We start from the raw sequence: 57,671 nt of genomic DNA on the forward strand, positions 1-57,671 counted from the left end.
AACCGAGGGCTCCGGCTGCTCGCAGCACCGGTGGTCGTCGTCGCCCTCCTGAGTGGCTGCGCTGGACCGGCTGCAGACCTCGACGCGAGCACCGGCCGCGACCTGCAGAGTCGTGTACTCGTGGTCGCGAACGCAGCCGCCGACGGCGACACAGCGGGTGCGCTCGCGGCTCTCGACGCGCTCGAGGCGCAGCTGGCCGCTGCCGAGGCGGCTGGGACCGTCTCGGCGACGCGAGCCGCGGACATCCGTGCGGCGATCGCGCGCGTCCGCGCCGACCTCTCCCCCGCGGTCGAGACGCCGGCACCGACCCCGGAACCCAGTTCGGTCGCGCCGGTCGAACCCGTCTCGCCGGTCGAAGACGATGGAGGCGGGGACGATTCCGGGAACAACGGGAACAACGGGAACAACGGGAACAAGGGCAACAACGGCAACAACGGCAAGGACAAGAAGGACAAATGAAGCGACGAGGAAGCACGGACTCCGTGCCCGACGACGGATCGTTCGAGCCCGGGGACGAAGAGACTGCGAAGCGAACCCGCACGGCGGAGGACGGGGTCTCGACCGTGCAGCACAGCATCATCGTCGACCTCCCCATTGCCGCCGTCTACAAGCAGTGGGTCGACTTCGAGTCGTACCCGGAGTTCTTGCCGGCGGTGCGCGAGGTGACGACGACCGGCGAGGTCTACAGTCGCTGGACCGTCGCGATCAGCAAACTCTCGCGGCAGTTCCTCGTCGAGATCCTGGAGCAGCTCCCCGAGGAGCGCTTGGTCTGGCGCACCATCGAGGGCGACGTCTGGTTCAGTGGCGACGCCACCTTCGACGCGATCGACAAGCAGCAGACCCGCGTGGACGTCACGGTGCACTGGAAGCCGGTGTCCGCGATGGAGCGGACCGCTGCCGCGCTCGGGCTCGCCGGACGGGTCGTGCGCGGAACGCTCGAGGCGTTCAAGACCTACATCGAGTCGACCGGCGGCCCCTCGGGTCACTCCCGCATCAAGGTCGTCTCGCCGAAGGGCTGAGTCCGCCCGACAGCACGACGCCGGCCGCGAGACCTCTGTCTCGCGGCCGGCGTCATGCCGTCTTGCCCGTTACCGCTCGCGCTCCTCGGGTGTCGCGGTCGACGATGCCGCACTGTCGGCGTTGTTCGCCTGACCCGTCTCAGTGCTGCTGTTCACGGAGGTGAGAACCTTGCCGCGCGCTGCGGCCTCGAGCGACTCCGCCTCGTCCCCACCGACCGCCTCGCCGCGGGCGACGAGCCCGGCGACGTCGGACAGCGGGATCTGCTTGAGGAACAACGACAGCAGGAAGGCCGCGCCGATGAACGGCAGCAGGTACCAGAACACCGGGGCGAGAGCGTCGGCATAGGCGGTCACGACACCGTCGCGAATGCCCGGCGGAAGCTGGCTGAGCGTCTGCGGGTCGATCGTCGCCGCCGCATTGGAAGCGTCCCCCGCGCTGGCACCCGAACTCGCGAACACGTCCTTCAGGTTGGCCGTGAGGCGCGTGGTGAAGATCGTGCCGAACACGGCGACACCGAGCGACGCACCGACCTCGCGGAAGTAGTTGTTCGTGCTGGTCGCGGTTCCGACCATCGACGCGTCCACCGAGTTCTGGGCGACGAGCACGACGACCTGCATGATCAGGCCGAGACCGGCGCCGAAGAAGAACAGGAAGACGCAGATCAGCCAGATCGGGGTGTCCGCCGTGAGCGTCGTGAACGCGACCATCGAGGCGGCGGTGACGAGCGTGCCGATGACCGGGAACATCCGGTAGCGACCGGTCCTGGTGATCAGGTTCCCCGAGACGATCGAGGTACCGATGAGGCCGACCATCATCGGGATCATGAGCAGGCCCGATGCGGCTGCCGAGGTGCCGGACGACATCTGGAGGAACGTCGGCACGAAGCCGATCGCCGAGAACATGCCGAGGCCGAGCGTGAGGCCGATCGCGGTCGCGTTGATGAACGTCGGGTTCTTGAAGAGCGACAGCGGGATGATCGGGTCCTTGGCGCGCGCCTCGGTGATGACGAAGAGCAGCGCGGCGAGCAGCATGCCGATGCCGAACATCCAGGTCTCGATGGCACCCCAACCGTGCGCAGCGTCGCCACCGAAGTCGGTGAAGAAGATGAGGCAGGTGGTGAACGCCGAGAGGAAGATCACGCCGAGGAGGTCGATCGGCGCGGTCGCCTTCTTGTTCGGCAGCTTCAGCGTGAAGAACGCGATCGCGAAGGCGGCGATGCCGACCGGGATGTTGATGTAGAACGCCCACTGCCAGGTGAGGTGGTCGACGAAGAAACCACCGAGGAGCGGGCCACCGACGGCGGAGAGACCGAAGACGGCGCCGAGCGGGCCGAGGTACTTGCCGCGCTCGGAGGCGGGCACGATGTCGGCGATGATCGCCTGCGACAGGATCATGAGGCCACCGCCACCGAGGCCCTGGACGGCTCGCCAGACGATGAGCTGCGTGAAGTCACCCGCGAACGCACAACCGACGGAGGCGATCGTGAACAGGGCGATCGCGACGAGGAAGAGGCGACGACGACCGAGGACGTCACCGAACTTGCCGTAGACGGGCATGACGATCGTGGTCGCCAGGAGGTAGGCGGTGGTGAGCCAGACCTGGTGGTCGACGCCGCCCAGCTGTCCGACGATCGTCGGCATGGCGGTGGAGACGATCGTCTGGTCGAGGCTGGAGAGCAGCATGCCCGCGATGAGGGCGGCGAAGATGATCCAGATGCGGCGCTTGGTGAGCAGCATCGGGCCCTCGGTGGGTGCGGCGGTGGCGGCGGTCACTGGACGTCCTTTCGGGGAGTGGGGTTCGTGTGGGGGATCTGGGGTGCGGCGGCGGTGGGTCCGGCGTCGGCGGATTCGGGGTCGGCGGGCTCGAGGATGGTGCGATACGTCGCGAGGCAGTCGCGGATGGAGCCGACGATGTCGAACTCCCCGCCCTGGCCGATGTCGGCGACGCCGCTGCCGAAGACACGCGCCATCGTCGTCTTGATCGCCATCCCGAAGAGGTCGGCGCAGGCGCGGGCACGCGGGTCGTCTGCCGGGACGCCTTCCCGCACGGCGATGAGCTCGACGAGCAGTTGCTCGCGCTCACGGTTGAGGCCCATGAACCGGACCAGCAACTTGGGTTCGCGCTCGAGGGCGGCGTGGAAGTCGACGTGCTCGGCGAGACCGAACCCGGACCGCTCCGCATGGCCGGCCGCGATGAGCATGAAATCGTCGAGCACGGCGCGCCACCCCCGCGAGCCGAGGGCGAGGAACTCGGTGGCGAACCGCTCGGTCTCCTCGGTCTCGTCGATGCCGAGGACGGCGTCCTCCTTGCTCGGGAAGTAGTTGAAGAAGGTGCGACGCGAGACACCGACCTCCTCGCAGAGTTCCTCGATCGTGAACCCGCTGAGCCCCTGTGCCGCCGTGAGTCGACGCGACACGGTCGTCAGGCGCGCGGCGGTGGCGGCCATCCGGTCGGACAGCCGATTCGTCGAAGTTGCACTCTGCATCACGAAGTGCAGTATTGCACTCTCCGAGCCGGGGTGCAACTCGGTGCACGAGCCGACTGGTCGGGCCTCACTAGAGTGAACGCATGGACCCTCGTCAGGCACGAACCCGCAGTGCCCTTCGCGACGCGATCCACACCCTCGCGGCGGCGAAGCGCATCGATCAGGTGACCGTTGCGGAAGTGTCCCGGGTGGCGGGGATCACCCGCGACACCTTCTACCGTCACGCCGCGACGCCGGTCCACCTGCTCGCTGACGTGCTCGGCGAGGAACTGGATGAGACGCTCCAGGCGCACGCCGATCTGCCGGCGCACAGCGACTCGACGCTGAGCGTCTTCGACGAGTCCGAACGCGACCTCCTGCGTCACGTCGCCGAGCACGCGACGATCTACCGCAACGCCATGCGCCCCCGGCTCATCGGACCCCTGCGTGACGCGCTCACCGAGCGGATCGAGCAGGCGCTCGCGCACCACCTCGACCGACACCCGCACATCGCCCCACCTCGCGAGGACGGCATCACGCCCGAGCGACACGTGCGGATGCTCGTGGCCTACGCCGGCGCCGGCACCGTCGCGGCGATCGAGGAGTGGCTCCGATCCGGCGACCTCGACGACATCGACGCCGCGGCCCGCACCGTCATCGCGGCCTCCCCCGCCTGGTGGCTCGGCCGCTCCTGACTTCGGCGCCTGGGCCTGGGCCTGACGCCAGCGCGGTGCGCTGACGCGAGCGCGGGTCCCTCACGTGAGCGCGCCCCTCCGGAGACCCGCGCTCACCTACCCTGGGGTGCGCTCACGCCAGCGCACCGCGCTGGCACAACGGCCTCATGCGCGACATATGTCGGTGTAGGCATATCTGCACTGTGGATAACCCGGGCGGCCTCTTCGACCGCCCGTAGCGTCGAGGGATGTCAACGATCTCCTCACCTCGAACCTTCTCCACACTCGCACTAGCGGTGGGACTCCTCGCGCTCACCGCGTGCACGGAAGTCGAACCGGCTCCCCCTCCGAGCAGCACTCCGCCGGTCTTCGAGAACGAGGAACAGGCCCTGGCTGCGGTGACGGAGACCTATCAGGAGTTCATGCGGATCTCGAACACGATCCTCGTCGAAGGAGGTGTCGACGTTGATCGAATCGACGTCATCGTCGGAGACCAGTTGGCCGAGTTCGAGCACGGCAGCCTCATCGAACTCGCTACTGCGGGAAAGACACTTGTGGGCGCACCTACACTCGTCTCGACCCGCATCTCAGAGTGGTACTCCACTCCAGACTCCCTCGGTGTCATTGCGAAGGCGAAGTCTTGCATCGATCTCAGCTCTGTCGACGTTCTTGACGCTGCGGGCAACTCGACGGTACGCCCTGACCGCCCGCGGACCCGCACTTGGGCTTACGACGTAGGTGTTGGTGGCACGGGGCAATCCGACTTCGTCCTTCTCGAACACGACGTAGACGCCGAAGGAGAGTCATGCGAAATCTGAGATGCGCGTTGGCTACCGCGACGGCCCTGCTCGTTGCGATAACGCTCGCACCCGCAAGCGCCGCGTTCGCCACCTCATGCGGTTCAGAGGGTCAGCTGGAAGGCGCTTGTGTCGGCAGTGGCTCGGTCGACATCGGTGGAAGCGTCGAGCAGCCTGGTTCGGGTGGAGGCGGTGGCTCCGGCGGCGGGACAGGCGGAGGCGGTGGTGGCGGCGGCTCGGCCGAGTTGCCGCCCGGGGTGACCGACGGGCCCAACGGTGAGCGGACGGTCTGCAGCCTCATGCGGCCGGACGAGTGTTACACCTTCACGCCCGGCGATCTCGGCACCGACCTCGAAGCAGCACCGGCGGCCCCCGTCACGATCCGCGACGTCGCCAGCTTCGCCCCCGCCGCACCCACCGTCACCACCGAACCCGCCGCCTGGGGTGTCCGCGGGCTCCACACCAACGTCATCGCCGGTGCTTCCGGCCACACACGCACCGGCACCCTGTTGGGCCAGGTCGCAGAGGTGAACTTCATCCCCGTCGGATTCACCTTCGACTACAGCGACGGCGACACGACCACCACCCGGACCGGCGGATCCTCGTGGGCTGCCCTCGGACTGGCCGAGTTCTCCAAGACCCCGACCAGCCACCGCTACACGACGGTCGGGACGAAGACCATCACCGTCGAAGTCGAGTACGCCGCGGAGTACCGCATCGGCGACAGCGGGTGGCTTCCTGTCGTCGGAACCCTGTCGATCCCGACCGAAGAACCCCACACGGTCCAGATCGTCCGCAACTCGACCGTGGGCGTCGACAAACCCTGCCGCCCCGGCAAACCAGCCATCGGCTGCTGACCGCCTGACCGGAACCGTGCTCGAGCTCGGTCCCGATCAGATGAGCCCCTCGCGACCGCCCGACACCCAGTTCGGGTCGGCGGCCCGCGGACCGCTCACCTGGTCGGCGTAGGTGTCGATCTCGGCTCGGATCTCATCCGTCAGCTCAACCTGGAACGCCTCGAGGTTCGCGTGCAGGTGCGCGACGCTCCGGGTGCCGGGGATCGAGACGACCCGTGCGCCGAGCTGTTGTCCTCGGTCGTGCACCCAGGCGAGCGCGAGCGCCTCCGCGGTCGTCGCGATGCGGTGGGCGAGGGTGCGGAAGCGGGCCGCCAGTTCGAGGTTCGCCGCGAGGTGCTCGGGCTGGAAGCGCGGGAAGTTCGCTCGCGTCCCCCCGAGCGGCACTGTCTCGGCCGTGAAGTCCTCGGTGAACAGCCCGCGCGACAGCGGCGAGAACGCGACGACCGTCACGCCGAGCTCCGCCGCCGTCGGGACGACGTAGGTCTCGATGTCGCGGCTCACGATGCTCCACTCGGACTGGATCGCGGCGATCGGGTGCACGCCGTGCGCGCGGCGGAGTTCGTCGCCCGTCGCCTCGGACAGACCGATGCGGAGCACCTTGCCGGCGGCGACCAGTTCGGCGAGCGCCCCCACGGTCTCCTCGATCGGGATGTCGGGGTCGACGCGGTGCTGGTAGTAGAGGTCGAGGTGATCGGTGCCGAGGCGGGTGAGCGTCCCGTCGATCTGCTCGTGGAGGTGGGCGCGGTCGCCACGGATCCCTCGTTTGCCGATGCCGCCGCCGGTGACGATGCCCACCTTGGACGCGAGGAAGACGTCACCGCGGCGCCCGGTCAGGTACCGGCCGAGGAGTTCCTCACTGCGGCCGTCGCCGTAGACGTTCGCAGTGTCGATGAGGTTCACGCCGCTCGCCAGGGTGGCGTCGAGGATGGCGGTGACATCGGCGTCGGCGATCGCCCCGTAGGTGCCGGCGATGGACATCGCGCCGTACCCGATGGCGCCGACCTCCGTGGTGGTGTCGCCCGCGCCGATCGTGGTCGAGGGCAGCGCGGTCGTGGACGGCTCCGTGGCCAGGGGTGCTTCGCTCATGGATTCACCGTACGGCGTCAGGACAGGTTGGACGTCCGGTTCGTCACGCGGTGCAACGTCAGACGCGCGAGCCGGCGCGGGCGGCGAGCGCCTGCAGGAGTGCGGCGGGTTCCTCGGGGTCGTCGATCGTGATCGCGAACTGCTTGCCAGAGGTGCTCGTGACGACGAGTCCGGGGCCGGAGCGCAGCACGACGGCCGAGCGGCCGGGCATGATCCGGTAGCCCCAGCCACCCCAGTCCATCGGGCGGATGTCGGTGGCCTCGACGACGTCGACCTGGTCGAGGGGGATGCGCTTCATCGGGATGCCGAAGAGCGATACGACGCGGAGGCCGCGCCAGTCGACGCTCACGCGGAGCCGGATGAACGAGGCGCAGAGGAGGGTCGCGAGGGCGAGGATCGACAGACCGAACATCGCGACGCCCGACTCGCCGCCCAGCAGGATCGGCGTGTAGGCGACGGCGCCGATCGCGACGAGGGCGAGGGTGAGCCAGAGGAACAGCAGGGCCGTGACGCTCCGACTCCAGGCACCGACCTCGGTCTCGCCGAGGTCCATCGGCGCCGGTCGTGCAGCGGCACCGGCGAGCAGCGGCTGAGCCGGCAGGATCACGGCGGGGATCACGCCCCAGAGCGAGCACGCGGCAAGCGGGACGATCCACCAACCGAGGACGGCACCATCGACCGATCCCGCCTGCACGGTGAGCCACGTGGGGATGATCCACACGGACGCGGCCGACCCGGCGGCGATGCCGATGAAGAGGATGATCATGCGCTTGGTGCGCATGTCCGGCTTCGGCAGGGCGAGCAGGATGATGGCTGCGATCGCGGCGACGGACGCGATGATCAGCGTCACGAGGAAGACGCCCGCGGCCGGCAGGGAGTCGTCCGGTGCCCCGGTGCCCGACCAGTGCGAGGCGACGTCGACGGGGATCGCATCGCCCCAGACGAGCCGGGTGAGTGCGATCGCGATCGCCGGGACGGCCATGGCGAGGCCGGCGAGCAGGATCCGTCCGCGCGCAGGTGCTGCCGGTGGCGGTGTGGTGGTGGTGTCGTGCATGTGCTCCCCCTGAGCTGCTGAGGTGGTCTGATCGTCGGCGTCGACCGACGTGGTCGCGAGGTGGGCGCCGGAGCCCGTCAGGTGCGTTCGATCATCCGGCTGAGGTCCGTCGGCGAGATCCCGAATTTGCGCGCCTCGGTGACGAGCTGGGCGACGAGTTCATTGACCCGGACGAGGCCCGGTGCTGCATCCTCGTTCACCCACGCGCCGCGGCCCTGTCGCATCCCGATGAGCCCGTCGTCGCGGAGCTCTCCGTAGGCGCGGAGGACCGTGTGCATGTTGATCTGCAGTGCGCGGGCGAGGTCGCGGGCAGGCGGGAGGCGCTCCCCCGGCGCCAGCGCGCCCGTCGCGATGCCGGAGCGCACCTGCACCGCGATCTGCTCGGCGAGCGAGACCGCGGAGGTGGGATCGACGCGGAACAACATGTTTGCAATGGTACTAGAACAATGCCGCCCGTGCCCACGACATCTGTGGGGTTGAGGTCGGCGCGGTGCGCTGACGTGAGTGCGCACCACTCAGCGTGGGCGCACCCCACAACCGCGAGCGCGCCCCTCTGGAGACCAGCGCTCATGCGGCAGACCCGCGCTCACGTCAGCGCACCGCGCTGGCACAAGCCGCCGAGAAGGCCCGAAGGATCAGAGGGCCACGACGTGCACGGCGATGTCCGCGGCCGCGAGGCGCTCGAGCTCGTGGGGGTCGGCGGAGGAGTCGGTCACGAGGTCGTGGATCTGCCCCAACTCGGCCATGCGCGCGAGCGTGACCCGCCCGACCTTCGAACCGTCGGCGACCACGATGACCCGCTGCGCGTGTAGCACCATCGCCAGGTTCGTCCGCGCCTCACGCTCGTCGTGCGTCGTCGCACCGCCCTGCGCACTGATGCCGTCGGTCCCGAGGATCGCGGTACCCACGTTGATCGCGCTGAAGGTGTTCTCGGCGAGCGCCCCCACCGCCTCGAACGACGAGGAGCGCACCAGGCCTCCCGTCATGATCACCTGCAGGTTCGGCCGGGAGGCGATCTCGGTCGCCGTGGTGAGCGAGTTCGTCACGATCGTCAGTTCCGCCCGGTTGCTCAACTCCTTGGCGACCGCCGCCGTGGTGGTGCCACCACTCAGGGCGATCGCGTACGGTCCCGCGGGGATCATCTCCGCCGCGCGCAAGGCGATCCGACGCTTGGCCTCACGGAACTGCGTGTCGCGGAACCGCACGGGCACTTCGTCGCGCGACTCCACCGCCCGAGCGCCACCGTGCGTCCGGAGGACGAGGCCCAGGTCGTCGAGATCGGCGAGGTCGCGACGGATCGTCGGGGCCGACACGTCGAGCCGGGTCGTGAGGTCGTCGATCGAGACGACGGCGTCCTCCGCCGCGAGGAGCGCGAGGATGGCGCGCATCCGCTGACTGCGTTTCCCGGACGGAGCGTGTCGCGAGAGCTCGGCTGCGGTCGGTCCTCCCACGGCGAACCCCTCCCTCGTCGCCGACGGCTCTGCTCAGCGAAAGTGATCATTTCAATCGATTTCCGATCAAGTTCTTGCTCGGTTCGATCACTGTAGTCGATGATCACTCCATGACACGAGTGACTTTCATCGGGGCGGGCAGCGTCGTCTTCACCCGCCAACTCATCGCCGACCTCCTCCGCTACCGCGACCTCGCCGGCCTCGAGATCGTCCTGCACGACATCGACCCCGAACGCCTCGCGGTGGCCGAGGGCACGGCCCGCCACGTCGACGAGCGTCTCGACGGCCGGGCGACGATCTCGGCGGAGTCCGACCGTCGTCGCGCCCTCGCCGGCGCGGACTTCGTGGTCAACATGGTGCAGGTCGGCGGCATCCGCGCGACCGTCTCCGACCTCGAGATCCCAGCGGCCCGCGGTCTCCTGCAGACCATCGGCGACACCACCGGCGTCGGCGGCGTCTTCCGCGCCCTCCGCACCTTCCCGTTGCTTTCGGCGCTGACCGCTGACATGCGGGAGATCTGCCCAGACGCCCACCTCCTGAACTACACCAACCCGATGGCGATGAACATCTGGTGGGCGTCGGTCGTCGCCCCCGACATCAGCGCGATCGGCCTCTGCCACAGCGTGTTCTGGACGGTCAACGACCTCTGCGAGCTCGTCGGCGTGCCGATCGAGGGCACGAGCTACCGCGCAGCCGGCGTCAACCACCAGTCGTGGTTGCTCGAGTGGACCCACGAGGGCCGCGACCTCTACCCGGCCCTGCGCGACCGCATTCGCGAGGACCCGGAGCTCAGCCGCCGCGTTCGCGTCGAGATGTTCCGCCGCATCGGCTACTACCCGACCGAGACGAGCGAGCACTCCTCCGAGTACCTGTCGTGGTTCCTCCGCTCCCCCGAGCAGGTCGAGCGCTTCCGCCTCCAGCCGCTCGAGTACCTCGGCATCAGCGAGGAGAACGTCGCGGAGTTCGAGGCGACGAAGGCCGCCCTCGCGGCCGGGACCCCGCTGACGCTCGAGGACGAGGCTAGCGAGTACGCGCCGCAGCTCATCCACTCGCTCGTGACCGACACCCCGCGACTCATCCACGGGAACGTCGTCAACCGCGGCCTCATCGACAACCTGCCGCAGGGTGCCGTCGTCGAAGTCCCGGTCCAGGTCGACGGGAACGGCATCGCCCCGCAGCCCATGGGCGCCCTGCCCGTGCAGTGCGCCGCACTCAACCGCCCGTACGTCTCCGTCGCGGAGCTCACGATCGAGGCGGCCCGCACCGGCAACCCGACGCTCATCCGGCAGGCGGTCCTCATGGACCCGAACGCCTCGTCCACCCTCACGCCCGAGCAGATCTGGGAGCTGTGCAACGACCTCGTCGCCGCGCACGGCGAGCTGCTGCCGGAGCCGCTGCGGGAGATCATCCCCGCCGACCGCATCTGACCGACCCGAAGCACCGCCGAACCGATTCCTTCCCGAACGATCGACACAGGAGACGACCACCGATGTTCCCACCCCGTTCCACGATCCACGCTTCCACCTCACCGCACGCCCGCCGCGCACGTCGCCTCGTCACCGCGACCGCCGTCCTCGCCGTCGGAGCGCTCGCGCTCTCCGGGTGCGCCGGCGGATCCTCCGGTGCCACGACGCTCGACAAGGACGCGAAGGTGAAACTCACCTTCTGGACCGGGCAGGCCGATGCCGCCCAACAGATCCTCACCGGTCTCGTCGACGACTTCGAGAAGCTGCACCCCAACGTGACCATCGACGTGTCCTCGGGCGCGCCGTCCACGGAGGACCTCCTGCAGAAGCTCTCTGCGAGCTTCGCGGGTGGCAACTACCCCGACGTCTCGTACGCCTTCGGCTCCTGGGCGAGCCGACTCGAGGCGTCCGGCCGCACCCTCGACATCACCGACCAGGTGGCCGAGCCCGACGTCAAGTGGGACGAGTTCTCCGAGGCGGCCCGCAAGACGGTGCAGCCGACCGGCGAGAAGACGATCGGCTTCCCCGCCGTGGTCGACAACATCTCCCTCCTCTACAACACGACCGTGTTCGATGCGGCCGGCGTCGACTACCCCACGGCCGACTGGACCTGGGATGACTTCCGCGAGGCGTCGAAGCAGCTCACCGACCCGGCGACGAACACCTACGGCTACGCGTACTCGGTGTCGGGCAGCGAGGAGACGACCTGGCAGTTCTGGCCGCACCTCTGGCAGAACGGTGGATCGATCATCTCCGACGACGCCAAGACGGCCGAGTTCGCCTCGGATGCGGGCGTCGACGCACTGACCTTCCTTCGCGACATGGCGGTCGAGGACAAGAGCGTCTACCTCGACCAGACCGACACGAAGTTCGGCGACCTGTTCGCCAGCGACCGCATCGGCATGATCACCTCCGGTCCGTGGCAGCTGTCGACGCTGCAGACGAAGGGCACGAAGTACGGCGTCACCGTCCTCCCCGGCACCGACGGCGACCACCAGACCGTCTCCGGCCCCGACGTCTGGGCGCTCTTCGACCACAACGACAAGAACCGCGAGTACTGGGCGTACGAGTTCACGAAGTGGCTCACGGACTCGGAGCAGGACCTCAAGTGGAACGTCGCCTACGGCAACCTCCCGCTGCGCTCGAGCGAGATCGACACCCCCGAGTTCCAGGCGCAGGTGGCTCAGCTGCCCGGCCTCGACGTGATGGCCGAGAACGGCGTCAACGCCAAGCAGGCCCGCCCGACGGTGCCCGGCTACGTCGGGCTGTCGGAGGCCATCGGCAAGGCGATCTCCTCGGTGCTGCAGGGCCAGGGCGATCCGAAGCAAGCGCTCGAGGACGCCGCGAAGACCGCCGACGACGCTCTGGCGGAGGACTGATGTCCACGGTCGCCGGACGCGACACACGTCCATCGACGGAGCCGAAGCCGAAGCCGGAGCGTGCCGAGCGCGCTCCGGCCCGGCCCCGCCGTTCCGGACGACGGTTCCGCGACAACCTCACCGGCTGGGGCTTCGTCGCCCCGGCGATGCTCATCGTGCTGGGCCTGTCGATCTTCCCCGCGATCTGGGCGTTCTTCCTGTCGCTCCAGAAGTGGGACGGGTTCAGCGAGCCGGAGCAGGTGGGGCTGGAGAACTACGCCAGCATGATCGGCAACGACGAGTTGCAGGCGGCCGTCGTCCACACGGTCGTCTACACGCTCCTCTTCGTCCCCGCGTCGCTCGGCCTCGGACTCTTCCTCGCCGTCGCTCTCAACCGCCGGATCCGCTTCATCGGCGTCTACCGCACGGCGATCTTCGTCCCCTTCGTCGCCTCCGCCGCCGCGACCGGCATCCTCACGACCTACCTCTTCAACCCGCAGTTCGGGCTCCTCAACACCGTATTCCGGTTCCTCGGACTCCCGGCGCAGGGCTGGCTCGAAGACCAGGGGCAGGCGATGGTCGTCATCACGATCATGTCGCTCTGGGGGCAGGCCGCGTTCACGACCGTCATCTACCTGGCGGCGCTGCAGGACATCCCCGCCGAACTGCTCGAGGCGGCGCGGATCGACGGCGCGAACGCCTGGCAGTCGTTCTGGCGCATCACCTTCCCGCAGCTCGGGCCGGTCACCGTGTTCGTCGCGATCTGGCAGTTCATCCAAGCGATCCAGCTGTTCGACCTCGTGTACACCACCACGAGGGGCGGCCCGCTCGGCGCCACCCAGACGATCGTGTTCTACCTCTGGGACGCGGCGTTCAAGCAGTTGCAGTTCGGGTACGGCTCCGCGGTCGCCTACGGGCTGTTCGTGGTGACACTCATCGCCACGATCGGTGTCGTGCTCTACTCCCGCCGTTCCAACGTGGAGGCATTCTGATGACCGTCCTGACCACCCCGCCACGCGGCGACGCCGCCACCGGCAAGCCGTCCCTGACCGCTCCATCCGCCGAGCGACGCACGCGTCGGCGGTTCAGCCCCTGGCACCTCGTGCTCGCCCCGATCGCGATCATCTTCGCGATCCCGTTCGTGCAGATGTTCATCACCTCGGTGACGCCGGAGTCGGAGATCAACACCTATCCGCCCCGCATCCTCCCCTCGCACATCACCTTCGACGGGTTCGCGAAGCTCTTCTCCGAGTCGAACATCCTGCTCTGGCTCGGCAACACGGTCATCGTGTCGACGGTCGCGGTCCTGTCCCACCTCGTGCTCTGCTCGCTCGCCGGCTACGGGTTCGCGCGGTTGAAGTTCCGCGGCAAGACGATGGGCTTCCTCATGATCGTCGCGACGATCATGATCCCGACGCAGCTGCTCATGATCCCGACCTACATCCTGTTCTCCCGGATCGGGCTCATCGACAGCCTCGGGGCGGCGATCGTGCCGTGGCTGGCGTCCGCGTTCGGCATCTTCCTCATGCGGCAGTTCTTCCTGTCGTTGCCGGCGGAGCTCGAGGAGGCCGCGCTCATCGACGGCTGCACCCGACTCCAGGTGTTCTTCCGGGTGATCCTGCCGCTCGCGAAGCCCGCGCTGGCGACGCTCGCGATCTTCACCCTGTTGGGCTCGTGGAACGACCTCGTCTGGCCGCTCATCGCGATCAACAACGACCAGGCCTTCACCCTGCAGCTCGGCATCACGAACTTCCAGGGCGCGCGCCGCACCGACTGGGCGCTCCTCATGGCCGGCAACGTCGTCGCCACGCTCCCGCTGATCGTGTTCTTCCTCTTCGCCCAGAAGCAGTTCGTGGCGACCATGACCTTCTCAGGCCTCAAGGGGTAGGCACCGATCCCGGCGTGGCAGGATCACGTCCATCGCTGCACGCGTCGAACGCTCAACCAACATCGATACCTCGCAACTCCCCCTCATCACCTCGACCCACCCCAGGAGCAACCCGTGTCCATCACCACCATCGTCGGTTCGGAAGCCACCGTCCGCGAGATCACCCAGCAGCCCGACGTCTGGCTCGAGGCGTCGACGGGGATCGCCGCCCGCCGCGAGGAGATCGACGCGTTCCTCGCACCGCTCCTGGCACGACCCGAGCTGCGTATCGTCCTGACCGGGGCGGGGACCTCGGCCTTCGTCGGCGAGATCGCGGCACCGGCCCTGACCCGGACGCTCCGTCGCCGGATCGACGCGGTCGCGACCACCGACATCGTCTCCAACCCGCAGGAGTCGTTCGCCGAGGACGTCCCGCTGCTCCTCGTGTCGTTCGCCCGCTCCGGCAACAGCCCCGAGAGCGTGGCCGCGACGGAACTCGCCGACCAGTCGCTCGCCGAGGTGCACCACCTGGTGATCACGTGCGACGAGACCGGCGAGCTGTACCGACGCCACCATGACCGCGCCTCGTCGCTCACCATCCTCATGCCCCTGCGGTCGAACGACGAGGGCTTCGCGATGACGTCGAGCTTCAGCTCGATGCTGCTCTCGGTCCTCCTCATCCTCGGCGGCGCTGACGACGCCGCGGTGCAGGCGCTCGCGGCCGGCGCGACGACGATCCTCGATCAGCGCGAGGTGGACATCCGCGCGCTCGCCAACGAGGGGTGCGAACGCGTCGTCTACATCGGCAGCGGCCCGCTCACCGGTCTGGCCCGCGAGTCGGCGCTCAAGTTGCTCGAACTGACCGCCGGACGGATCGTCACCTACTACGACTCGGCGCTCGGGTTCCGTCACGGACCGAAGGCGGTCGTCGACGACAGCACGCTCGTCGTCGTCTACCTGTCGTCCGACCCGTACACGCGGCGGTACGACCTCGACATCGTCACCGAACTGCGCGCCACGCTGTCGCCGGAACGCGTGATCGCGATCTCCTCCGAGCCGGTCGCCGACGCCACAGCGTACGACTGGGTGCTGCCCGAACTCGCCGGCCTCGACGACGCGCAGCTCGCGATCGGCTACGTGCTCGTCGCCCAGCTGCTCGGCCTGTCGTACTCGCTCCAGCTCGGCGCGACCCCGGACAACCCGTTCCCGAGCGGCACGGTGAACCGCGTCGTGCAGGGCGTCCGGATCCACGAGTTCGACGGCGTCGACGACGCTCGGAGTGTCGCCGCTCAGCTGCAGGAGCAGTAGTCGTGGCGCGGTACCTCGGCGTCGACGGCGGCGGGTCGAAGACGGCCTTCGTGCTGCTCGACGACGCCGGACGGGTGCTCGCGGAAGCGAGGACGGCGAGCTGCTACTACTTCGACGAGGGGATCGAGCTGGTCGGTCGCATCCTCACCGAGGGTGTCTCGGAGGTGTGCCGGCAGGCGGGTGTCACGACCGCCGACATCGATCAGGCCTTCTTCGGTCTGCCCGGGTACGGCGAGGTGAGTTCCGACATCGCCCACCTCGATGCGCTACCGCGCGACGTGCTCGGTCATGACCGGTTCTCCTGCGACAACGACATGGTGTGCGGGTGGGCCGGATCGCTCGGTGCCGTCGACGGGATCAACGTGATCAGCGGCACGGGCTCCATGACGTACGGCGAGCGCCGCGGCCGCGGGCACCGGGTCGGCGGGTGGAGCGAACTGTTCGGCGACGAAGGCTCGGCGTACTGGATCGCCACCCGGGGCTTGAACGCCTTCACGCGGATGAGCGATGGTCGCCTGCCGCGCGGTCCGCTCGTCGACCTCGTGCGGGCGAGGGTCGGGATCACGAGCGACCTCGATGTGATCGACGTCGTCATGAACCGCTGGAAGGGTCAGCGTGGCCGGATCGCGGATCTCGCGAAGACGGTCGTCGCTGCTGCCGAGCAGGGTGACGAGGTCGCGGCGCGGATCCTGGCCGACGCGAGCGGGGAGCTGGCGGAGATCGTCGAGACGACCCGCGTGGAGCTCGGTTTCAGCGGCGACGAGGTCGTTCCGGTGTCGTACTCGGGCGGGGTGTTCTCCGCTGAGCCGGTGCGGTCGGGTTTCGAGCAGGCCATCGCGGCGCTGCCCGCCCGGTACGAACTCCGGACCCCGCTCTTGGGTCCGGCGATCGGCGCCGCGCTGTACGCCGCGAAGCGCGCCGGGTCACCGCTCTCGCCCCAGGCGCTCGAGGTGCTGCGCTCCCGCTAGCCCGCTCCTCCGCCCGCCGTCGCCTTGGGCCAGCGCGGTGCGCTGACGCGACCGCGGGCCTGACGCGTGAGCGCGGGTCTCCGGAGGGTCGCGCTCGCGCGCGCGGGGCGCAGTCACGCCGGTTGTGCAGCGGTCGGGCCGGTCGTGCAGCGGTCACGCCGGGTACACCACACTCGCGTCAGCGCACCGCGCTGGCAGCTTCCCAGGGTAGGGCACTTGACCCTCACGCGGCGTGAGGCTTTAGCGTCGTCACCATGACGACCACGATCCTCGACACCGCCAGCGGCATGCGTTCCGTCCTCGATGCACCGGAAGCCGAACGACCCGCGCGACTCCGCGCCATGCTCGAGCCCGTCGCCGACATGTACCGGTACTTCCCGGGCGAGGTCGACCTGCTCGCCATGCATTCGATGGGCTCGGGGTTCCCGATCGATCGGAGCCGGGATCGGGTCGTCGACGCCCTCGACCGACTCGTCGCGGCGGACGCGTGGGGACGGATCTCACGGGCGCTCGACGCGGCGATCGCCACCCAGCTCGCGGCGGTCCCGACCCTTGTCGTGCCCGACATCACCGTCCTGCTCATCCTCGGCGACCCCGACGACACCTACTTCATGGAGTCGATCCGCGGGTTCATCGGCAACGGCAGCGCGACCGGGTTCATCTCCCTCATCCTCTGGCCGACGGAGGAGAACCTCGCGCGCCTCGAGGCGGCCGCCGTCCACGAACTCAACCACAACCTGCGATACGCGCCGGGCGGGGTGGTGTGGGATCCGGCGACCGTCGTGGTCGGTGAGCAGGTGGTGTCGGAAGGGCTCGCGGACGCGTTCGCCCGGCAGCTGCACGGACCGTCCGGCTACACGCCGATCGGTGTCGCGCACCTCGACGACGACGCGGTGTTCGACCGGGTCGTCGGGGGTCTCGACGTCGGAGGGATGCAGCACTTCGTCTCGTGGGTACACGGTGACGAAGCCGCGCTGCGACACGGGGGCGAGCCGGTCGGTCTGCCGATGGGTGCCGGGTATGCAGCGGGCAACCGTCTCGTCGACGCGTATCTGGCGGCGACGGGGACGACCGCCGCCGAAGCCCTGCACGTTCCGAGCGCGACGATCATCGAGGTGGCACTCCGCGAGCTGGGCTGAGGCGGATCGCTCTCACTCCCAGACGGCGGTCTCGGGGTCCACGCCGTGGCTGCGCGCGTTCGCGTCGATGACCTGTGAGAGCCACGCGGCGAGGCCGGGTTCGATCCGGTCGTAGGTGTCGGCCATGCCGGGCTCCGTGAGGGCGAGGCGACCGGTGATCACGTGCATTGACGGCGTGCAGTGGAAGTACTCGCTGAGGGCCGCGCGATGCCGTTCGGCGAGGGTGTTCGCCGTCTCGCTCCCGGCGAGGGCACCGGCGCGCTTGGCCTCGGCGAGTTCGTCGACGAGGTCGCGCATGGGCCCGACCAGCGCCCGCCAGTCGTCCGGCGTGCGGGTCGCAGACCGTTCGGCGTACTCGGCCCACTGCGCGGAGTCACCCCAGCGGGCGCGGGCCGTCTCAGCCATCGTGGGGTTCCAGTCCTCGCCGAACACCGCTTCGCGCTCGTCCTCAGGGACGAGCACGCCGACCTCGTCGGCTTCGAGCAGGCGGTCGACGGATCGGGCGACGGCTTCGAGTCGTTCGATGGTGTCGTCGAGTTCGTGCCGACGCTGCGAGAGCTCCGCCCGTCGTTCGGCGGCCGGCGCGGTGAGCAGGGTGGGGATGCGAGCGAGCGGGACCCCGAGATCACGCAGGAGCACGACCCGGCGGAGTCGGGCGATGTCGACGGGCAGGTACGAGCGGTAGCCGCTGTTCGTCCTCCCCGAGGGTGTCGCGACCCCGAGCTCGTCCCAGTGGTGCAGCGTCCGCACAGACACCCCGATCTCGGCCGCCGCCCGACCGACGGTCACGCCACCCTCGGTCCTCCCGTGCTCGTCCATCCACCCAGCATCGCACCCGGGCCCGACCTGCGTCCTCTGCCGGCTGCCAGCGCGGTGCGCTGACGCGAGTGCTCCCGACCCAGCGTGGGCGCACCCCACACACGCGAGCGCACCCCTCCGGAGACCCGCGCCCACGCGCCAGACCCGCGGTCAGCCCCAGCGCACCGCTCTGACACCGGAACCGAACTCGCTAGGGCGGTGCGCTCACGTGAGTGCGCCGCACTCGGCGCGAGTGTGCACCTCCCGGCGTGACCGCGCCCGACACACGCGAGCGCACCCCTCCGGAGACCCGCGCTCACGTCAGCGCACCGCGCTGGCACCACCACCACACACCGGGCGAGCCCGACCGGTGACGCCGACGGCCCCGGCAGCTGGGTGCTCCCGGGGCCGTCGACCGTTCAGTCGGTCAGACCGCCCGGCGACGCGCACGCATCGCGACGAGGACTCCACCGAGGAGGACCAGCAGGACCCCCGCGCCGATCGTGCCGAACGGCAGCTCAGTCCCGGTCGTCGCGAGTGCCCCACCCGACGCCGAACCGTCGACGGTCGTCCCGTCGGCCGCGACGATCCGCACCTCGGTCCACCCGATGAGCGAACCGTCCGCCGCGTAGACCGCGACCCGGTGGTCGCCCAGCGTCGCGTCGGCCGGGATCGTCGCCAGCAGGTCACCGGCGGCGTTCGTCGCGCCGGTGGCGATCCGCGCCGGCGTCGAGTACAGCCACACCTCGACGGCCGTGGTCGCGAAGCGGTCCTCGAGACCGACCGTCACGGTCTCGCCCCGCCGCACGGTGTCGGCCAGCGTGATCGCACCGCGGTTGGCCTCGGTGAGGCTCGTCCCGGGCAGTGGCGTGACCCCACCGGTCGGGGGCGTCACGGGCGGCGTGATCGTTCCGGGCAGCGACCCGAGACGAAGGGCCTCGGAAGCGTAGCCGTCGGCGAACCAGTACACGGGACGCTTGCCGTCGACCGACAGGGAGGCCGGCGTGGTCGCGAAGCCCTCGTTGTTGAGGTTGGGCAGGCCGGCCGGACGCTCGACCTGAGCGATCCCGGGCTGCTCGGTCCCGTTCAGCGTGATCTGCGCACCGGTACCCGCACAGCCGTCGTCGCACACGGCCCACAGCACGCCGAGCGTCGTGTCGTAGTCGAGCGCCATGACCGCCGGGAGGCCCGGGTCGATCGTCGAGATCAGCGTGGCTGAGCCGTCGGCGTTCAGTGCGAACGCGTACACGTCGCCGGTGTCCTCGACGCCGACGAAGAACAGTCCGTCGCCGTGGCCCGCGTAGTTCGCCGGGTCGTACGTCGCCTTCGTGTTGTCGTCGAAGAGCTTGCCGGCGAGGTCGCCGTCGACCACCCACTCGACGGCCTCGACACCGAGGTTCGCACCGACCGTCGGCAGCAGGGCCGTGAGGTCCCACTCCTGGGAGGCGACGACGTCGGGGCCGGGCGCGTTCGGGTCGACCTTGAGCACGGCGTTGAGCGTCGTGCCCTTCACGCTGTTGTCGCGCTCGACACCGACATAGACGGAACCAGCACCGTCGACGGTGATGCCCTCGGTGTCGGGGCCGGCAGCGGAGGGGTTCGACGCGTCCTTCTGGAAGCGGGCGCGCTTGCCCTTCTCCCAACCGTCGACGAACGAGACCGAACCGTCTGCGGCGATCGCGAGCTTCCAGAACGAGCCGGTGCCGTTGTCGACGGCCCAGAGGAACGCGCCGTCAGCGGTGACCTGGGTGTCGAGTCCTGAGCTGTCCTCGAGAAACATCGGCGTGGTGTCGAGCACCGTCACATCGGGCGAACCAGGCCACGGACCGACCGGGATCTCACCGGCGCAGACATTGGCTGTGCCCTTGGTGGCCTCGGCCGTCGCTGCGAAGGCGCCGGTCGCGTCGGGGCAGCGTCCCCAGGTGTTCGCCGGGTGGCCCTCGCCCCAGGTGGTCGAGTCGAGCAGTGCGTCGCCCTCGAAGAGACGGACCGTGTCGCTGCCGCCGAGACCGAAGCCGAGGGCTGCGCGCTCGATGACGAGGTAGCCGCCGGCCGCGATGCTCGTGCCGGTGGGGATGGCGTAAGCGTGGGTGTCGTCGTCGTCCTTCACGACGATGCCGGAGACGTCGAGCGCGGCGGTCGTCGGGTTGACGAGCTCGATCCAGTCGTCGGGCGAACCGCCGTCGGACTCGACCTCGTTGATGCGCACCGGGTTGCCGCAGGCGTTGCGCAGGCCCTTGGTGGAGACGGCCGTGTCGACGAGCTCGCCCGTGCCGTCGGGGCAGCGCGCGAAGACGCCGTCCGCGTGGGCCGCGTAGGTGTACTCGGTGACCGTCGCGCCGGCGGCGTTCCGCACGGTGGTGGTGTCGCCGTTGCCGAGCCCGAACGCGAAGTTCACATTCTGGTCGAAGACGAAGTAGGCGCCGGGCTCGAGGATCGTGCCCGCGGGCAGCGGGGTCGTGTCAGCGGCGTGGCCCACCGGGTCGTTGTCCATGAGCGTCCAGCCGGAGATGTCCAGCGCGGTCGCCTCGAGGTTGACGATCTCGACCCAGTCGGTCGCGTCGTTGTTCGACTCGACCTCGTTGATCGCGACGTTCGGGAGGACGCAGTCGTTCGCGGCACCCTTGGTGATGCGTGCGAGCGTGAAGTCGCCTTCACCGTCGGGGCAGCGGGCGAGCGTCGCGGCGATGAAGTCACCGTCGATGGCCGCGTGGCCGCTCCACGTTCCCGAGCGGTCGATGAGCGTGCCGGTCGCGTCGAACAGGCGGATCTCGTCGGCGCTGCCGATGCCGATCGGGTCACGGAACGCGCCCTGCGTCTCGGTGCCGCCGACCAGGCCGATCGTCGCTTCGTCGACCACGAGGAACTCGCCGGGGGCGATCGACGTGCCGGGCAGGAACTGCCAGCGGTGGTCGTCGGAGTTGTCGCGGATCTCGTAGCGCGAGATGTCGAGCACCGTCGTGCCGGGGTTGAAGAACTCGACCCAGTCGGATGGCTGGGAGTCGATCTCGTTGATGCGGATCTCACCGTCGGTCTCGGGGACCTCGGGTGCGGTGAAGACGTTCGCGGCGCCCTTCGTCGACTCGGTGGTCTCGGCCCAGCCGGCGCGGTCGGCGGTGACGCCGTAGGTGACCGGCGCGTGTGCGGTCCACGAGTACTCGTCGGCGATCGCGGCCGTCGGGTCGAACAGGCGGACCGAGTCCTCCTTGCCGAGCCCGAACCCGAGCTGGTCCTCGTCGACGACGAGGAACGCACCGGGCTCGACGACGGTGCCGGCCGGGAATGCGTAGTTGCTGTCGTCCTTGTTGTCCTTCACGACCCAGCCGTCGAGCGTGACCGCGGTCGTCGCGGTGTTGGTGAACTCGATCCAGTCTGAGGCTTGGCCGTCGGAGGACTCGATCTCGTTGATCTGGAGCCCCGGCGCTGGGGCGGCGATGGCGGCGGCGGGCGTCGCGATGAGGGCGGTTGCACCGATGGCGCACGCGGCGGTCATCGTCAACACACGGGTGAGGCGGGGCATGGGTCTCCAGGGCACGAAGGGACGGGGATCGTGTCCCATCCCATCGGCGCGGGGTGGCCGGGTGGAGGAGCGGCGGTGACCGGGAGGTGAACGGCGGGTGGCTTCCCAGGCGGGACGTGCCACGGTCCAGCAGATCGGACGCAGCGACCAGGACTACGCTCACCCCATGACCGACGATGCGACCACCGACCTCGCTCCACGCGCAGACCTCACCGGCTGGGTGCGGACCCCGTTCACCGGCGGCGGCGTCACGCACGACCGCTTCGAGAAGGGGTCGGGGCCGGGCGTCGTCCTCATCCCCGAGCTGCCCGGACTCACGCCCGAGGTCCTCGGGCTGGCGGAGCACCTCGTCGCGGAGGGCTTCACCGTCGCGATCCCGTCACCGTTCGGGACGCCCGGGCACGAGGGGACCCTCGGCTACACGCTCGCGAGCGTCAGCAAGGTCTGCGTCTCCGCCGAGTTCAAGGCGTTCGCGACCGGCGCCCACCGACCGGTCGCCGACCACGTCCGGGCACTGGCCGCCGACCTCGCGGCCCGGACGCCGGGCCCTGGCGTCGGCGTCATCGGCATGTGCTTCACCGGCGGATTCGCGCTCGCAGCTGCCGTCGACGAGCACGTCCTCGCTTCCGTCATGAGCCAGCCGTCCACGCCGTTCCCCGTCAGCCGGGCCCGCCGCATCGACCCCGGGATGTCCGCCGCCGAGTTCGACGCCGTCGCAGCCCGTGCGGCTCAGGGCTCGGTCTGCGCACTCGGCCTCCGATTCAGCGAGGATCGGGCCGTCCCGCGGGAGCGCTTCTCCACCATCGCGGCCAAGCTCGGCGACGCGTTCGAGGTCATCGAACTCGACTCCTCCCCCGGCAACGCAGCCGGCTTCGCGAAGACCGCCCACTCGGTCCTCACGGGCGAGGTCCGCGAGCGCGACGGCCACCCGGCGTTCGAAGCACGCAAGCGCGTGGTCGCCTTCCTCCGCGAACGACTCGCGACACCGGCCACGCAGGCCTGATCTTCCCAGCCGGCCGTCGCGCTGCGATCATCGAGTCCATGACCTCGACACGACACGACCGCGCGACACCGAACCTGCCGTCTCGCAACTTCGACGCGACGGAGACGTTCTACTCGGCGTTCGGGTTCGAGCGCACGTTCCGAGACGAGGGCTGGTTGATCCTCGTCCGCGGTGGCCTGCAGCTCGAGTTCTTCCCCGCACCCGACCTCGACCCGGCATCGAGTAACTTCATGTGCTGCCTGCGTGTGGCCGACGTCGACGAACTCTACGACGCCATCCAACGTTCAGGAGTCCCCGAGGCGACCGTCGGCGCGCCTCGCCTGCATCCGGTCCGGATGCAGGATTGGGGACTCCGGGCCGGATTCCTCATCGACCCGGACGGCACGCAACTCACCCTCATCGAGCAACGCGACTGATCCGCGACGGCGCGGCATCCGCGGGTCGCTGCTCGGGACCGCCTAGAAGAAGGTGATCCCGTGCGGAGCGCGCGGCGTCTGGAGCATCGATCGAAGCAGGAGCGGCGCAGCAGGGTCGGCCGCCTGCAGCACACCGGCGGCAGCGAGCGACACCGGCGAGACCGCGCCGAGCAGCAGCGAACCGAGGTCGGCGACGTCGAGCGCGAGGTCGGCGCCGGCAGCGTCGGTCTCGTCGCTCAGCTTCGTGGCCGTGCCGCGACCACCGGTCACCGCGAGGCGGAACGTGCCGGCCGCGTAGCCGAGCGCGTCCGTCACCGCGATCGTCAACGTGCCGTCGACCGCGAACGGACGCGACGCGAGGACGGCCGGGAGGTCGAGGACGCGCAGCCACACGTGGTCCTCTTCGTGCTCGATGTCGTAGGCACGGTTGTCGCCGAGGGCCGACACGATCGGGTCGTCGAGCCTGGCGCGGTTGTACTTCACGACGTCGTTGAGGTCGATGGAGAGCAGGAACTCCCAGAGCGACAGGTAGGCCGCGTCGGTCGCGTAGACGAGGTCGATGATCTCGATGCCGGTCTGACCGCCGGGCTGCTCGACCATGCGCCACGTGACGTAGCCGTCGATCTCCTCGCCGTCGGCGGGACGGTGCACGGCGGCGCGGGTGTCCTTCGCCGGTTCGCCGTCGCGACCCAGCGTGCCGAGGACCAACGGCCAGGATCCGGTGTTGCGGACCATGGACCCGATCGAGCGCTCGTCGAAGCGGTCGAACACCTGACGTGCGACGCCATCGACAAGATACTCGGGGGTGACGACCGACACGATGCCGCTCGTCGGCGCGAGGAACGGCAGGGCCTTCGCGCGCTTCACGACGACGTTGCGCTCACGGATCGCGGAGCCGAATCCGAAGCGACGGTAGATCGTGCCCTCGCTGGCGGTGAGGGCCGCGATCGCATAGCCGTCAGCGACGCCGCGCTCGAGAGCCTGCGTCATCATGCGGCGCAGGATCCCGCGGCGGCGCTCGGTCGGGCGGACCGTGACGTCGGAGATCGCCTGCGTGTTGATGCTGGTGCCGTCGCCCCAGCTGAGCGCCTTCGGGAACCAGGAGAAGGTGCCGGCGGGCCAGGTCTCGTCGACCGAACCGGGCTGCGGCTTGCGGACATAGGCACCGAGCAGCACCGCTTCGTCGGCGATGAGTTCGTTCACCTTGCGCTTGCGCGCCTCCGGCTTCGGGGTGGACTCGTGGAAACCGAATCCGATGGCGTCGAGGGCCGCAAGGCTCTCGGGCGTCGGTTCGCCGTCGGCCCCGTTCGCGAACGGGAACTCACGGAGCTCGTACCGGGTGTCGAAATCTTTGCTGTTGGCCACGACTCCAGCCTAACGACCCGGCCTGACACGCCCCAGGGAAGCGCGATGGGACCGCGACCTCACGGCAGGGTGATCGACACTTCGACCGTGTACTCGTCGGCGGTCTGGCCGAGCACCCGCTGCCGCAGCTCGGTGGTCGGCATCGTGATCCCCCGCTCCGCGATCGCGTCGAACAGGGCGACCACCGCGGGGTGGGTCGAGCCCTCGGGGAGCTCGACGCCTGGTTCGGGTCGCCAGACCGCGGCGAGCTCGGTCCGCTCGGGCAGCACGTCGACCGTGGTCTCGTCACCACCCCACGTCGGTTCGAGCTGCGACGAGGTCGGCCAGCAGCAGACGATCTCGACTGCACCCTGCTCGCCCGGACGGAGCGCGGTCCAGAACGTGCCCGTCGGGCCGACGCCGGCCTCCTGCAGGGCGACGGAGAGCTGCGAGAACTGCTCGTTCGCGTCGTCGTCCGTCACGGCGTCCTCGTCGCCGCGCGGCACGGTGAGCACCCGGCCGACGTAGGACTGGGGTGGGAGCGCCCGTTCGACGACCTCGACCGGTGCCGCGAGCGATGCGATGACCGAGCGGGCCTGCGCGAACGCCAAATCCTCCTGCTCCCGCTGCTCCAGGACGAGGCGGTGGTGCACGTCGATCGCGGTCGACGGGTCGGCGCCGGCGACGGAGACACCCACCGCGGCGAGGGGAACACCGGCATCGCGGAGGGCCTTCACGATCACGCCCGAGCGCACCTGCTCCTCGCCGTAGCGGCGGTAGCCGGAGTCGGGATCGACGTCGGCCGGAACCAGGACGCCCTTCTCGTCGTAGTGGCGGAGCGCCTTGACGCTCAACCCGGTCATGCCTGCGAACTCTCCGATGTGCAACATGCTTCAAGCATCACGCCTCCCCCTACGGGAGAGTCAAACCGGCGCGTCTCATTGGTGCTGGCGACGGCTCAGAGCGCACCTCGGCGCCCGACAGGCTTCAGCAGGGAGGGGCGTTACTGAAGTTTATGGAGCCATCCTTCAGTAAGGACGATCGTTGGTGAAGGATACGGTCCGAGCATTCGCTGTCGCCCCTGCCCCCACGAACGCCGCGACGCAGTCCTCGACTGCTGTGCCCCAGGGGCCATCAGTGCTTCTGGGCTCGGAACCGGCGCGACACTGCAACCCACAGCAGACCGCCGATCATCGTGTACGCACCGCCGAGGATCAGCCAGCCGACCGCGGTCTCTCCGACCGATGGCCGGATGACGATCGCAGTGAGAGCGACCGGCGCGACCATGACCCCGAGCGACGTTCCGAAGCCGAAGACGCCCTGGTAGGCACCGATCCGATGCGGCGGCGCGTAGGCGTAGCTCAGGGTCCACCCGGCAGCCGACGTCAACAGCTCGGCCAGGGTGAGGACGACGACAGCCCCGCAGAACAGTGCGGCGCCCGGCAGGTCAGGGACCAGCGTCGAGGAAGCGAACAACGCTGTCGCGCCGAACAGGAGTCCGCCCGCGAGAGCGAGCGCACGAGCCGACCGTGAGGGTGTGTCTGCGAGGGAGGAGATCGGGACCTGCAGCAGGACGACCAGGACGGTGTTGACGACGATCGCGACGGGGATGAGGACGTAGCGATCCTCAGTTCCGGTCGACACCCACAGCGGCAGCAGGAAGTCCAGGATCAGGTAGAACGACGACAGCGCAGCGATCCCGAGGACGAAGACCGTGAATCCGTGGTTGGCGAACACCGACAGCGGCGATCCTTCCCCGGCCTCTCGGGCGTCGACCGGCTTCGGCCGAGGGGCGCGTAACAGCAGGAAGATGCCTCCCATCTCAGCTACCGCCATCGCAAGGAACGCTGCGCCGTACGGAGTCGGGTCAGGAAGTACGAGGACGACCGCAGCGAGCGCGGCTCCGATCGCGATGCCGAGATTGCCGACCGCACGCATCAGAGCGCGACACCTCGTCGCGGCCGCGGTCGGCAGCCGCTGACCGATCCACGTCGCGAGAGTCGCAGCGGAGCTCCGGTCGAATGCAGCCACTACGCTGAACGCGATGACAGCCATCAGCCAGTCGTCGCAGAACACGAGCGCGCCGTACCCGACTGCCACACCGCAGGACGAACCGACGGTGACCGCCTTCGGGCTGAAGTGGTCGGCAACGAACCCGCCGACGAGCGACCCGACAAGCCCGAACGCCCCTGCGATGAAGACGGCGACCGCGACCGTCTGCTCATCGATGCGCAGCCCACTCGACAGGTAGATGACCGACAGCGCCACGAATCCTCCGCGCGCCACGGCTTTCGCAAGTCCGTTGGACAGCATGGCGACGACCGTCCGCCGATCCCCGTCACTGAGATCGTTCGGAAGATGCCAGCCGGCGCGCAGTCCGTGCAGCAGCGAGGTCACTGATCCCCCGACCGGGTATGCAGACCGAAGGTCCACTCCGACTTCACTGCCTCGGAGAAGTGCACGCGTTGCCAGGCCCGAAGCCCGGCGGTGTCCGACGCCGCTGGTGCGATCTCGGCCTGGTCTGCGAACCAGGACTGGAGCAGGCGGACCCGCTCGTCGAACTGGGCGAGATCGGGCGCGGTGATGAGTGCCTCAGCGGTACGGATGTGCGTTCCGTGGGCGGCTCCGTGCCGCAAAACCGATCCGGGGGCGAGAAAGTACCGGGCGAACTCGACGCCGCTCTGGCGGTGGACCTCGTCGAGCGTCGGAACCGTCAGGATCGTGCCCTCCGACGTCAGCAACTGCGTCGTGCCGACGATGCCGGAACGCGTCGCGGTCGACTGCTGCGGTTGTCGCCCGAGCGCGCAGCGGATGGCTGCCTCGACGATCGAGAAGCCGTACTTCAGGAGCAGCTGCTCGAAGGTGAAGGCCCCTCCACGCCGGAGGGCGCACTCACCGAAGACGTAGCCGTCGGTCGGCGACCAGAAGATCTCCATATGGAATGCCCCGCGCCAGGCGCCGAGGGCGGACAACGCCGACTCAGCCATCGGCGACACGTCCCTGTACACGTCAGGCGCTTGTGCCGGGTCGAGCTTCACCATCGTCATCGGCGCACCGGCACTCAGCGATTGCAGCGGCGGAGCACCGTAGTGACTCATCGAGAGGAACTCGATGCGACCGTCGAAGACGATCCCGTCGACCACCCACTCCTTCGCGACGTCGACGCACGATTCGAGGAGGAAGTCCTTGTCGCCGGCGTCGGACTCGCCGAGGGCGATCAATGCCGCACGGAGCTCGGGCTCATTCCGGACGATCGCGGTGTGCATCGTCCCTGCGCGCGATGCCGGCTTCAACACGTACGAGCCAGGCCAGGGTACTGAACCGGCGTCGAACGTCCGCACATCTGGAATCGGCCAATGGGCGGCGGTCGGGATCCCCACTGCCTGGACCGCGCTCTTCTGCACGCGCTTGTCCCGGAAGACCGAGACATCACCCGAGCGGGTGAGCCGCGACGTGTCGGCAAGCGCGGCGAGCGCGTTGCAGGCGCCGAGCGCGAACTCGTCCGTCGTGTAGACACCGTCGAACTGCTCGGGACGCGAGCCGGCGAGCATCAAAGCGGCGAGACAATCGTCGAGTCGACTGTGGTCCTCGACCAGCAGGACTGGCAAGTCTCCAAGCTCACGAAGCCCAGCTCGCGCACTGGCTCGTGAGCAGATGACCACCGTCTCGACGCCGAGGGCTGCTGCAGTGTCGACCGCCGGCCAGTCGAGCCCGATCATCAAGAGGCGTGAACCGGCGAGGTCGCGGTCGCGGGCGTTTGAGCTATCGGTCATGGTGCTCCTCGTAGCGGACCGAGACGTCACGGTCCAAGTGTTGGTGGAACGTGAACAGCTGATCGAGGTCGTCGTGCACCGACAGGATGAATGCCGGATAGCCACTGAACTCGGGATACGGACGCACCCGATCGCCCGCACGCATCATCTGCACGACGTCGGTGACAGCTGGGTGCTTCCGCACCGTTTCCAGCCCTCGGATCTCAGAGATCGTTCCGCCACCGCCGCAGGGCACGATGTAGTTCCCGGCGGCCCGAATCGGAGCACACTGGTCGAGGTCGAGCACCGACGGTCGGCGGCCGAGCGCGACAGCGAACACCTCGGCGAAGTAGTCGATGCCGGTGACGGCCTCCACGAGGACATGGGATACACCGGACCCACCCACCCGCGCACCGATCTCCAGGATGTAGGGCTTACCGTTTCTCCCGACACGGAGTTCCGTATGGGCCGGCCCGGTATCGATGCCGAGGGCGACATGAGCTTGCTCGACGACCGCGCGGATGTCTCGTTCTGCCTCTGGCGTCAGCCCGGACGGGATGCGGTAGACGGACTCCTCGAAATAGGGTCCCGACGGCCGGCCCTTGTAGCCGATGGTCAGCACCCGCGTCCGGCCTCCGTACGAGATCGACTCCACCGCGTACTCGGGACCGTCGACATACTCTTCGATCACCACTTCCCCGGCCAACATCCCCGCGCGGCGCATCGCGACGAGCGCACGTTCGCATGCGGGCGCCACATCCTCGTAACGCTCGACTCGTTCGACGCCGATGCTCGAGAAGCCGTCGGCTGGTTTGACGACGAGCGGCAGCGGCAGCTGCAACGCCTCGTTCACGAACGGTGTGTCGAGCAAGCCCACCACGAACCTTGGCGTCGGCATATCGTGCTGGGACAGCACCTCGCGCAGAGCGCCCTTGGATCGAAGCGCAGCGACCACTTCAGGATCGAGGGAGCTGAGACCGTAGCTCTCTGCGGCGCTACTGACAGCCAGCAGGGCCGCATCGTGCAAGCCGACGATCCCCGTCGCGCCGTAGTCCTCGATCAACCGCTCGAGGAAATAAACGAGATCCAGACCGCCGAGCGGCCCGGACCACGGTTCGACTCCGACGATGGAAGGCGGCAGGCCGGTGTTCCAGAGCGCCACCTCGTCCGTTCTCGGAACGACGACCAGGTCGCACTCGAGTCTCTCCGCACTCGCGATGAACGCGTCGAGCTGGCGGCGAGGGAAGACGAGTACGAGCCGTTCGCGTCTGCTTCGCGTCATCGCCTCCTCCGGGTGGGATCACCGTCGGGGCGGGCGCAAAGAACTTGGGACATCAGCCCAGTCTAGGTCTCTGAAATATTGCATTTCAAGATCACCGAGGTCGGTTCACTGTGCCGGTAGCCTTCAGGGGTGAACTTCGACCCGACAGCCCTCATCGTCCTGTACAGCGCTGCCGGGTTACTCGGTTTCATCCTGTTCGTGCTGCTGTGGATCTTCATCATCCGGACCGCGGTCCTGTCCGCGCTTCGGAAGCACCACGCGGAGACACAGGCCGAGCGCCGAGCCGCGGCAGGACGCGGCCTGCCGCAGTAGAGGCCGCGCAACCGATGCCACTTCCCCACGACACGGAGCACCTGCGGTTCCGGCGCATGACGCCGGCGGACCTCGACGACATGGCGAAGCTCCTCGGCGATCCCGCGGTCATGCAGTTCTACCCGGCGCCGAAGACCCGCGAGCAGGCCGCGGCGTGGATCGCCTGGAACGAAGACAACGACGCCCAGTACGGCCTCGGACTGTGGATCATCGAGACACACGACGGCGACTTCGTCGGTGACTGCGGCCTGACCTGGCAGCGGGTCAACGGCGAGCTGAAGCTCGAGGTCGGGTACCACGTGAGCCCCGTCTGGCAGGGTCGAGGATTCGCGACCGAGGGCGCCGCCGCCAGTCGGGACTCCGCCCAGGAACACACGGACTCGTCAGAGCTCGTCGCGATCGTCCACCCCGACAACCGGGCGTCGTCGCGCGTGGCGGAGAACATCGGCATGCGACGCGTGGACGACGACCGTGGCGCAGACGAGCGGGTGCAGCATGTTGGAGCATGCCGCTATGCGCGGCTGCGAGACGAGACAGCTCGGCTCGCCGGACTCGTGCGGCGAGTTAGGCCTCGCCCGAAGTTCGGCGCGACACCGTCCGGATCAATCGCTCGCGGGAAACCTCGGCCCTGATCTTGAGCTTCCCGCCTCAGTTGCTCCGCCATGCCCCTCGAACAGGAGCTTGTTGACCCTAGACCGCACAGCACCCTCCTGCCGGCCGAACGTTGAAGCAAGTTTCTTCGTGGTAGCTCCGTCGGCGTGGGCGCTCATGAGTTCAGCATCCTCCTCTGGAGTCCACCGCTGATATGCATTCGGGTACTGAGTTCGGACCACCTCCACCGAATACGCCTTCCCCTGCGCGACGCCCGGATCTGCCTCCTGACCACCTACGACTTCAAGCCCAGACACGTCGACCAGCCGGTACTGGGCAACGAGTGTTCCGTGATCCCACAGAGACAAGAACGATTCGTCGAATGTCACCGTGTTGGCCTCGCAGATGGCGAACCCGCCTACGCGCAACTTGACTCGCATCGTTACCCCCTCCCCAAAAAAACGCTTCGTGTAATACATCACACACTGACAGGATCGAGCGTTCACGGCAAGAGCCCCTATTGAACCCGCGCCGCCACGAAGGCCTCGACGCAGTCCTCGATGTCCTGCTCACTGTGGGCGGCACTGATCTGCACGCGGATGCGGGCCTCGCCGCGGGGCACCACCGGGAAGCTGAACGGGATCACGTAGATGCCTTGCTCGAGCATCCGCGCCGCGACCTGGACCGCCTGCTGCTCGTCGTCGAACATCACCGGGATGATCGGGTGCGAGCCTTCCAGCAGACGGAAGCCCTCCTGGGTCATGCGGGCACGGAACAGGTCCGCCTTGCGGAACAGTCCCTCGCGCAGCTCGTCACCCTCCGCCGCAAGCTCGACTGCCCGACGCGCTCCGGCGACGAGCGACGGCGCCAGGCTGTTCGAGAACAGGTACGGTCGGCCCGACTGCCGCAGCACGTCCACGATCTCCTGCTTCGCACTCACGTACCCGCCGGACGCACCACCGAGCGCCTTGCCGAGCGTGCCGGTGAGGATGTCGACGCGGTCCTGCACACCGAACAACTCCGGCGTTCCGCGACCACCCGGGCCGACGAAGCCGACGGCGTGCGAGTCGTCGACGAGGACGAGCGCGCCGTAGCGGTCGGCGAGGTCGCAGATCTCATCCAAGGGCGCGTAGAAGCCGTCCATCGAGAACACGCCGTCGGTGACGATGACGGTGCGACGAGCGTCGGCGGCGTTCATGAGCTGCTGCTCGAGGTCGGCCATGTTGCGGTTGCGATAGCGCAGGCGGCGGGCCTTGCTCAGACGGATCCCGTCGATGAGCGACGCGTGGTTGAGCGCGTCGGAGATGATCGCGTCGTGCTCCCCGAACAGCGCACCGAAGACCGCTCCGTTCGCGTCGAAGCAGGAGGAGAACAGGATGGTGTCCTCCGTGCCGAGGAACGCGCTCAACTCCTGCTCGAGGTCGCGGTGGATCTGCTGGGTGCCGCAGATGAAGCGGACGCTCGCGAGCCCGTAGCCCCACTCGTCGAGCGCCACCTTCGCCGCATCGACGATCGACGGCTCGTTGGCGAGGCCGAGGTAATTGTTGGCGCAGAAGTTCCGCACCTCGCGGCCGTCGATCGTCACATGGCTGCCCTGGCGGGACGTGATCGCGAACTCGCGCTTCGTGAGGTCGTCGGCCTCGATGCGGTCGAGCTGGTCGCGCAACTGGGTCTTGATGGTGCCGTACATGTCGTCTCCTCGGGGTCGAGTGGGCGGTTGAGCTGAGTGTGGCGGTCGCTCAGGCGGCGGTCGCGGCGTGGGCGGCGACCGGTGCCTGTTCGTCGACGACGCCGGTGATGACGACGTCGCGGGTGTCGGTCCAGTCGATGAGCACTTTGCCCGCCGCTCCCCCGCGTGCGGTGTCGAACGCGTCCTGCCAGGAGGCGAGCGGGAAGCGGGCGGTCACCAACGATTCGAGGGCGTTGCGGAGCTCGGGGCTGTGGTCGACCATCGCGCTCGCGTGGTGCCAGGTGTCGAACATCTCGCGGCCGTAGATGCCCTTGATGGTGATCATGCGGGTGATGACCTTGGTCCAGTCGATCTCGATGTTGGTCGAGGGCAGACCGAGGAGCGCGACCTTGCCGCCGGTGTTGAGGTTCTCGATGAGCTCACTCGCCGCGGCGGCCTGTCCCGACATCTCGAGGCCGATGTCGAAGCCCTCGAGCATGCCGAGCTCGGCCTGGGCGTCGGCGACCCGCTCCTTCGAGACGTCGACCACGCGGTCGGCGCCGACGGCGAGGGCCTTCTCGAGGCGGTCGGCGACGACGTCGGTCGCGACGATGTTGCGCGCCCCGGCGACCCGGCAGACCGCTATGGCCATGAGGCCGATGGGTCCGCAGCCGGTGATGAGGACGTCTTCGCCGAGGATCGGGAAGCTGAGGGCGGTGTGGACGGCGTTGCCGAGGGGGTCGAAGAGGGCGCCGAGGTCGGGGGTGACCTGGTCGCCGTGGACCCAGACGTTGGTGGCCGGGAGGACGACGTACTCGGCGAAGGCGCCGTCCAGGTTGACGCCGAGGCCACGCGTGTGGCGGCAGAGGTGGCGGCGGCCGGAGCGGCAGTTGCGGCACGTGCCGCAGACGAGGTGCCCCTCACCGGAGACCGCTGCGCCCACGGGGATCCCCTCGACGCGGCTGCCGACCTCGACGACCTCGCCGGAGAACTCGTGGCCGGGCACGAGCGGGGCGTCGACCGCGCCGGCCGCCCACGGGTCCCACGACTCGATGTGGAGGTCGGTGCCGCAGATGCCGGTGCGGTGGACGCGGATGAGGACGTCGTCGGAACCCATGGCCGGCATCGCGCGCTCGACGAGTTCGAAACCGGCGGTGTCGGGTCGTTTCCAGAGGGCGAGCAACGGCGTTCCTTCCTGCGGGAGCTGCGGCGGCCGGTTGTGCCGACTGTCGCGGACGGGCGTCTTCGCGCTGTCCTGGTGACCAACGTAGTCAGATCGATCCGTCATGAATATTGAGGGTTTCCACGTGACCAGTTAGCTTGAGCTGATGAATCTCTCTCAGATGCGGATCATGCGCGAACTGGCCGAGCGCGGCACGATCGCAGCGGTCGCGCGACACCTGCATGTCACGGCGCCGGCGATCTCGCAGCAGCTGGCCGCCCTGCATCGCGAGCTGGGCGTCGCGTTGACGTATCGAGTGGGGCGCGAGATCCGCCTGACCGAGGCGGGCATGGCACTGGCCGAGATGGCGGGGACGGTGCACACGCTGATCGACCGTGCGGCCGAGACCGTGCGCGAATACGGCGGCGACACCGGCGCGCGGGTGCGGGTGGCGGCGTTCCAGAGTGCCGGGCAGGCGTTGCTGCCGGGGTTGCTGGAGGACGCGGATGGTGGACCGTCACTGGTGTTCGGCGAGCACGATGTCGCGCAGCCGGAGTTCGCCGAGCTCGTCGACCAGTACGACCTCGTCATCGCGCACCGGATGGACCATGACGAACCGTGGCCGTCAGAACAGTTGTCGGTGACGACGCTGCTGAGCGAGCCGTTCGACGTTGCGATGTCGGTGGATCACCCGCTCGCTCGGCGATCGTCGGTGTCGGCAGCCGAGCTCGCGGACGAGTCGTGGATCGCCGCCCACGCGGGCTTCGCGCCGGATGTCGCGCTCGGGGTGGTGGAGGCGACGGCTGGGGTGCGGTTCCATCGGGCGCATCGGGTGAACGACTACCACCTGGCGGCGTCGCTGATCGTGGGCGGGGAACTGCTGGCGTTGTTCCCGCGGTACACGGCGCCGCGGGCCGACCCGCGACTGGTGTTGGTGCCGCTCGAGGACGTGCGGATCGCGCGCAACATCGACGTGCTCGCACGGCCGCACGCGCTGGCTCGAGTGGCAGTGGCGGGGACGTTGGAGCGGCTGCAGGACGGAGCTGATGCGCTGCAGCGGGAGCGTCTGGCGCCGCCGGCCGGGCCCGGGTTGCATCACGTCGAGGTGTGGCTCGCAGATGTGGAGGCGGAGCGGGCGGGCTGGGGCTGGCTGCTGTCTCGTGTCGGGTTCTCCCAGGAGAGCGAATGGCCGGGCGGCGAGTCCTGGGAGGCCGGCGGCACCTACGTCACGCTGACGGCGTCGCCGAACCTCAGCGCGGAGTCGCACGATCGGCGACGGCCGGGCGTGAACCATCTCGCGTTACGCGGCGGCACGCGGGAGGCTGTCGACGCGATCATGACGGCGGGCCCAGAGCACGGCTGGCGTCCGCTCTACCAGGATCGCTATCCGCACGCCGGTGGCGAGCAGCACTACGCGGGCTGGCTCGAGAACGAGGCGGGGTTCAAGGTCGAGGTGGTCGCGGATCTCGTGGTCAACGCTCTGCACAGCCTCAACGCCGCCGCCCCACCGTCAGCGCCTGAATGCTAGGCTTCACTCACCACATCCCCCACGCCTCTCGTTGAAGCGCACTTGGGGGATTTTTTTGTTCACTCGGGAGGACCATCGTTGCCTCGACCACCTCGACCCCGCGGCACCCTTCGCTATGAGAAGGAGGCGCTCAGCCTTGACGCGCTCGTGAGTCGACTCGAAGAGCGCGGTCTGACGATCGCTGACCGAGACCGAACTCGTCGGTACCTCAGACACATCGGCTATTTCCGGCTATCTCCATACACGATTCCATTCCGGAGTCCAGGGACAGACCATCTGTTCCGCGACGGAACCTCGTTCGACGACGTGCTCGACCTCTATGTGTTCGACCGGGCTCTTCGCTTGCTCGTGATGGATGCGTTGGAGCGTGTCGAAGTCGCCGTGCGGGCTGCGGTCACCGACCACATGTCGACGGCATACGGAGATGCCCATTGGTACATGAATGCCGAGCACTTCCGCGACGTCCGAACGCACGCCGGGCTGCTGCAGATCGTTCGAAAGTCATGCGACGAACGGCTACGAGGTGCGCCCGATGCGGGCGAAGACGCGTTGGTCCACCGGTCCGCTCTGGAGCACTATCTGACCACGTACGACGAACCGGAACTTCCGCCATCCTGGCTGATGCTTGAAGCACTGACAATCGGCCAGCTGGACAGTCTTGTCGGCAACTTGAAGCGTCGCTCGGACAGAAGCGCCATCGCTGTGAGCATTGGACTCAATGAACGAGTGTTGACATCGTGGCTGCGAAGCTACGTCCGCGTACGGAACATCTGTGCGCACCATGGACGCCTCTGGAACGTCGGTCTGGGCGTGTACCCGGCAATTCCAACATCACAGACAGTGTCCTGGCTGGAGGCTCCCGGCGCTCTTCCTCGTCGGTCCGAGAAGCGTCTCTATCCCGTGCTCATCTCGCTGCAGTCCGTTCTGAACACCATCTCGCCTCACAGCGGATGGTCGCGTCGTTTGCACAACCTCCTCGTCACCAGGCCGCTGATGAACCTCACAGGGATGGGGGTACCCGCGAGTTGGGCCGATGATGGATTCTGGGCCAGACATCTCGAGTGACAACGCCAAGGTGAGAGGTGAGAGCGTCCCCCAGGCCGGCTCGACAACACGACGGGTGGCGTCGAACTCAGAGTCGATCGCTCGAACGTGCTCATGCCCCAGGCTTTGTCGGGCGCGGTCGACCGCCGCGGATCCTGGTCTCAGCGGGTCGCGGGCTGACGACGCCTGAGCAGCGCCGCCCGTGTCTCGACGCTGATCATCGCAATGATGACCAGGCCGATGCAGCCGAGCCCAGCGATGGTGTTGCCGCTGAGTAGGAAGATTCCGCCGAGCCCGAGGCAGACAAGCAGGAGATCGTTGAAGCTCCCGGCCCGGGCGGTGACGGATAGGTCCCGCTCGAGACCAGCCGACTCGTCGACCCGACCCTTCGCGAGGAAACGCTCCCGGAGCATGTTGGACCCCAGGCCCGACGACATGACGATCACTGCATAGGCAGCGGTCACCATCGGCTGCGGGACCTCCTGCCAGAGAACCGTCTGGACCAACCACGTGAGCACGATGGCGCCTGCCACGGCGGCCGTGAAGATGTACCAGGGCTTCCCCATCAGACGGCTCCCCTCGCTGCGGATCGACCGATTCCGAGCATCTCACCGACGCTAGACGCGGCGTGAAGTGAGGTCAATGCACTGATGACATAAGCCACACGCGTTGTCCGCGAGACCAGCTACCCCGCCGCTGATCGCGCGCCTCATGAGGGTGCGGCTAAGGGTCAGCTCGCGAGGACGCCAACGCCAGCGGGTCCGCTCAGAGTCGGTGGTCGGTCGCCCTCGTCACCGCTTGCCGAGATAGATCTCACTGGCACAGCGCGCAGCGACCTCTGGAAAGGTGAGGCCCGATTCGGAGGAAGCGAGCTCTGGCACGCACAACATGACCTCCATCGGCTCGATACCGAGCTTGTCGGTGACAGCGAGGACCGAACTCCAGGCTTTGGAGAAGTTGTCGGTCGTGACCGGCGTACCGGTTGCGACCAGCGCCGCGGCAGTCGCCTGCTGCACTCGTTCGTAGGAGTATGAGCCGCCAACCACCTCGCGTGCTTGTTCTATCGGATCATCTGCAGCCTGCAGCGAAGGAGCGTCGGCTGGCGGCGACTGCACCGACGATTGGCTGTCCGATCGCACGGCTGCTGGAGGACGCGATCCGCCGACGACAACGCTGACGACGACGATCGCACCGATCGCCGCGATGATCGAGCACGCGATCAGAAACCGTCCCGCCGCCGTTCGTGTGAACTTCAGCGGCGCGGGTGGGTCTTCCCCGGGATCGGCTGCGGGTGGCGGTTCAGACATGCAGAGGTCACTCTCCATCGGGTCAAGTCGGAGTGGTCGATGCTGGCCGGGAGATGCCGGGCTCGTCGATCCACCTTCCGCTACCCTCCCACAACTCGGGCGCGTGACCCATTCTGGGACTGATGACCCCCGCCCCTCCCCGCCAGACTGTGCTTGGCCCGGTTCGCGGGTCCGTCACCTGCTGTCGATGATCCGATGCTGCTGCGGGTCGCGTTGACCCGATGCAAGGACCGTCCCCATGAGCTCGACCACCCCGCCCTCTGCCACGCCCGCCGGCTGGTACCCCGACTACTCGGACCCGACGCAGCAGCGCTACTGGGACGGTGCTGCATGGACCACTCACACCGCGCCCGCCGCAGTCATGCCTCCGCAGCAGGCGGCGACCGCTCCGCTCGTCAACCAGCCGCTCCAGCTGCAGAAGTCCGCGCCGCCCGCGTTCGCCGCCGCGCCGGTTCCTTCGCCGTACGCCGCACAGCCAGGCACCACATCCGGCATGAGCGGCAAGGCGAAGGGTTGGATCATCGCTGGCGCTGTCGTCGGTTCGCTCCTGCTCGTCGGTGGTGTCTCGAACGCGATCAATGGTGGACGGACCGAGCCGGTTGCCATCGCACAGACCGCAACCCAGACGCCGACAGCAACGCCGACACCCGTTCCGACCGCGACGGTCGAGCCCATCGCCGAGCCCGCTGCGCCGGCCGTGGTCGATGTCGCCGCCTTCCAGGCGGGCGCGAGCAAGCACACCGCCGACATCGACAAGGACCTCGACGACATGGTCACCACGCTGGCCGAGGGCGGCACGTGGCGGTTGATCTCGAACACGGCCGAGATCAGCTTCAACCTCGGTCAGCTGGAATCGCTCGACGTGCCGCCGTCGATCGCCGCTGAATGGACGCCCGCCCTCGTCGGCCTGCAGACCAACCTCGACACGCTGACGACCGCGGTCTCGGGCGGCGACCCGGCCACGATCCAGGGAGCGATGGACGGCGTCCGCGCGTCAGCCGCCGTGCTGCGCGACATTGGCGCTCGGGCGGTCTAGGTTGTCTGACGAGCCCAACACACAATCAAAGGATCGCCCAATGAGTGACGAGATCGAACTGATCGCAGACGAAGATGGTCTGGCCGTCATCGGTGATCCAGCTGCTGTCGAACGGTTCATCGAATCAGAAGGATTGACGTCCAAACACCTCGGGCTTGAGCGCCTCCGTCCTGCCTTGGGGCATGCGGCAACGGCCGCTCAGGTTGGATCTCACATCGCCGCGAGCTCCGGTCGATGGGTCAAGTTGACGAAGGAATCCGCGAAGGCCCTGCAGAAGTACCCGCTCATGAAGGGTTCATCCCCGGGCGTCAGTCGAGCCGTCCTTATGGACGGAGGGAAGATCAACGGGATCATCCAGTTCGTGAAGGGTCCGGCAACGCTCGTCGCGAACCCTGCGATCCTCGCCGGCGCCGCAGGCATTATGACGCAGATCGCGATGCAGCAGGCCATGGACGAGATCACGGACTACCTCGCAAAGATCGACGCCAAAGTCGACGATCTCCTCCGCGGTCAGCGAGACTCTGTTCTCGCCGACATGATCGGCGTCGACCTCATGATCGAAGAGGCCATGACGATCCGGGAGCATTCCGGGCGGGTGTCTGAGACCGGTTGGTCGAAGATTCAGAACTCTTCCGGCATTGTCGCTCGCACTCAGGCGTATTCACTGCTGCAGCTCGATGCCATTGCGGAGAAGTTGGAGCGGGAAGGGAACGTCGACGACCTCGCCGACCTGGCAAAGGCCGCCGAGTCATCCGTGGGCGAATGGCTTGCCGTTCTCGCTCGATGCTTCCAGCTGCAGGACGGCATCGCCATCCTCGAACTCGACCGGGTGCTGGATGGTTCACCTGCAGAGCTCGACGCTCACCGGGTGGGGCTGCAGGCCGCACGAAGGAACCGCTTGAACCGCATCGCGAAGACCACCGAAGCCCTCCTCGTTCAAATCAACGCGGCAGCAACGCTGGCGAATGGGAAGGTGCTGTTGAACCCGTTCTCCGCTCGCAAGGTCGTTCATTCGAGCAACCATGCATCGGCTGCCATCGTGGAATTCGAAAGCCGACTGGGTATCGAGAGTGACCATGAGGCACTGCACGTGAAGCGATGGGGCGAGGCGGCTGCCGACGTTCGCGACAGCGCTCTCGAGACCGGCGCAGCCGGTGTCGGTGCAGCGGTCCGCCTCGGGAATGAAGGAGTCGACCGCGCTCGTGTCGCAGCGGGGACGCTGCTGGGCGGCATGTCAGAGCGGATGCTCCGTCGACGAGGCGACGAGAAGAAGCCTGACGACAACTCAAAGTGATGATTGACAGAACGCAGACGATCGAATGGGATGCCGCCCAGCATCTCGGTGCAGATAGGGCAAGGTGGAGGCCATGACTCTCGACAGTGGCGACGACGCTTCTCTTGTACCAATCTGGCCGGCATTCGTCACTCCGACCCTACGAATTCTCGCCGACGGACAGACTCGCCACCGCAAGGACATCTTCGACGCTGTCGCGGAAGCATCCGGCCTTTCTCCCGAAGCGCGCGCCGAGACGTTGTCGTCCGGTTCATCCCGTGCTGAGCAGCGAATCGGCTGGGCGTTGAGTCACCTCACGAAGGCATCTTGGATCGATCGCCCGACGCGGGGGCACTATGTAATCAATGACGAAGGCCACCGGGCACTCGCACGCTATCCCGATGGATTGGATTACGCGAGTGCGCGCGAGATATTCGCACCATTCTGGCCTGCGCCGAAGTCGGGAACAACCAGCCCCGCGACAGATCCCCAGGCCACTGCCGAGATCGCCTCATTGGATCCGATCGAACAGATCGAAACGGGTGTTTCTCGCATCGAGGCGGAGGTCGGACAAGAACTGCTCTCACGGCTCCGTGAAAGTCACCCTGATTTCTTCGAACAGGCCGTGGTCGATCTGCTTCTCGCGATGGGGTACGGAGGCGCGGAACAGCGGGGCAAACGCATCGGGGGCTCCGGAGACGGCGGCGTGGATGGCGTCATCAACCAGGATGCTCTAGGGCTTGAGCGGATCTATGTTCAGGCGAAACGTTACAAGGCCGGCAACAACATCAGTCGGGAGACCATCCAGGCCTTCGTTGGAGCCCTCCACGGCTTCGGCGCGAGCAGGGGTGTCTTCCTCACCACATCAGCCTTCACGCCGTCTGCCGCAACGTACGCCGATGCAGTCCCGTCGAGAATCATCTTGATCGACGGCGAACGCCTCGTCGATCTCATGATCAAGTACCGAGTAGGTGTGCAGGTGAAGCACCTCTATCACGCAGTCGAGATCGACGCCGACTTCTTCGAATAGGCCGAGCTGCCGGATGGAATCAGACCGGGATCAACACCCCCATCCGGCGGGCGCAGCGATCCTGAACAGCCGGCTTACTTGGCGACGATCGTGTCCGGGCCGCTTCGCGCCAACCTCCCAGAGGCCAGCCCGAACTCGAGGGCCTCGTCGAGGCGGGCTCCGATCGCGGCGGTGACTCGCTTGCCGCCGAAGATCGCGAGGGTCTCGCGGCGGAGTTCGTCGGGCGAGAGACCGGCCGACTCCTCCGCGGCGATTGCCATCGCGTTGGCGATCTCCACCAGGGAGATGTGCTCGATCGCTCGGGCGGCTTCCGCCGAGGACTGACGGGCTCCCCGCCAGGTGAGCGGGTCGATCGACGTCGGCCAGGCGAACGGCTCGTCGGAGCGACCCAACAACTCGGCCGGGACCTTGTCGAGGATCGACTTCGCCCGCGAACCCACCACCCGGTCGAGACCGAACGCACCCGCGACCAGCTTCGCCAGACGCGTCACGTGGATCGGCCCCTCGGCCTCCACCGCAGCACGGATCGCGCCCTGCACCGCGACGACCGACTGACGCCCGGGCAACCGGTCGAGCACTTCGATCCCACCCAGCGTGGGTGCGTCCCAGGGCTCGTACTCCGAGAGCTCCGGATGCCGCGCTGACGTGTCAGGCTCCGGCACCGCCCCGACGGGCTGCGCCGCACCGACCTTGCGGTCGCGGAACTCCGACAGGGTCTCCAGCGACGCCAGCCGCTCCGACCACTCACGCACTCGCGCGCTGCGAACCGGCGCGGGCGCATCCGAGGCATCGGGAGCGACATCGGCCTCATTGGCAACCGACGCATCACCCGCATCCGACTCGGCACCAGCCGACTCCTCCGCCATCGCACTAACCGCAGCAGCCCGCTCAGCCGCAGCCTCCACCGCCGCGACCAACCGGTCCAGCACCTCCTCGCGGTGGTGCAGCCACTCCGGCAGCCACACGCGCTCGACGCCTGGCCACCGCATCAGGCCACCCAGCACCTCGACCGGCAGTCCGTCACGGTCCGCGACCGTCCGACGCTCACGCCATGACGCCCCGTCGAGGAGCACCGCCACCAACGGTCGGTCCGGCTCCGCTTCCGTAGCGATGCTGATGTCGACCCGGAAGTCCGACAAGCCGACATCCGTCCGCACGGCGTGCCCGGCGTATCGGAGCTCGTCGGCGATCTCGTCGCGGTGACGGTCGATGATCGCCTGACGACGACCGTCCTCGCCCGCGGCCTCACTCCCCCGCTGCGCCAGCTCCAGGTACGCCTTCAGGTGCTTGATGCCGATCGACGACGTCTGTTCCGCCCGCAGCTCCGACGGGTCGAAGCTCGCGAACAGCACCACCTGTCGTCGAGCACGGGTCACCGCGACGTTCAACCGCCGCTCGCCGCCCGCGCGGGTGAGCGGCCCGAAGTTCAACGGGATCACGCCCTTCTTGTTCGCACTGAACGCGATCGAGAACAGGATCGTGTCGCGCTCGTCACCCTGCACGTTCTCCAGGTTCTTGACGAAGAGACCGTCCTGCTCATCGAGCGCCAGCGCGATCCGCGGGTCGGCGCTGTCTCGGAGCAGATCCTCGATCAACGTCCGCTGCTGCGCGTTGAAGGTGATGACCCCGAGCGACGGCGTCTCGTCCGGCGATGCCTCGAAGCGCCGCGAGATCTCCTCGACGATCGCCTGGGCCTCCACCGGGTTGGTCCGCAGGGACTTGCCGCGGCCACCCCGCTCGAATTGCCCGTCGAGCCGCACGAACGCCAGCCCGTGACCCGCGACCCCACCGTCGCCCGCACCCGCGAACGGCGCCGGGAACGACGACAACTGGCTGTCGTAGTAGTGGTGGTTCGAGAACGCGATGAGCGACTCGTCCTGGCTGCGGTAGTGCCACGACAGCCACTTGCTCGGCACCCGAGCCTGCACGCACTCGGACAGGATCGACTCCTCGTCCTGCAGCACCTCGCTCGTGAAGTCGGCGTCGTCGTCGATCGTCGCGCCGGCCTCGGCGAACGTCGTCGGCGGCATCTGCTTGCTGTCGCCCACGACGACGACCGAGCGCGAACGCCCCATCGCCCCGATCGCGTCGGCGACCCGGATCTGCGACGCCTCGTCGAACACGACGATGTCGAACAGCTCCGCAGCGGCCGGGAAGAAACGCGCGACCGACTCCGGGCTCGCGAGCGTGCACGGCATGATCTGCGTGATGAGCTCGCCGAAGTTCTCGAGCAGTGCACGGACGCTCATGCCGCCGCGCTGACGGTCTATCTGCCGACGCAGCCCGCCGACCTGACCGCTCTCCGACTGCGAACTGAACGTCCTTAGCCCGAGCACGGACGCCGGGATCGCCCGAGGCAGTTCCTCGCGCACGGCCTTCACGCTCGTGGTGAAGCGGGTGACGCTGCGGTTGTGGGCGGTGGCGTCGAAGGCGTCGAGCGTGGTGGTGCGCTCGCGCTCGTCGATGGACGCCTGTGCGAGGCCCTTCTCGAAGGCGAGCGTCGCGTCCTCGGTCTCGATGCGACCGGCGAGGATCGCGGCGCGGACGTCGTCGAGCCCGTGGGTGCGGAGCGGTTCGATGACCCGCACGAGGTCGAGCCAGCGTTCGAGGACGACGGGCTCGGCGGCGTCGAGGCGGCGGGCGTCGCGCGTCGACCACCAGGCCTGCAGGAAGCCCTCGCCACCGGACCACGCCGACAGGCGCTCGGTGGTGACGGCCGCGGTACGCAGGAAGTCGCTCCAGGTGCTCGCGAGCGTCGTCAGCGCCTGGGCCGCCTGCTGCGACGGCTGGGTCGTGGCGTAGTGGTCGCGGACGGCGGTGATGAACGCGTCGTCGGGCGTGCCCGGCAGGCGGAAGCCCTCCGACAGCCAGCGGTACCAGCCGAGGAGTTCGCGGACGGGCTGGGTCGGCTCGATAAGCGGGTTCCAGCGGTCGCCGACGAGCGGCAGGGCGGTGGACCGGAGCGTGCCGCGGAGCTGGACGAGACGGTCCTGGGCAGCCTTCGCCTCGGTGAGCTGCGGCACGAGCTGCTTGACCTTGAACGACGCTGCGTCGACGGCGAGCACATCGCTCAGCGGGGCGAGCGCGGCCCGGAGCCGCTTCTTGCGACCGAAGAAGCTCGACGCAGCAGCCTGCTCGGCGGCGTGGAGGGGGCCGGCGATGTCGCGGTCGAGGATGGCCGACGTGAACGTCGAGCGCCACTCGGCCTGGGCGTCGCGGAGCTGTTCGGCGGCGGCGAGGGCGTCGTCGAGCCGGACGAAGTCCTCAGGCCGAGTCCCGGCCATGAGCGCGCCGATCGGCAGACGCGGCGCGGCGACGGCGGTCGACCAGAGGCCGAGCAGGTCGGGGCGTGACGCGAGGCGCAGGGCGTCCAGCGGGAGGCCTGCGTCGAGGGTCGCTGCGAGGGCCGCGTCCAGCGCGCGGGCGGACTGCTGCACGGTCGCGGCGTCGAGCCCGGGAGCCGACGGACCGTCGAGGAACGCCCACGGGTGCGTCGTGCTCGGGCGCGCGAGGTCGGAGCGTTCGGGGAGGTCGCGGAACACCTGCCGCAGCTCCTCGAACGCCTCGGGCGTCCCGGCGGCGGCGAGCTGCTCGGGAATCGCCATCGGGACGAGGTCGTGATCCATCGCGAGCAGGCGACTCCGCGCGGAGTAGAGGGAGAAGCCGGCGGCGTTGACCTCGTGGAGGCGGTCGGCGTAGCGGGTGAGGGTGCGGAGGCCGGACTCGGACAGATCGCGGTTGGTGCTCAGCGCGTCGACGTCGGCCTTGGTGCGGAGGTCGAGGCCGGTCTTGATCTGCGCGCGGACGACGTTCGGGCGCGCGCCCTTGTCGTGGAGGTCGAGCGAGAACGCGCCGAGCCCGACGTCTTCGAGTCGCTGCTTGACGACGTTGAGCGCCGCTCGCTTCTCGGCGACGAACAGGACCTTCTTGCCCTCGGCGAGCGAGCGGGCGAGCAGGTTGGTGATGGTCTGCGACTTGCCGGTGCCGGGAGGGCCTTCGAGCACGAAGGTGCGGCCGGCGACCGCTTCGGCGACGGCGTCGAGCTGGGAGGAGTCGGCGGCGACCGGGCAGTCGAGGCCGAGGCGGTCGAGGTCGGTGTCGGTCTGCGCCGGTGTCGGGTCGGCGTAGGCCTCGAGCGGCGAGTTGATGAGGTGGTCGACGAGGCTGTTGGAGGCGAGGGTCTCCCAGTTCTCGTCGAGGTCTTTCCACAGCCGGTACTTCGCGAACTGGAGGATCGACAGCGACGCCGTCTCCTCCACGCGGAACGGGAGGCCGGCGTCGAGGATCGCCTGGCGCACGGCGGTGAACGCGGCCGGGAGGTCGATGCCGGAGCCGTCCTCGACGGGGTTGGCGAGCCCGGGGATCTCGAGGCCGAAGCTGAGTCGCAGCTTCTCGAGCAGGCAGTAGTTGGGTGTGGAGGAGCCCGACTCGTCGAGGGTGAGGCGGTAGGAGGAGCCGCGGCTCGTGGTCGTGAGCGTGACCGGCACGAGCACAAGCGGTGAGCGGAGGTCGCGGTCGCCGAAGCGCCAGCTCAGCATGCCGAACGCGAGGTAGAGGTTGTTGGCGCCGGTCTCCTCGACGATCGTCTTGGCCTTGTAGGCGAGGGCGCGGAGCTTCGTCGGGTAGGCGGCCTCGGTGACGTCGATGAAGGCGCTCTTCTTGTCCTCGAGGAAGGTGATGCGGTCGCTCTCGACGAGGTCGCGGCCGAAGCGGATGCCGCGCTGCTGGTCGATCGTCGCGACGGTGTCGGAGGCGACGAGGGTGAGCGGGGTGCCGTGGTTGATGCTGTCCTCGAGGCGGCCGAGGGCCGGGCCGGGGACGGCGAGCTCGAAGCCGGAACGGTCGGTGTAGTTGATGAGCTTGTTGCGGAGGCTGAGGTCGAGGAGGGCGTTCTTCCAGGTGGAGACGCGCTTCGGGACGTCGGGGCCGTGGCCGGTGGCGGTCGATTCGGCGGTGGCCCGGGCGTCCTGCGTGAGGGCGCGGGCTTCGGGTGCCTGGTAGAGGGTGACGACGGGTTCGCCCTCCGCGTTGATGCGGCGGCTCGGCAGCGGGTAGATCTTGCGGAGGCGGGCCTGGACGACGTCGGTGATGCCGATGAAGTCGTCGAGCGAGCCGGCGAGATGTTCGGTGTGGGGCCGGCGGGAGGCATCGGCGAAGGTCGCGGAGGTGCCGGTGAGCATGGTGGTCTCGACGACGCCGATGCGGCCGAGTTCGAGGGAGTTGACGGCTTCGGAGACGTCGGTGCTGGCGACGACGTCGAGGGTGGTCTGGACGCGCCAGTAGCCGAGGAAGATGTGGTCCTTGAGCAGCCAGAGCAAGGGGTGGATGCCGATGGCTTCGAGGACGGACGCGAGCAGGATGGTCGTGTCGAGGCAGGTGCCGAGGTGGCTGGTGAGGACTTCCTCGGGGGTGCGGACCTTCTGGCCGCTCTGGCCCCAGCTGGCGGGCGGTTCTGCGTAGCGGATGTCGCGGGCGCGGGCGGCGTCCCAGACGGCAGCGACGATGGCGTCGATGCGGGCGGGGTCGTCGAGTTGGTAGGTGGCGAGGGAGCTGTTGCCGGTCTGCTGCTCGAGGAGATCGGAGACTTCAAGCATGAGTTCAGTGACGACGAGGGCGTTGGGCTGCACGTGGGCGGCGAGGAGTTCGAGGCCGAGCTGCACGGGAGCGGCGATCCACTGGTTGGACGCGAGCACGGTGACCGGGCTCTCGACGGTGCCGAGCTGGGTGCCTGCGGCGTCGCGGACGGTGACGCGGATGACGCCGGGGCGCTGTTCTTCGATGAGGAGCATGCGGCGTGGGTCGAGGAGGACTTCGGGGCTGCGCAGGAGGGTGGTGCGGTCTTCGCCGAGGTCGGCGAGGAGCACCTTGGTGTCGGCGAGGGCGCCGTCGGCGGTGACGACGTCGATCTCGACGGACGCCGCCCGGCGTTCCCCGCCGTGGTTCTCGAGGACGATCTCGTCGATCACCGCGATGCTGCAGTGCGCCATCGCGTAGCTGAGCGTCGGCGTTGCGCTGACGCGGATGGAGACGGAGGCGGGGGCTTCGGCGGCGTCTGCTGCAGACGAGGAGCCTGCGGCGCCGTCAACGGAAATGGAGCCTGCGGCGCTCTGCCCATCTTCCGCTTCGCGACCGTCGGCCAACCCTGTCGACGCAACCGCTCCGGTCCCTGAGCCTGTCGAAGGGCCCATCTCCCCACCGTCAGCCATCCCACCGAACGCAACCCCCTCAGTCCCTGCGCCCGCCCCTTCGTTCCCTGAGCCCACCCCACCGGTCCCTGAGCCTGTCGAAAGGCTCAACACCCGCCCCTTCAACTCCCCCACAACCGCAGCCTGCTCCGCGGCCCCAACGCTGTCCAACAGCAACTGCATCGAATCCAACGCCCGGTACGCCGACTGCTCCGTGAACCCGGCGTTGTGCGCCCAGGCGTTTCGAACCTCCCGAAGCTCACTCGCATACCCTCGAGCACTCCGAGACAGCACACGGTCGAACGGGTACCCCAGCTCCCCGATCCGCTCGGTCATCGCCCGAAGCATGAGTGACACGTCGGTCGCCGAGTACCGCCCGTGCCCGCCCCCGGCTGCGTGGTCCTTCTCCTCGATGATCCGAGTCCACTCGACACCGGGCACCGCCTCGGCGAACGCACCCTCGACGAGGGGGCGAAGCCCCAACCCAAGCTGCTCGAGCCCCTGGCCGACGGCGGAGTTGAGTTCAGAAGCGTCCACGTGTGGGGCCTTTCATCTGGTCGCGCGCGTTACAAGATTGCTTTCGCCTGCAAGACGGCGGCGGCCATTTCGGCGTTCAACTTCCGACCGGCCTGCCCCCGATATTCCGGACTCCAGAAGAGCCTCGGTTCAGGTCGGCTACACCGACCCTAACGAAAGGATGCGACATCTAGCCCACGACGCTTGCTCCTGTGATGACCCTCGGAGAGCACCGCGTCGCGCTCTCCGAGTGCCCCGCGCTCGTCGATCAGTACGACCTCGTCATCGCGCACCGCATGGACCATTACGAGCCTTGGCCTTCGGAGCAGCTGTCGGTCACGACGCTGCTGAGCGAGCCCTTCGATGTGGCGCTGTCCGTCGACCACAAATTGGCCAGCCGCTCGTCGCTCTCGGCAGACGAGCTCGCGGCCCAGTCGTGTATTGCGGCGCACGTGGGCTTCGCTCCGGACGTCGCGCTTAGCGTAAAGGGCAACCGAACCGTCATGAGCCGCCCTCCGACGTTTACAAAGCAGTCAGAGGAGCCGGTCATTTACCTAGCACGAATCGCGCAAGTCCAATCACGATCGACGCCTTGCTATAGGCGATCTCTCAGACGGGAGCAACGGGCGCGACCTAATCAACTCACCCCTAAGCGATGAGCGCGCGCGATGCTAAGCCAAGTGGGCACGTCGCGGAGAATCCACCAACCCTCCGGATTTCTCGCATTCAAGGAGCGTGAGCTTCATGCGGTCCAGTTCTCTTCCGCCAATGGTGCCCCGTTGAGCTCGTCGCGGCGTGAGCGCCAGTCCGGCAAGTTGCGATCCATCAGCGCTGCGAACTGTGCCCCATGATTTCGGTCGAAGTAGTGGGTGAGCTCGTGCACGACAATGTACTCGAGGCAATCTGGGTGCTTTTTGGCAAGCTCCAGGTTGAACCAGAGGTCGTGGGTCTCCCGGTTGCACGATCCCCATTTCGTCTTCATCTTTCGGATCGTCCACTTTGGCACGGTCACCTCGAGGCGTTGCTCCCAAGTGCTGATCAAGTCGGTCAAGGCCGATCGGAGCTGATCGCGGTACCACCGACCGAGGTAGGTGCGGCGCTGCTCGACCGACGCATTCGGCGCTATATACAGCGTGAGTCGATCGCCGTCGACCTCGACATGTGCGCGCCCGGGGCGCTCGACGACGTTCAGTCGTTTCCGAAGCCCCCAGACATAGTGCGACTCGCCCGTAACCATCTCGCGGAGGGACTGACGCGCGGCACCCTGGAGTTCCTTGCGTTGCCGCCGTATCCAACCGAGCCGCTGGATCACCGCCAATCGAATGTGCTCGTCGTCGAACCCCAACGGTGCTGCAACGCGAACACGACCCGCGGGTGGGTAGACACCGACGTGAAGATGCTTGATGTCCTTGCGGATGACGTCGATATCGAAACCGCGGACGGTGAGGTATGCGCTAGCGGTACTCATCGCGCGACCTCATGAGATCAAAGACGGCGTCGACTCTGACGTCACCATCAGGTAGCAAGCGGGCGATGGCCTGCCGGACCTGCTTGCGCTTCATCGGGTTGTCGATCCAGTCGTGCTTCTTCACGTTCCGCACTGCAGAGTCGATGGTGAAGGCGAGGTCGGCGTCGTCATCAAGCGTATCGATGAGCGCCGTCTGCCCGCCGTGCTTCGCCCACGTCGGGTAGCTCTTGCCAGTTTCCTTGGTGCCGAGCTGCTGTGCAGCGTCGAGGATCTTGGCAAGATAAGCCTCGTAGTCGAGGGCCCGTTTGCGTCGCTCTTCAAGGATCGCGTCGAGCAGTTCACTCATCCGGTCGTAGAACTTCGGATTCAGAGCATGCTCGTCGATGATGACTCTCCGCATGTTGTTGACGATGGTCTCCGCGACCGCATCCTTACTCTTCCTGATGCCGGCCGGGAGCTTGCCGATGGCGCCCGTAGGGCCGAGTTTCACGATCAGGTCGATGAGTCCCGTGTCCTCGAAGTTCGATACCACCTGGGACGCGCCGGCTTTGATGTAGGTATCAAGCAGGAAACGCATGTCAGCTTCGTACGCCTTGAAATCGACGTCTTCGCCCGCGGCGAGCTTCACCTCGGCGCGCACGTCGTTATAATGCGCGATTTCCTTCTTGATCTTCTCGACGTCTGCAGGACTGTAGCCCGCGTCGACCATGTCATTGGCGAAATTGGCGAATGCGCGGACAACGCCGGAGACCGCCTTGTAGAGCTCAACGCGCTTCGGCTCATTGGCTTTAGTCTGCGCGGCATCTCCTGCGTCCTTCGCGACGAAGTATGCTCGGTACTGATCCGTCCCCTTGGGCGGGAGCACCGCCTCGCAGAGCGCACGGATCCGCTCCAGGGCATCATTAAGATCATCCCGAGCCTTATCGATGCGCTCCGTCAGCAGCCCTTCGATGTCTTGCTTCTCGTACCCCTCAAGAGCGCCCGTCGTGTAGTCGTTGATCGCACTTTCGAGTGAATTGAACAGGTCCCGGTAGTCGACGATGTAGCCGTAATCCTTGTCGTCGCCATCGAGACGGTTGACCCGGCAGATTGCCTGGAACAGCCCATGGTCCTGCATCTTCTTGTCGATGTAGAGATAGGTGGCGCTCGGCGCGTCAAAGCCCGTTAGGAGCTTGTCCACCACGATGAGCAGCCGCATCTGGCCAGGCTCCTCGATGAACTGCTTCTTGACTGCCGCTTCGAACTCCTCGACGCGCCCCATTGCCGTGTCCTCGGATTCGTCGAAGTAGTCGGCCAGCATGCGGCGATAGATGTCGTACTGTGCGAGCTTCTCGGTCTTGCCAGCACCCGCGTCTTCTTTTGAGATCTCCGTGGCGTTCGGCTGATAGCTAGTGACGATCGCGCACTTGCCTTTGAAGCCCGCATTCACAAACATGTCGTAGAACTTACATGCCTGATAGATGCTGGCGCCAACGAGCATCGCGTTGCCGCGCCGGTCCATGAGGCGTGGCTTCGTCTCCATGTCGAGCAGGATGTCGGCAACGATCTGTTCTGCGCGGGACTTGCTGGATACGACCTTCTGCATCGTGCCCCAGCGCTTCTTGAGCTCGGCACGGGAGAGGTCAGTCATGCCCTTCGTTTTAGCTTCGAACCACTTGTCGACGTGGGCGGGTGAGGTGAGGTCCTGATCTATGTCGCGCGCTTCGTAGCGAAGGTCAAGCACGACGCCGTCGCTCACGGCCTCGTTGAACTTGTAGGTGTGGATGAACGACCCGAAGGTCTCGATGCTGGTCGCCTTGTCTGCTTTGAGGAGCGGAGTGCCCGTGAAACCGATGAACATCGCGTCCGGCAACAGTTGCTTCATAGCCCGGTGCATCTTGCCGGTCTGCGTGCGGTGCGCCTCGTCCACGAAGACGAAGATATTGCCTTTGGCGCGGAAGTCCTTCGGGAGCGCGGCATTGAGTTCAGCGATGTAGCCGTCGGTGTCTGTTCCCGCACTGTCGGTGTTGTCACGGAACTTGTGCACGAGCGACCCAATGAGCCACTCTTCGGAGGTGTTGAGTGTGGAGATGAGGTCGGCGCCGCTCTTGGTCCGGTAAATGGACTCATTGACGCCCTTAAACACTTTCTCGATCTGGTCGTCGAGCTCACTTCGGTCGGTGATGATAAGGACACGGGGGTCGGTGCCGACGTGAGATTCGCGGATCCACTTCGCCAGCCAGACCATAGTCAGGCTCTTGCCCGATCCCTGGGTGTGCCAGATGATGCCGCCCTCGCGCGATGCGATGCGTGCCTGTGCCGCCTTGACGCCGAAGTACTGATTGTGGCGCGGTCCCTTCTTGACTCCCTTGTCGAAGACGATGAAGTCGTGGGTCAGTTCAAGAAAACGATCCTTCGCGCACATCTGAAGTAGGGCACGATCGAGCAGCGAGTCGACGTCCGATTCTTCCTTCCATTCGAGCCAGTAACGCTCTGGCGTATCGATGACGCCGTAGCGAATCCCTTCGGCATCGTTGCCGGCGAACAGATACTGGACGGTAGCGAAGAACGGACGGATGAAGTCCTTGCTTTGATTGCCGATGGACTGGCGGATCCCCTCGGTCAGCGAAACCTTCGAGCGCTTGAGCTCCAAAACCCCGAGCGCCAACCCGTTGACGTAGAGCACGATATCCGGGCGCTTGGTGTGGTGGCCAAGGACCGAGACCTCTTCTGCGAGGGCGAAGTGGTTGACCGACGGGGTCTGCCAGTCGACAAGCCAGACGGTCTGCGTGGATTCACCGGCAGCTGCCTTGACCTTCACGCCGTAGCGGAGCAGCTGGTATACATCCCGGTTCGCCTCATAGAGGTTGTGGCCGACGCCTACCGCGGCGGCCTTCTTTAACTGCTCGATGGCGCGTGTGATGAGCACGTCGTCGTAGTTCCGAGCGCGCAGGCTCTGGGTAAGGAGGTCAGCCTCGATGCCGTTGGTGCGATTGCCGTCGTGCCAGTCACCGAGGTAGTCGTAGTCGAGCTGCTCCCTGAATAGCTTGACGACTCGGTCCTGCGTCTTCTTCTCGATCTGTCCCACTGTGCTCATGACGTCCCCCTGACTGCTCCACATTTGATTTATCTACCCAGCGCGCGAGCACGCTCAGCGCCGCCAGGTACTCAAGCGCAACCTGCTCGTACAATTCCTGATCCGCCTCATGCAAGAGCGGATTGCGGAGACCGGCGAAGACTCCCCCGGCGAACGCCATAGCGCCGCGCTGCAGCGACCGATAGGTGTCACGATCTTCGGGCGGCATCCGACGCAGGCGCGACTTGCCGGGCTTCGCTTCATCCCGCCAGAGGGTCTGCTGGAAGAGGTCCGTCTCGCTGACATCCCGACGCCCCACCTTGTTTTGCGTCTCGGCGTTGAGCTTCGTCACCGCGTCGCACACAACCTTGCACGTACTGCCCCGACTGCTCCAGCGACCGCGCACCGCTCCCGATCGATGGGCGGAGATCCGCGGCCGACAGATCTGTGCGCCGTCTCCGAGGTTCTGCGTTTCCTCTGCACGGAGGAGTTCCTTACAAGCGCGAATCGCTGCCTCGCAATGCTTCGCACAGCGACTGCTCGCCATCTTGCCTGTGAGTTCGTCCCTCCAGTTCGGAATGACGCGCGCCAGGATCCTCTCGGCAGTCTGCGCCTGCTTGGAGGTCTCTGCATCGGGCGCAGCCGCATAGTTCGCGGACGTGGTGAACCCATCACCGCTGCCGTTGTGCATCACGGTCCGCTCGATGAACTTGTCGAGCTGCTCGATTGCCCACTCTGTATTGATGCCGGTCATCTCGCTACCTCCGCTGGTAGCCGCACGCGGCCAGTGAGGAGCTGCTGCATCATGCCTTGTTTGATGGCGCGCATCTTGGCGAGGTGCACACCCAGCGCGGCGATCTCTTTGTCGGCGTCACGAAGGACAGTTGCGATCGCCCGTTGTTCGACGACCGCGGGCAGGCTGAGAACGACGCTTGAGACATGAGCTTTAGTTGTCGCGAGCACCTTCGTCCCCGCGGCGAGCCGCAGGAGCTGAGTACGGAACGATGGAATGAACTGCACGTACGCCTTGAAGCCGTCTGCGAGCACACGCTTCTCGAACCGCGCTGCGATGGTATGCAGGCCCGGAACAACGCCTTCGGGTGGAACCCCGGTAATCTCAACCGACTTGGCGACACCGTCAGGGTCCTCGGATGCATCCGCGAACACGAGGTCACCAACACAAAGGAGTCCAGCGCGTCCCGCGATCGCCGAACTCGCACGCGGCATCGGCGCCCGCGCCGCATCAAGCACTGTCGAACTGGTCATGTGGATGTCTCCGTAGTGCAAATATCGGAGCGCTGACGACGTGTCGAGCTGTGCACGCGACAGCGCGACATTCTTGACATAGCTGACGTGGTCACCGAGTCGTAGCTCGTCCCACTTTGCTGTGAATCCAGGCAATCGTGTGTGGCCTGTCAGGAGCTCCTGCATCATGCCGCGCTTGATCGCCTGCTTCTTCGCCAGTAGGCGCTCGAGCGTCGCGATCAGACGCTCGGCAACTGCGAGTGCGCCCCCTATAGCTCGTTGCTCGTCTGCATCCGGGGTCTCAATCTCAAGTGCGAGCACGCGGTCCTTCGGAATACTCTGCATACTCATGCTCGTTCCCGAAGCAAGCCCCCGGAGAAGCGCTGCGCCCGGCTCCGAGGCGAAGAAGTATGTCAGCCATCGCATATCCGTGCGCGCGCCCCGCTTCGACCGTGCTAGCCACAGCCGGTCAGGTAGGTAAAGGTTGCGGTAGGTCTTGTCCACGTACCCAACATCGCCGACCATGGCCGGCGTGTTCATTCGGCTCATAATGAGGCTTCCAGCAACGGGGTTACAGCGAGCACGTCCGCGATCGGCGGCGAGGATAGTTTTCACCTCATTTGGCAGGAATCGACCTTGATCCACAGCAGAGGTCTTCAGCACTGACGGCCCGAGGCCGGCACCATCAACCGAGCGCACACTCACGCCAGCAGCAAGTCCGTCGATCAAATCTGAGATGCGCCGCATTTCCCACCCACTCACGATGGGAGTCCCATTGCTGCCAAGTGCTTAGCGACGCCAGCCTCCAGTATTTCGAGTTCGGCATCCAGTTCGCTGACGGTCTCGGCATAGCGGCCACCGATCGCTGACACCCGCGCAACGAGCTTGAGCGTCAGATTGCTCACTGCGTCGTCAACGCGTTTACGCAAGGTGGAACGCCACTTGCCGTCAAGAACGATGGCTTTGACTTCATCGACCGAAAGCTCTCCGAACTTCCGCAGCACTTTCTCGTCGAGAGCAGCCTGGCGTTCTTTGGCCGCCTTCCGAGCTGCGGCCTCACTATCCACCAGCTCAAGCGCAATCTGAGCGCACTTGAGTGTCTCCCGGTCACCGCTAGCTCTCGCTTCTCGGATCAGCGCAGTGACGAGCTGCTTGGTATATGCACCCTTGTCGTTGATGGCATCGGCAAGAAGTCCTTCGTCAGCGCCGTGCTCTTCGGCGTGCTCAATGACTGCGGCGGAGGCTGACTCGAGCTTTGCGTTGAGAGCACCGACGACGGCCTCCTCATCCGAGAAGTAGCGAGCTACGATCAGGGACGGTGGGAGGAGGTCCATCTTGAACTTCTTCTTAGCGCGGCCGCTACCGATCTCAAGATCGGCGTCCTCACTGATCTTTCGCTCCTTGTCCTCGATTGTCGGGCGAGGCTTGGCGGTACTCACCCAAGATCCGCCGTTGCCAAGCTCGGTCATGAGCAGGTACACGTCGTCGTGCATGGTGTCGTTCCAGTAGCTCATGAGCTGCTGGTAGACGTCGTACTCGTCAAGCAGCGGCATGTCCTTGAACCGCGTAAGCAGGTCATCCCCGAGACCACGGATCAAGTCACTCGGCTTCGTGTCGGCAGTGATGGCGAGCAGCGCTGCGCGGTGCGCTTCGAACCATGCGTCCACGACCTCCTTGACGTTCGCGCGGATGGCCTCGAGCCCGCTGCGATGGAGGGCGTACTCCTGCACCTCGGATGGGTCGACGTTCAGCTTCGAGTAACCTTCGCGGAGAGGCTCGAACAACGCACTCTTCAGCGAGGGTAGTGCATCCCAGTATTTCTGTAGCGCCTCGATATCGCGGTTGGGGATCCCCCCATGCAGGTGCGCCGACAGATCCTGAATATCCTCGGGTTCCGAGCTGTCGATGTAGCGCGGGATGTTGAGGTTGTAGTCGTTTTTCGGATGGGCGATATCGCTCATCGGTACGATGCGGGAGTATCCGTCGATCGGCAGCTGACGGTTGAAGGTGTCAACTATTCTGTGGATGTCCTGGTCACGGAGGCGGTTCTTGTTACCGTCCTTGACGAAGCCCTTGCTTGCGTCCACCATGAATACGCCCTTGCGACCGACAGCGTTCTCTTTGTCGAGGAGGACGATACACGCCGGGATCCCGGTGCCGTAGAAGAGGTTCGCCGGCAGACCGATCACGCCCTTAATGAAGCCACGCTTGAGAAGTTCCCGACGGATGTTACCTTCCGCGTTACCGCGGAAAAGGACGCCGTGGGGCAAGATGACGGCCGCTTTGCCCTCAGATTTCAAGGATGCGAGGGCATGAAGGAGGAACGCGTAGTCGCCGTTCTTCTCGGGCGGCATGCCGTACTCGAACCGATCGAAGTCCTCCTCGAGGCCATTGCTCCACGACTTGATAGAGAATGGTGGGTTCATCACGACGTAATCGAACGTCTTCAATGTCTTGCCGTTGGTGAACTGCGGGCTCGTGATTGTGTCGCCCTTGAGAATCTCCGCAGTCGCGTTGCCATGCAGGATCATGTTCATTTTGGCGAGAGCCCAAGTCGCGTTGTCCTTCTCCTGGCCGTAGATCGTCATCCCTCGAGGAGCCTCAGCTGCAGCCTTCAGCAGCAGGGATCCTGATCCACAGGCCGCGTCGTAGACCGTCTCATCCTGGCGCGTCGAGTTATTGATGCCAACGACTTTCGCGAGGACGCGCGAGACCTCGGCAGGTGTATAAAACTGCCCCTTGCTCTTGCCGGATTCTGTGGCGAAGTGACGCATCAGGTACTCGTACGCGTCGCCCAGCAGGTCGTCGCCTTCTGCCCGGGAACCACGAAAGTCCAGGTCGCGGAAGATAGTCACGAGCTTTGAGAGGCGGTCCTGCATCTCTTTGCCGTTGCCAAGCTTCTCCGGGTCGTTGAAGTCTGCCTGGTCGATGACGTTACGAAGTCCGTTGGCGTCGGCCAACTTGCCGATGATCTTGTTGAAGCGGTCACCGATCTCTTTGTCGTTTTTCGCGGCGAACATGTCGTCGAACGAGCCACCCTCGGGCACCTCGATGAGACTGTCTGGGTCCGACTTCGCTTTGTCCGAGACGTACTTCATGAACAGCATGGTCAGGATGTAGTCCTTGTACTGGCTCGCGTCCATTCCGCCGCGGAGCTGGTCACAGCTCGCCCAGAGAGAGCCATAGAGGTCTGACTTCTTGAGGGCCACTACCACGTCACCACCTTCGGCGACCGGCCGGTCGCACGGTGATCGACAAGGCGCTCCTCAGGTGAAAGCTTCGCTCGATTGAATGTGGCTCGGATCATGTTCAGTGGTTCCTCCTACACGCGTCTGAGCGCGCATTACAGCTACTTCTCCTAGGACTGCTCCCAGGCTATCGGGGCACGCGGACGCCGCCGAGGATGCATTCAATTCGGGGTGGCGCGCGACCAGGAGACTCCTTACAACACGTCAGTCTTAGCTGCCTCATTCATACCCTGAACTGGTATTTTGGACTACTACATAACGCCTTCCAATTGGAGTACTGCTGGTCGTTACCTCGTCGTCACTGGCGACCGGAACGCCAGCTGCAACTATTTCAGCTACATGCAGCGATGAAGCCCCGCTGGCGCAAATCTAGCAGCGACTCGGCGGCTCTCCTGCGGCTTTTAAGGCGTTCACCTCGACGACCTCGTCTGAGAGTCGCTCTCGCTACCGCACGGCACACGAACTTCGGCTCCCAGCGCCTGTGCGCCTCGCTGAGAACGACCTCCACGGCTCCAGCTTCTCCACCGTGGAGAACTTGATCGACTCAACACCCTCTTCGCCGCCCTGGTCGGGCTCGACCTTGACGGCCTCGAATGCGAGGTCGGCGTCGCGCTGCGCGAGCACCAAGCCGTCGGGGAACTGCTTCGGCGCGTCGAACGGGAGCAGGACGGCGTCGATGACGACGATCATCTCTCCGGCGCCACCCTGTCGAGCAGCACCTTCCACTCCACCGTCGGCGTCGACATGACCCGCTGCGGCAAGTCGGCGAGCTCCCCCGGCTCCGGCTCGCCCTCTTGCCCCTAGGGCTCGGGGTCCGGGTCGACGTTGAGCATGACCTTGGCGTCGATTGCGTCGAAGCGGGCCAGCCCATAGACGAAGGTGTCCTCGATCTGCGGCGAGGCGACGAGGCCTCGATGCGTGAACTCTTCAGCCAGCGCAGTCAATGATGCAGTCCTGCGCGCCAGCTATCGCAATGCCTTCGTACGGCGCGAGAGCGTGGTACGAAGCGATCTGACGCGCGGACCACATGTCTCACGACACCGCCACCTGACGAGCGCCAACGCGTGTAGCACAAAGCTCTAGCCGCAGAACTTCGCCCATTCCCCGAACCGCTCGCCTCGCTCCACATCCAACATCCCATCCACCGAACCCACCTCGGCAACGAGCGCATCCCACCCACGCTCCCCCGCGACCGCGGCCTCACCGTCGGTGAGCAACCGCAGTGTCCGCACGTGCCCGACCACCTGGCCGGCCTCGTTCCGGATCTCGTCGAACGATGCACCCCAGCGCGACGGCGTCACCAGGAGCGCGGAGATCTCCGTCCCGTTGAGGAACGGTGTCCCGTTGCGCCACGGAGCGAGCACCGGGGGCACCCGGC

The 57,671-nt window shown here is 67.0% G+C and carries 48 protein-coding genes and 2 pseudogenes (2 of these 50 cut by a window edge); 22 read left to right on the top strand and 28 right to left on the bottom strand.

Annotation, left to right across the window (positions count from 1 at the left end; translation table 11 throughout):
* A protein-coding gene (locus IFR14_RS18285; protein ID WP_191941860.1) for a hypothetical protein crosses the window boundary here: on the top strand, window positions 1-459 show its 3' portion. Its footprint begins 15 nt before the window's first position; the window shows 459 of its 474 coding nt (coding positions 16-474); the start codon falls outside the window, past its left edge; the stop codon is at window positions 457-459.
* Window positions 456-1,019, top strand: coding sequence for an SRPBCC family protein (locus tag IFR14_RS18290; RefSeq protein ID WP_191941861.1), 564 nt, complete (start codon window positions 456-458; stop codon window positions 1,017-1,019). Before IFR14_RS18285 ends, IFR14_RS18290 begins: the two co-directional genes overlap by 4 nt.
* A gap of 69 nt (window positions 1,020-1,088) precedes the next feature.
* On the opposite strand, the gene IFR14_RS18295 is transcribed toward IFR14_RS18290, so the two are convergent.
* Entirely contained in the window at window positions 1,089-2,756 is a 1,668-nt protein-coding gene (locus IFR14_RS18295; RefSeq protein ID WP_079707001.1) for an MDR family MFS transporter, read from the bottom strand.
* A gap of 32 nt (window positions 2,757-2,788) precedes the next feature.
* Complete coding sequence (locus tag IFR14_RS18300) at window positions 2,789-3,505, bottom strand: TetR/AcrR family transcriptional regulator (protein ID WP_191941862.1); 717 nt, start codon at window positions 3,503-3,505, stop codon at window positions 2,789-2,791.
* Between the two features lie 83 nt (window positions 3,506-3,588).
* Here IFR14_RS18300 and IFR14_RS18305 point away from each other — a divergent pair, with 83 nt between their 5' ends.
* The 3 genes from IFR14_RS18305 to IFR14_RS18315 all read left to right on the top strand — a co-directional run bounded on the left by IFR14_RS18305 (window position 3,589) and on the right by IFR14_RS18315 (window position 5,812).
* The gene (locus IFR14_RS18305) at window positions 3,589-4,179 is read left to right on the top strand and encodes a TetR/AcrR family transcriptional regulator (RefSeq protein WP_191941863.1); all 591 of its coding nucleotides are present in this window, start codon (window positions 3,589-3,591) and stop codon (window positions 4,177-4,179) included.
* A 227-nt stretch (window positions 4,180-4,406) separates the two neighbouring features.
* The gene (locus IFR14_RS18310) at window positions 4,407-4,976 is read left to right on the top strand and encodes a hypothetical protein (protein WP_191941864.1); all 570 of its coding nucleotides are present in this window, start codon (window positions 4,407-4,409) and stop codon (window positions 4,974-4,976) included.
* Window positions 4,977-5,212: 236 nt separating this feature from the next.
* Complete coding sequence (locus tag IFR14_RS18315; RefSeq protein WP_191941865.1) at window positions 5,213-5,812, top strand: hypothetical protein; 600 nt, start codon at window positions 5,213-5,215, stop codon at window positions 5,810-5,812.
* 36 nt (window positions 5,813-5,848) lie between these two features.
* On the opposite strand, the gene IFR14_RS18320 is transcribed toward IFR14_RS18315, so the two are convergent.
* From IFR14_RS18320 to IFR14_RS18335, 4 genes are all read right to left on the bottom strand, one after another.
* Window positions 5,849-6,898, bottom strand: a complete 1,050-nt coding sequence (locus IFR14_RS18320) for an aldo/keto reductase (RefSeq protein ID WP_191941866.1) — start codon at window positions 6,896-6,898, stop codon at window positions 5,849-5,851.
* Between the two features lie 58 nt (window positions 6,899-6,956).
* Window positions 6,957-7,952, bottom strand: a complete 996-nt coding sequence (locus IFR14_RS18325; protein WP_191941867.1) for a hypothetical protein — start codon at window positions 7,950-7,952, stop codon at window positions 6,957-6,959.
* A gap of 77 nt (window positions 7,953-8,029) precedes the next feature.
* Window positions 8,030-8,377 (bottom strand): GntR family transcriptional regulator, encoded by a 348-nt coding sequence (locus IFR14_RS18330; protein ID WP_137244023.1) that lies wholly within the window; start codon window positions 8,375-8,377, stop codon window positions 8,030-8,032.
* A gap of 210 nt (window positions 8,378-8,587) precedes the next feature.
* The gene (locus IFR14_RS18335) at window positions 8,588-9,403 is read right to left on the bottom strand and encodes a DeoR/GlpR family DNA-binding transcription regulator (RefSeq protein ID WP_240044098.1); all 816 of its coding nucleotides are present in this window, start codon (window positions 9,401-9,403) and stop codon (window positions 8,588-8,590) included.
* Between the two features lie 110 nt (window positions 9,404-9,513).
* Here IFR14_RS18335 and melA point away from each other — a divergent pair, with 110 nt between their 5' ends.
* The 7 genes from melA (at window position 9,514) to IFR14_RS18370 (ending at window position 17,509) form a co-directional block, all read left to right on the top strand.
* Window positions 9,514-10,830, top strand: a complete 1,317-nt coding sequence (gene melA / locus IFR14_RS18340; RefSeq protein ID WP_137244024.1) for an alpha-glucosidase/alpha-galactosidase — start codon at window positions 9,514-9,516, stop codon at window positions 10,828-10,830.
* Between the two features lie 62 nt (window positions 10,831-10,892).
* Window positions 10,893-12,248 (top strand): ABC transporter substrate-binding protein, encoded by a 1,356-nt coding sequence (locus IFR14_RS18345; protein ID WP_137244025.1) that lies wholly within the window; start codon window positions 10,893-10,895, stop codon window positions 12,246-12,248.
* The gene (locus IFR14_RS18350; protein WP_191941868.1) at window positions 12,248-13,219 is read left to right on the top strand and encodes a carbohydrate ABC transporter permease; all 972 of its coding nucleotides are present in this window, start codon (window positions 12,248-12,250) and stop codon (window positions 13,217-13,219) included. The genes IFR14_RS18345 and IFR14_RS18350 overlap by 1 nt, the downstream gene beginning before the upstream one ends.
* Complete coding sequence (locus tag IFR14_RS18355) at window positions 13,219-14,115, top strand: carbohydrate ABC transporter permease (RefSeq protein WP_137244026.1); 897 nt, start codon at window positions 13,219-13,221, stop codon at window positions 14,113-14,115. Before IFR14_RS18350 ends, IFR14_RS18355 begins: the two co-directional genes overlap by 1 nt.
* A gap of 114 nt (window positions 14,116-14,229) precedes the next feature.
* Window positions 14,230-15,402 carry an SIS domain-containing protein gene (locus IFR14_RS21500; RefSeq protein WP_191941869.1) on the top strand — a complete coding sequence of 391 codons (1,173 nt, stop codon included), beginning with the start codon at window positions 14,230-14,232 and terminating at the stop codon, window positions 15,400-15,402.
* Between the two features lie 2 nt (window positions 15,403-15,404).
* Window positions 15,405-16,370, top strand: coding sequence for an N-acetylglucosamine kinase (locus IFR14_RS18365; RefSeq protein ID WP_137244028.1), 966 nt, complete (start codon window positions 15,405-15,407; stop codon window positions 16,368-16,370).
* Window positions 16,371-16,624: 254 nt separating this feature from the next.
* Window positions 16,625-17,509 carry a DUF2268 domain-containing protein gene (locus IFR14_RS18370; protein WP_137244029.1) on the top strand — a complete coding sequence of 295 codons (885 nt, stop codon included), beginning with the start codon at window positions 16,625-16,627 and terminating at the stop codon, window positions 17,507-17,509.
* A 12-nt stretch (window positions 17,510-17,521) separates the two neighbouring features.
* Here IFR14_RS18370 and IFR14_RS18375 read toward each other — a convergent pair whose 3' ends face one another.
* A complete protein-coding gene (locus tag IFR14_RS18375) occupies window positions 17,522-18,328 on the bottom strand; it encodes a MerR family transcriptional regulator (RefSeq protein ID WP_137244030.1) in 807 nt (268 codons plus the stop codon).
* A gap of 406 nt (window positions 18,329-18,734) precedes the next feature.
* A complete protein-coding gene (locus tag IFR14_RS18380) occupies window positions 18,735-21,827 on the bottom strand; it encodes a lamin tail domain-containing protein (RefSeq protein WP_191941870.1) in 3,093 nt (1,030 codons plus the stop codon).
* Between the two features lie 166 nt (window positions 21,828-21,993).
* Here IFR14_RS18380 and IFR14_RS18385 point away from each other — a divergent pair, with 166 nt between their 5' ends.
* Together IFR14_RS18385 and IFR14_RS18390 are read left to right on the top strand one after the other, a co-directional pair.
* Window positions 21,994-22,830 carry a dienelactone hydrolase family protein gene (locus IFR14_RS18385; RefSeq protein WP_191941871.1) on the top strand — a complete coding sequence of 279 codons (837 nt, stop codon included), beginning with the start codon at window positions 21,994-21,996 and terminating at the stop codon, window positions 22,828-22,830.
* Window positions 22,831-22,868: 38 nt separating this feature from the next.
* Window positions 22,869-23,246 (top strand): bleomycin resistance protein, encoded by a 378-nt coding sequence (locus tag IFR14_RS18390; protein ID WP_191941872.1) that lies wholly within the window; start codon window positions 22,869-22,871, stop codon window positions 23,244-23,246.
* 42 nt (window positions 23,247-23,288) lie between these two features.
* Here IFR14_RS18390 and IFR14_RS18395 read toward each other — a convergent pair whose 3' ends face one another.
* The 5 genes from IFR14_RS18395 to IFR14_RS18415 form a co-directional block, all read right to left on the bottom strand.
* Window positions 23,289-24,611 (bottom strand): GNAT family N-acetyltransferase, encoded by a 1,323-nt coding sequence (locus tag IFR14_RS18395; protein ID WP_191941873.1) that lies wholly within the window; start codon window positions 24,609-24,611, stop codon window positions 23,289-23,291.
* A gap of 59 nt (window positions 24,612-24,670) precedes the next feature.
* A complete protein-coding gene (locus tag IFR14_RS18400; protein WP_191941874.1) occupies window positions 24,671-25,480 on the bottom strand; it encodes a MerR family DNA-binding transcriptional regulator in 810 nt (269 codons plus the stop codon).
* Between the two features lie 244 nt (window positions 25,481-25,724).
* Window positions 25,725-26,903 (bottom strand): MFS transporter, encoded by a 1,179-nt coding sequence (locus IFR14_RS18405; protein ID WP_191941875.1) that lies wholly within the window; start codon window positions 26,901-26,903, stop codon window positions 25,725-25,727.
* An 80-nt stretch (window positions 26,904-26,983) separates the two neighbouring features.
* Window positions 26,984-28,363, bottom strand: coding sequence for an ATP-grasp domain-containing protein (locus IFR14_RS18410; RefSeq protein WP_191941876.1), 1,380 nt, complete (start codon window positions 28,361-28,363; stop codon window positions 26,984-26,986).
* Window positions 28,353-29,624, bottom strand: a complete 1,272-nt coding sequence (locus IFR14_RS18415) for an ATP-grasp domain-containing protein (RefSeq protein ID WP_137244038.1) — start codon at window positions 29,622-29,624, stop codon at window positions 28,353-28,355. Before IFR14_RS18415 ends, IFR14_RS18410 begins: the two co-directional genes overlap by 11 nt.
* A gap of 129 nt (window positions 29,625-29,753) precedes the next feature.
* Here IFR14_RS18415 and IFR14_RS18420 point away from each other — a divergent pair, with 129 nt between their 5' ends.
* Window positions 29,754-29,936, top strand: a complete 183-nt coding sequence (locus IFR14_RS18420) for a hypothetical protein (protein ID WP_137244039.1) — start codon at window positions 29,754-29,756, stop codon at window positions 29,934-29,936.
* A gap of 14 nt (window positions 29,937-29,950) precedes the next feature.
* Entirely contained in the window at window positions 29,951-30,568 is a 618-nt protein-coding gene (locus tag IFR14_RS18425; RefSeq protein WP_137244040.1) for a GNAT family N-acetyltransferase, read from the top strand.
* Here the strand turns inward: IFR14_RS18425 and IFR14_RS18430 are convergent.
* Genes IFR14_RS18430 through tdh form a run of 3 tightly spaced genes read right to left on the bottom strand, consistent with a single transcriptional unit; the run spans window position 30,539 to window position 33,379 of the window.
* A complete protein-coding gene (locus tag IFR14_RS18430; RefSeq protein WP_137244041.1) occupies window positions 30,539-31,009 on the bottom strand; it encodes a hypothetical protein in 471 nt (156 codons plus the stop codon). The two genes, IFR14_RS18425 and IFR14_RS18430, sit on opposite strands and share 30 nt — an antisense overlap.
* A gap of 35 nt (window positions 31,010-31,044) precedes the next feature.
* Window positions 31,045-32,217: a glycine C-acetyltransferase gene (locus tag IFR14_RS18435; RefSeq protein WP_191941877.1), complete on the bottom strand. Its 1,173-nt coding sequence runs from the start codon at window positions 32,215-32,217 to the stop codon at window positions 31,045-31,047.
* Window positions 32,218-32,266: 49 nt separating this feature from the next.
* Window positions 32,267-33,379, bottom strand: a complete 1,113-nt coding sequence (gene tdh, locus IFR14_RS18440; RefSeq protein WP_137244318.1) for an L-threonine 3-dehydrogenase — start codon at window positions 33,377-33,379, stop codon at window positions 32,267-32,269.
* A 160-nt stretch (window positions 33,380-33,539) separates the two neighbouring features.
* Between tdh and IFR14_RS21040 the strand changes: the two are divergent.
* The 3 genes and pseudogenes from IFR14_RS21040 to IFR14_RS18450 form a co-directional block, all read left to right on the top strand.
* Window positions 33,540-34,385: pseudogene (locus IFR14_RS21040) on the top strand (LysR family transcriptional regulator); the annotation flags it as partial.
* Window positions 34,386-34,424: 39 nt separating this feature from the next.
* Window positions 34,425-34,886 (top strand): VOC family protein, encoded by a 462-nt coding sequence (locus IFR14_RS21045; protein WP_249407110.1) that lies wholly within the window; start codon window positions 34,425-34,427, stop codon window positions 34,884-34,886.
* 147 nt (window positions 34,887-35,033) lie between these two features.
* On the top strand, window positions 35,034-35,951 hold the full coding sequence (locus IFR14_RS18450) for an Abi family protein (protein ID WP_342365742.1): 918 nt from the start codon (window positions 35,034-35,036) through the stop codon (window positions 35,949-35,951).
* Between the two features lie 140 nt (window positions 35,952-36,091).
* Here IFR14_RS18450 and IFR14_RS18455 read toward each other — a convergent pair whose 3' ends face one another.
* Both IFR14_RS18455 and IFR14_RS18460 read right to left on the bottom strand, forming a co-directional pair.
* Window positions 36,092-36,496: a hypothetical protein gene (locus IFR14_RS18455; RefSeq protein WP_191941880.1), complete on the bottom strand. Its 405-nt coding sequence runs from the start codon at window positions 36,494-36,496 to the stop codon at window positions 36,092-36,094.
* Window positions 36,497-36,721: 225 nt separating this feature from the next.
* Window positions 36,722-37,237 (bottom strand): hypothetical protein, encoded by a 516-nt coding sequence (locus IFR14_RS18460; protein ID WP_191941881.1) that lies wholly within the window; start codon window positions 37,235-37,237, stop codon window positions 36,722-36,724.
* A 238-nt stretch (window positions 37,238-37,475) separates the two neighbouring features.
* Here IFR14_RS18460 and IFR14_RS18465 point away from each other — a divergent pair, with 238 nt between their 5' ends.
* The 3 genes from IFR14_RS18465 (at window position 37,476) to IFR14_RS18475 (ending at window position 40,576) form a co-directional block, all read left to right on the top strand.
* Complete coding sequence (locus IFR14_RS18465; protein ID WP_191941882.1) at window positions 37,476-38,273, top strand: DUF2510 domain-containing protein; 798 nt, start codon at window positions 37,476-37,478, stop codon at window positions 38,271-38,273.
* A 40-nt stretch (window positions 38,274-38,313) separates the two neighbouring features.
* Complete coding sequence (locus IFR14_RS18470) at window positions 38,314-39,567, top strand: hypothetical protein (protein ID WP_191941883.1); 1,254 nt, start codon at window positions 38,314-38,316, stop codon at window positions 39,565-39,567.
* 73 nt (window positions 39,568-39,640) lie between these two features.
* Window positions 39,641-40,576, top strand: a complete 936-nt coding sequence (locus IFR14_RS18475; RefSeq protein ID WP_191941884.1) for a restriction endonuclease — start codon at window positions 39,641-39,643, stop codon at window positions 40,574-40,576.
* A 74-nt stretch (window positions 40,577-40,650) separates the two neighbouring features.
* Here IFR14_RS18475 and IFR14_RS18480 read toward each other — a convergent pair whose 3' ends face one another.
* The 10 genes and pseudogenes from IFR14_RS18480 to IFR14_RS18520 all read right to left on the bottom strand — a co-directional run.
* Complete coding sequence (locus IFR14_RS18480) at window positions 40,651-46,716, bottom strand: DUF4011 domain-containing protein (protein ID WP_446728102.1); 6,066 nt, start codon at window positions 46,714-46,716, stop codon at window positions 40,651-40,653.
* Between the two features lie 213 nt (window positions 46,717-46,929).
* Window positions 46,930-47,298: pseudogene (locus IFR14_RS21590) on the bottom strand (Swt1 family HEPN domain-containing protein); the annotation flags it as partial.
* Window positions 47,299-48,019: 721 nt separating this feature from the next.
* Window positions 48,020-48,745 carry a M48 family metallopeptidase gene (locus tag IFR14_RS18485; protein ID WP_191941886.1) on the bottom strand — a complete coding sequence of 242 codons (726 nt, stop codon included), beginning with the start codon at window positions 48,743-48,745 and terminating at the stop codon, window positions 48,020-48,022.
* Window positions 48,732-51,821: a type I restriction endonuclease subunit R gene (locus IFR14_RS18490; RefSeq protein ID WP_191941887.1), complete on the bottom strand. Its 3,090-nt coding sequence runs from the start codon at window positions 51,819-51,821 to the stop codon at window positions 48,732-48,734. The genes IFR14_RS18485 and IFR14_RS18490 overlap by 14 nt, the downstream gene beginning before the upstream one ends.
* The gene (locus IFR14_RS18495) at window positions 51,733-52,554 is read right to left on the bottom strand and encodes a TIGR02391 family protein (RefSeq protein ID WP_249407043.1); all 822 of its coding nucleotides are present in this window, start codon (window positions 52,552-52,554) and stop codon (window positions 51,733-51,735) included. Before IFR14_RS18495 ends, IFR14_RS18490 begins: the two co-directional genes overlap by 89 nt.
* Window positions 52,551-53,792, bottom strand: a complete 1,242-nt coding sequence (locus tag IFR14_RS18500) for a hypothetical protein (protein WP_191941888.1) — start codon at window positions 53,790-53,792, stop codon at window positions 52,551-52,553. Before IFR14_RS18500 ends, IFR14_RS18495 begins: the two co-directional genes overlap by 4 nt.
* 11 nt (window positions 53,793-53,803) lie before the next feature.
* A complete protein-coding gene (locus tag IFR14_RS18505; protein ID WP_342365743.1) occupies window positions 53,804-56,260 on the bottom strand; it encodes a type I restriction-modification system subunit M in 2,457 nt (818 codons plus the stop codon).
* A 477-nt stretch (window positions 56,261-56,737) separates the two neighbouring features.
* Complete coding sequence (locus IFR14_RS18510; RefSeq protein WP_191941889.1) at window positions 56,738-56,983, bottom strand: hypothetical protein; 246 nt, start codon at window positions 56,981-56,983, stop codon at window positions 56,738-56,740.
* Window positions 56,984-57,093: 110 nt separating this feature from the next.
* Window positions 57,094-57,237, bottom strand: a complete 144-nt coding sequence (locus tag IFR14_RS18515) for a hypothetical protein (protein WP_191941890.1) — start codon at window positions 57,235-57,237, stop codon at window positions 57,094-57,096.
* Between the two features lie 135 nt (window positions 57,238-57,372).
* A protein-coding gene (locus IFR14_RS18520) for a suppressor of fused domain protein (RefSeq protein ID WP_191941891.1) crosses the window boundary here: on the bottom strand, window positions 57,373-57,671 show its 3' portion. Its footprint extends 286 nt past the window's final position; only the last 299 of its 585 coding nucleotides appear in the window; its start codon lies off the right edge, out of view — the gene reads right to left on this strand; the stop codon is at window positions 57,373-57,375.

Origin of the sequence: Plantibacter sp. CFBP 8775, assembly GCF_014839505.1 — a bacterium.
Lineage (GTDB): Bacteria > Actinomycetota > Actinomycetes > Actinomycetales > Microbacteriaceae > Plantibacter > Plantibacter auratus.

Coding starts and splice junctions, on each gene's coding strand:
- IFR14_RS18290 (WP_191941861.1), top strand. CDS start 456: ATGAAGCGACGAGGAAGCACGGACTCCGTGCCCGACGACGGATCGTTC.
- IFR14_RS18425 (WP_137244040.1), top strand. CDS start 29,951: ATGCCACTTCCCCACGACACGGAGCACCTGCGGTTCCGGCGCATGACG.
- IFR14_RS18345 (WP_137244025.1), top strand. CDS start 10,893: ATGTTCCCACCCCGTTCCACGATCCACGCTTCCACCTCACCGCACGCC.
- IFR14_RS18370 (WP_137244029.1), top strand. CDS start 16,625: ATGACGACCACGATCCTCGACACCGCCAGCGGCATGCGTTCCGTCCTC.
- IFR14_RS18390 (WP_191941872.1), top strand. CDS start 22,869: ATGACCTCGACACGACACGACCGCGCGACACCGAACCTGCCGTCTCGC.
- IFR14_RS18375 (WP_137244030.1), bottom strand. CDS start 18,328: ATGGACGAGCACGGGAGGACCGAGGGTGGCGTGACCGTCGGTCGGGCG.
- IFR14_RS18485 (WP_191941886.1), bottom strand. CDS start 48,745: ATGAGTACCGCTAGCGCATACCTCACCGTCCGCGGTTTCGATATCGAC.
- IFR14_RS18475 (WP_191941884.1), top strand. CDS start 39,641: ATGACTCTCGACAGTGGCGACGACGCTTCTCTTGTACCAATCTGGCCG.
- IFR14_RS18405 (WP_191941875.1), bottom strand. CDS start 26,903: ATGCTGTCCAACGGACTTGCGAAAGCCGTGGCGCGCGGAGGATTCGTG.
- IFR14_RS18470 (WP_191941883.1), top strand. CDS start 38,314: ATGAGTGACGAGATCGAACTGATCGCAGACGAAGATGGTCTGGCCGTC.
- IFR14_RS18325 (WP_191941867.1), bottom strand. CDS start 7,952: ATGCACGACACCACCACCACACCGCCACCGGCAGCACCTGCGCGCGGA.
- IFR14_RS18305 (WP_191941863.1), top strand. CDS start 3,589: ATGGACCCTCGTCAGGCACGAACCCGCAGTGCCCTTCGCGACGCGATC.
- IFR14_RS18495 (WP_249407043.1), bottom strand. CDS start 52,554: ATGACCGGCATCAATACAGAGTGGGCAATCGAGCAGCTCGACAAGTTC.
- IFR14_RS18310 (WP_191941864.1), top strand. CDS start 4,407: ATGTCAACGATCTCCTCACCTCGAACCTTCTCCACACTCGCACTAGCG.
- IFR14_RS18400 (WP_191941874.1), bottom strand. CDS start 25,480: ATGTTGCACATCGGAGAGTTCGCAGGCATGACCGGGTTGAGCGTCAAG.
- IFR14_RS18415 (WP_137244038.1), bottom strand. CDS start 29,624: ATGACGCGAAGCAGACGCGAACGGCTCGTACTCGTCTTCCCTCGCCGC.
- IFR14_RS18490 (WP_191941887.1), bottom strand. CDS start 51,821: ATGAGCACAGTGGGACAGATCGAGAAGAAGACGCAGGACCGAGTCGTC.
- IFR14_RS18500 (WP_191941888.1), bottom strand. CDS start 53,792: ATGCGGCGCATCTCAGATTTGATCGACGGACTTGCTGCTGGCGTGAGT.
- IFR14_RS18295 (WP_079707001.1), bottom strand. CDS start 2,756: ATGCTGCTCACCAAGCGCCGCATCTGGATCATCTTCGCCGCCCTCATC.
- IFR14_RS18410 (WP_191941876.1), bottom strand. CDS start 28,363: ATGACCGATAGCTCAAACGCCCGCGACCGCGACCTCGCCGGTTCACGC.
- melA (WP_137244024.1), top strand. CDS start 9,514: ATGACACGAGTGACTTTCATCGGGGCGGGCAGCGTCGTCTTCACCCGC.
- IFR14_RS18455 (WP_191941880.1), bottom strand. CDS start 36,496: ATGGGGAAGCCCTGGTACATCTTCACGGCCGCCGTGGCAGGCGCCATC.
- IFR14_RS18460 (WP_191941881.1), bottom strand. CDS start 37,237: ATGTCTGAACCGCCACCCGCAGCCGATCCCGGGGAAGACCCACCCGCG.
- IFR14_RS18380 (WP_191941870.1), bottom strand. CDS start 21,827: ATGCCCCGCCTCACCCGTGTGTTGACGATGACCGCCGCGTGCGCCATC.
- IFR14_RS18320 (WP_191941866.1), bottom strand. CDS start 6,898: ATGAGCGAAGCACCCCTGGCCACGGAGCCGTCCACGACCGCGCTGCCC.
- IFR14_RS18300 (WP_191941862.1), bottom strand. CDS start 3,505: ATGCAGAGTGCAACTTCGACGAATCGGCTGTCCGACCGGATGGCCGCC.
- IFR14_RS18350 (WP_191941868.1), top strand. CDS start 12,248: ATGTCCACGGTCGCCGGACGCGACACACGTCCATCGACGGAGCCGAAG.
- IFR14_RS18330 (WP_137244023.1), bottom strand. CDS start 8,377: ATGTTGTTCCGCGTCGATCCCACCTCCGCGGTCTCGCTCGCCGAGCAG.
- IFR14_RS18355 (WP_137244026.1), top strand. CDS start 13,219: ATGACCGTCCTGACCACCCCGCCACGCGGCGACGCCGCCACCGGCAAG.
- IFR14_RS18435 (WP_191941877.1), bottom strand. CDS start 32,217: ATGTACGGCACCATCAAGACCCAGTTGCGCGACCAGCTCGACCGCATC.
- IFR14_RS18510 (WP_191941889.1), bottom strand. CDS start 56,983: ATGATCGTCGTCATCGACGCCGTCCTGCTCCCGTTCGACGCGCCGAAG.
- IFR14_RS18465 (WP_191941882.1), top strand. CDS start 37,476: ATGAGCTCGACCACCCCGCCCTCTGCCACGCCCGCCGGCTGGTACCCC.
- IFR14_RS18385 (WP_191941871.1), top strand. CDS start 21,994: ATGACCGACGATGCGACCACCGACCTCGCTCCACGCGCAGACCTCACC.